We start from the raw sequence: 57,671 nt of genomic DNA, 5'->3' as shown, positions 1-57,671 counted from the left end.
CCATGTATCATGTGCAATCTGGTAACAATGAGGACATAAGCGATTTTTATGTATACGAATTATTTCTACCTGAGGATGATAAAACTTTTATGAGTTTATGGCTTAATGCGGCAATGGTGCAGAAACAGGATTTTGAATATGGCTCAAATCCTTATGTGACTTCAAGCATACTTAGAGACGAAAACATAAATGCTATATATATATTTAATATAGGTCCATATAAATATCTAACAAAGGATCCATATGATTTTCAGTATACGGATGTTGAACCTAATGAGATAGTAGTTATAGGATTAATAGATGATAATATTTGCGTATTGGATAATGATATTATTGAAAATTGCGATAATATTATGACGGATGAAAAATTTGTGGATAAAATTGTAAGTGATGAATCTATTATAGAATATCCATCTTGGTTCATACCAAACATTAGAAATTATAGGTTTGAATTTGTTTTAGCCAAGGGAGTTAACTGCCTGGAAAATACCCCAACACCATACAAAATTATGGGGAAGTTGTTATAGAAGATTCGTAACTAATATCGTATAAGATTTTATAAGGTTTGTGAAAGTCTAAGGTATCAAAGAGGATGTTGGCTGATGAGGGGTCGACATCCTTTTTTTGACTTATGTATAACTTTCTATGCTATAATTAAAATATCGTTGTAAAATGATGTATGTTAAATATTGGCATATAAATGAAATAGAGGTAATAAATAGCATAATATTGCCTTTGTATTTAGGTGGCTAATAAAAGTATGTCACCCTTAAGGAGAACATCTATGCAAAAAGGATTAACTTATGAAGTTTATTTTAAAGATATACCTGTTTTTGAAATAAAAAGTAGTGGTGAAGTTAATATTTATGAAGAAAAATATATGCCTATAGAAATCTATCTTGAAGAGAGCTTTGATATAGATGATTTGGCTAATAACATTGTTAATTTTAATAGTTGGAGTGCTGAGCGAATAATTCCTCTTGATAGAAAATATGCAAAAGAAATACTAGCTTATTATGGATATGACAATAGCTTAACGCTATCTGAAAGAGCAAATATAGGTATTGCTACGAGATGTCTTTCTATAAATGATTGTTTTTGGGTAAAGCAAAAAGATGAAGATATTACCTGGAGTGAAATAAATCTATATGACAATAGTCTGGAAAATTCTGTTTTTGAAATCCCATTATTGGGGAAAGGATTTACTGCTGATAGAATTGAAATCTTGACTCCAGACATACATACTGATGGAAAAGCACCTAAAGCATGGAAAAGGACAAAAGATGGCTTCTATTTATTAAAAAGAGATTGCAGTAATGAGTCTGCACTTAGAGAAGTTGGAGCATCAAAAATTCTTCAGAAACTAGGATTGGATGTTATTGATTACAATTTAGATATATTCAATGATACTCAAGTTTCTATCTGCAAATGCTTTACTGATAAGAATACACATATGGCTAAGGCTGACTATTATAGTATTTATCTAATGAATAAAGATTTAGATTTTGGTGTCGATTTGCAAACAATTTATAAAGAGGCATTAAATAAAATGGTGCTTGCCGATTATTTGGTAGGTAATATAGATAGGCATGCACGAAATTGGGGAGTGATATATGATTCTGAAATGAATGTAAAGTCACTGTCGCCAATATATGATTTTGACCATGCTTTTGAAGCAGAAGGTTCAGAAATATGCCAGCCATATCATTTTATTGGAAGGCATGTGTTGTTAGCTGATGCTGCAAGAGAGATATTACAATCAAATGCTGTAGTACTAAATACAGATGCGGATTTATCTGAATTTAAGTACGGTGGATATGTAAGAGACAGGCTAAATAATATTTGGCTTGATAATAATGGAAATTAGAAAGAGAGCGGTATAGTTATAGAGCGACGCTCTTCCAACAGATAAACGCTCCCTTGCAGCTACGTACAAGCCAATTTATCTGTACGGTCTAGGCGATTCACAACTTAACGGTTGTTTTTTGAAAGTTAGTGCAAAAGCACAAACTCATAATGTATTAGACAATTACGGTTGGACAATGGGATGGGAACCTGCCGATGCAGTTTCTAGAATATCTGTAAGTGGCATAACCGTAGGATATTAATTAAATATTAATAAAAAAGATAGCTATGGGTAATCCGTAACTATCTTTTTTTTGTATAAAAATAATCCCTACTGAATTTAATCAGTAGGGATAATATTAAAATTTGGAAGTATAAGATTAACCTTCATTAAGGATTCGCATCATTACATCTGTAACTCCAGGAGCAACATATGTTGGTTCTGAACTAGCTGCAGGAGCACTAGATGAAGAACCTGAACTAGAAGATGAACCTGAACTAGAAGATGAACCAGATGATACTGTACCAGGAATTGCAAATCCTCTTTCATCAAATCCGGCAATAGGACCTGTAGGCATCTTAATGGCTTCACCATTTTCATCATACCACTCTGGATGATTAGCTACCCAAGCGATATATTCAGGATCACCAGCATCTGCAAGGTCTTTATTTACAGCAGCGTCTAGATACATATTTCTAAAAGAATATTCTGCTCTATAACCACCATTACCAGTTGGTACATATGTTACATACTGATTAGTTTTTCCTAATGAGATTGTTTCTCCAAGTGCAGCTGTATCACCATTTGCATTAATCTTTACAATATCTCCATACCAAAGTGAAGCCTGTGGAGCCTGACTAGAGTATGTTGAAGCAAATGAGATAGCAGTAACACCCTTAGCTTCAAATGTAGCAGCACCCTGGCTTGCAATCTGTGCCTGAGTGTTAATATCAAGCTTAGCCATCTGCTCATTACATGCGATTCTATTTTCTTTAGCACCAAATGCAAGATAATGTTCTACATAAGCTTCAAGGTTATCACCATAAGCTGCAGCAATATCTGAATTTGCAAGTGCATAAATAGAAGCATTAAATGTAGCTGATGCATCTCTACCCTCGTAAATACCACTTGTTACATAATGATTAAGTAGTACAGCTGGATCAGATCCAAGTACTGCAACTACATCTGGATAAGCCTCAGCGTAATACTTAGCATCAAATACCTTGGCAATAACTGTAGGATTAAGGTTCTGCTTTGCTACCTGTGTCTGAGCTGCTGGTGCCTCAGCTGCCTGTGCTGAAATACCTGTTGTTAAAATTGTTGTAGCAACCATAGCAGCTGCGAGTGTTGTTGTTATAATATTCTTTTTCATATAATCTAATTCCTCCGAGTTGGAACTTAATTGTTACAGCGTTATATTAACACCCTTTACAAAAAAAACAATAGGCTTTATAACGCTAATGAAAAATCTTTTAAATTTATCATTTCTAATGCCAATTGAGCATTGGTATAGGAAAAAGGATTATTTTTTGATTCAAAAGTGAGTATTAGATTCTCACCAGGTATAATATTATGTTTTTGATATGTCTGCAGCTTTTGAAAGGCTTGCCTTGAATACTCATCGTTATCCATCATACCTAGATGCTCCCAATAAATAAGTTTCCTTGTGATTGGATGCATAATTGTAAAGTCTGGATAGAATGTTAGATTATCTAGCGATAGTTCGCATTCATATCTATATGGAATGGCGTTACTAGCAAGTGCCATATCGATAAAAACTTCCGACTTTGAACGCACAACATTTCCTGATGGACATTGAAATGTTAATTGTTCGGTATATTTAGTATTGGAATTAAATGGAGAATTTTGCCATGACAAAAGTTCTTCATCCTCGATTTTGCTATAAAATGGTTTTAACAAAGCTTGATAGCGTTTGTCTTGAACAAATTCAAGAAGCTTTTCCTCAGCTGCCTGAATGGGAATGTCAGCCTTATTGATAGCATTTAATTTAGCTAATATTACATTGCGCTTGAGGAGAAGGTACTCTTTTCTGGCAAGAGTTGATGCAAAAGAGATGTTATCCTTTGATATGTATTCTCTTTTAGATTTATTAAGATAGAACCATCGATACCAATTTCCATTTGGATACACTAACAGTTTCCCTGTTGGTAAAGTACTTAGTTCTTTTTCCAGTTTCTCTAATTCAGTATTTAGTTCAATATAATTCATTTATTTATTTCTGGCTTATTGGAAAACGACAAAAAATAGCTAGTAGTTTATAACATTAAACGGTAGGTGTTGTCAATAGAAAGTTATTAAATATTATTAAAATCTAACAATTGAGTCTGATTGTAACGCATCTATCATTTTCGGGTATTTATTATATTGACATGCTGTCACAAGGACAACGGGAATATAGGGATTGGAGAGGATGTTGTGACAGAGAAGAAGGACAAACAAGGAGACTTCTGTCACAGGGGTAACGTAAACATAGGGATTGAAGGGACTCTTGTGACAGAGAAACAGAGAATTGTAGGAGACTTCTGTCACAGGGGTAACGTAAACATAGGGATTGCAGGAAATCTTGTGACAGAGAAAGGGGGAGTTAAGGAAACTTCTGTCACAGTGGAAATGCAAATATAGGGAATAAAGGAAATCTTGTGACAGTGTAAGGGGAAATCAAGGAGAGTTCTGTCACAGGAGAAGTGAAAACAGTGGGGTTAGCGTTGCTCTTGTGACAGTTACGGCTACGGGAGAATCTAGAAAGAATCTAAGAAAGTATCCAAGCAAGGATCTCAGAAAGGAACCAAAAAGAATCTCACAAAGAATCCCAGAAAGACTCCCCCAGGAGTGAAATATCCCCTGGAAAGTGTTAAAATACGGGGTGAAAACAGTATTAAAGGATAGTTTGATGATTAGGAAATATACGATTAAGGGCTTGGTGCAGGGAATAGGATATAGACCATGGGTGGCCAAGCTGGCAGATGAACTTAATATAGAAGGATATGTGAGAAATACTGGGGGCATTGTGACTGTGGTGGCTGTTGGGGATGAGGAACAGCTGGCAGAGCTGAAGCAGCGACTTAGCAATAATGTGCCAACAGGTGGATTTGTCACATCGATAGATGATGAAGAGATTAGTGGAAATGAAGTGAAACTACCATCAGATCATCAGTTTAAGATTATAGAGTCGGACAGTGATGTAAAAGCAAATCTTCCACTTATACCAGCTGATATTTGTACATGTGATAAGTGTAAGGAAGAATTACTTAATCCTGGTAATAGGCGATATCTGCATCCATTTATTAGTTGCACTATTTGTGGCCCGAGATATTCAATAATAAAAAGCTTGCCTTATGACAGAGATACTATCACTATGGTTGATTTTGATATGTGTCCTAAGTGTGCTAAGGAATACACAGGCAAGCTGGATAGAAGGCGTCATGCCCAGACAATTGCTTGTAAAGAATGTGGCCCAAGGCTTTCATTTAAGCAAGTGTCAGGTGAGGCTGAGGTCATGGATTTATCACAGCTTTCAGAACAGGCTAAGAAGCTATACACAGATTTAAAGTTGGATAATCCAGAATTTGCAAGGGCTATTGATGTAATTGCAGCAGGAGGAATTCTTGCAGTGAAGGACATAGGTGGATACCACTTAGCCTGCAATCCATTTTATGAACAGGCGGTGGCGGCACTTAGAACTCTTAAGCACAGAGAAGCCAAGGCATTTGCGGTGATGTTTGCTGATGTGAAAAGTGTCTCAAGCTATTGTCAGGTAAATCTCAAAGAACAGGCACTATTAGAAAGTCCAGCCAGACCAATAGTACTGTTAAAACGTATATACGATAATAATAAGCCCTTAGCAGAAAATGTTTGTCTTACCAGTCCGCAGGTAGGAGCAATGCTTCCATGTAATCCGGTGCAGATATTATTGGCAGAGATTCTTGGCCCAATCATTATGACTAGTGGAAATGCCAGTGGCGATGTGCTTGAAACTGATGATGATAAAATGCTTCAGTGGCTTATGGATAGAGCATCATCGGGGGAGATGGAAGATACTCCAATAGCAATGCTTAGCCACAACAGAAGAATCCTTAGACCGATGGATGATTCTGTAATGAAGGTAGTATGTGGCAGGCAGCAGTTTATAAGAAGAGCAAGAGGCTATGTGCCATCACCAATCAGTGTGGATATCCCAGGGGAATTTTTTGCAGCAGGTGGAGATCTTAAATCAAGCTTTTGTTATATAAAAAATGGTTTGGCATACACTAGCCAATATCTTGGCGACATGGAATCTGTTAGCTGCCAGCATTTTTATAGGAATGAGAAGGCAGCCATGGAGCAGATTTTTGGATTTAATCCAAATGCGGTGGCGGTGGATAAGCACCCAGGATATTTCAGTAGAAAAGCAGGAGAAGAGGCGGCCGAGAATGCTAATCTGAAGCTAACTCAGATTCAACATCATAAAGCCCATGTTGCAGCGGTGATTGCAGAACATAAGCTTACGGGCAAGGTACTTGGTTTTGCATTTGATGGAACAGGCTATGGTGATGATGGAAGTATATGGGGAAGCGAAACATTCCTGTGGGATGGAATATCTGAAATGACGCGAATTGCTCACCTGAAGCCCATGAAGCTTATAGGCGGTGATGAAGGCGCTAAGAATTGCGATACCATTTTGACGGGGATGCTTCATAACTATGGCATACAGCTACCAGATGCAAATAATGATTCCATGGAGCAGCAGCTTATAAAAGCAGCCATTGATAACAATATAAACACAGTCACATCAACATCCATGGGAAGACTGTTTGATGCTGTGTCGGCGTTACTTGATATATGCCACTATAATTCTTATGAAGGACAGGCTCCGATAGAGCTTGAAAACATAGCGGTACAAGCACAAGAAGGCTATCCCCTTCATATAGGAGTTGATGGTGATATAAAGGTACTATTTGAAGATATCGTATATGCGATATCAAACAATGTGGATAAAGCACAGATAGCCAGAGGCTTTATAGATGCAGTTGCAGGTTATATTGTGGCAATAGCAGGCAATCACAAGCAGGAACTTGACGATAAAAACCAGGTAGTTTTATCTGGAGGAACATTTCTTAATCGTATATTACTAGAGAGGGTAATAATAGAGCTTGAATCACAAGGCTTTAATGTGTATATTGCTCAGCAACTTCCACCAGGAGATGGAGGCATCTGCCTTGGGCAGGCTTATCTGGCTTCAAGGCAACAATGATTGTAAAAACCTAGTTTCTGCCCTTTATTTTATACAATTATTCATTATATATTGTGCTAAACTAATAATAGTAAGTTTTGTTTTTAAGAGGTAATAATTATGTGTGTAGCAATACCAGGATTAGTTAAAAAGAAAAAAGACGGAAAAGTAACAGTTGATTTCAACGGCAACGAGGTTGAGGCATACGCTGGCCTTGTTAATGTAAAGGAGGGTGATTACGCACTTGTGCATGCAGGCTGTGTTATCCAGACTCTTAAGAAGGATGAAGCAGAAGAAATTCTTGAGCTTATGGGAGGCCTGGAAGGCTAATGGAAATCAGTGAAGTTGTTGACTTTTTACGAACATATAATGGTCCTAAGATAAGGCTGATGGAGGTGTGCGGTAGCCATACCCATGCTATCGCAAAGCATGGTATCAGGGATATTCTTTCGCCTAATATTGAGCTTTTGTCAGGCCCAGGGTGTCCGGTGTGCGTTACACCTACAGCTTATATTGATAAGCTGATAGAGCTTAGCTTGGAGGAGAACACTACAGTTGCCACCTTTGGCGATTTGCTGAGAGTGCCAGGCTCTAAGGAGAGCCTTAACGAGGCTAAGGGCAGAGGCGGCTCGGTTGAGATGGTGTATTCTCCAATGGATGTGCTAGGCCTTGCCAAGGAACATCCTGATAAGAATTACGTGTTTGCAGCAGTTGGGTTTGAAACCACAGCGCCAGTGTATACATTGCTTTTAGATAATGCCATAGCTCTTAATCTTACGAATATCCGTATTCTTACAGCCCTTAAGACTATGCCAGGGGCTATTTCTTATCTCTGCGATAATGGCGCTGCCATAGATGGCTTTATTGCACCAGGTCATGTAAGCGCTGTTACAGGAGCAGATTATTTTAATGATTTAGCAGCCAAGTATCAGATACCATTTGCAGTGTCTGGTTTTGGTGACCAGGAGCTTGTTATTGCAATATACGGCCTGGTTCAGATGATCATTAAGAACCAGCCACAGGTGAAGAACTACTATACATCTGTAGTTGATGCAGGTCAGAACGAAATCATCACTGCTCAGCTTAACAAATATTTCGAGCCAGCAGATGTAGTATGGCGCGGCATGGGAGTTATCCCAGGCTCAGGCTTGATGCTTAAGGAAGAATATAAGAGATTCGATGCAGGCAGCACTGGCCTTGATGAAGACAATAAGCGTAATAAAGCCTGCCGTTGCGGTGATATCCTTATGGGTAAGGCTAAACCTAGCGATTGCCCACTTTTCGGTAAAGTATGCACCCCTATGTCACCAGAGGGTGCCTGCATGGTTTCCGAAGAAGGCAGCTGCTTCAACGCCTACCTGGTACGTCGTTAACACGAAAAAATATCTATTAGATACGTTATAATAATGCTTGTTAGTGTAACTATGCGGACTAGGCAATTCTACAGCTTGTTAGCGTAACGAAGCGGACTAAAGTAGTGGAGATATTAAAGATGGATAAGATTATTATGGAGCATGGCTCAGGCGGCCGTGCCACAGGAGAATTAATTAGAGAAATTTTTGAGGCACAGTTTAATAGTGATGTGCTTTCTGAGATGGAGGATGCAGCAGTTGTCCCAGGTGATGCTACTATTGCCATGACAACAGATAGCTTTGTGGTTACTCCTCTGGAGTTCCCAGGCGGAGATATAGGTCGTCTTTGCATCTGCGGAACAGTAAATGATTTGTGTATGAGAGGCGCTGTTCCTAAATATATTACTTGCGGTTTTATTCTTGAAGAGGGAGCCGATGTTGAGACTCTTAGAAGACTAGTTAAGTCTATGGCAGACACTGCAAATGAAGCAGGTGTCAAGATTGTTGCCGGTGATACAAAAGTTATCGAAGGAAACGGCGGAATCTATATTAACACAGCAGGTGTTGGATTTGTTCCAAAGGGTGTTGATATTAAGGCAAAGAACGCCACAGCAGGTGATGTAATCATCGTTTCTGGAAATGTAGGCGACCACCACGCTACAGTTCTTAGCCAGAGAATGGGCATTAAGAATACGATAGTTAGTGATAATGCACCACTTCAGGAGATGGTAGGAAAGCTTACTACAAATAACATTCCTGTTCACGTGTTAAGGGATGTTACAAGAGGCGGACTTGCTACAGTATTAAAGGAGCTTGCATTATCTAGTAGCCTTACATTTGAGATTGCTCAGGATAGTCTTCCAGTGGACCCTCAGGTTCAATCATTCTGCGGATTGCTGGGACTTGACCCACTTTATATGGGCAATGAAGGCAAGATGGTTGCCATTGTTCCTAATGAGTATGCTGATAAGGCGGTGGAGCTTATTAAGAGTAGTAAGTACGGAGAAAACGCCTGCATCATTGGCGAAGTTAAGACTCCTGTTGATGATTCTGAAAAGGGCGCTTTGGTTATGAAAACTAAAATCGGAGGACGTAGATTCTTAGATATTCTCCAGGGTGAAGGTCTGCCTAGAATTTGCTAAAAATATGCCTCACACCTGCTTTTAGTCACTAAAAGTTCATACTTAGTTCGATAGATGTTGTGCTATAATAACCTTAAATCATCCATTAACGAAAACAGTGAGGAGGATGACCTTTGGGAAAAACAGTACTGGTAGTTGACGACTCTAAGTTCATGAGGGCTGTCGTCAAAGGCGAAGTTGAAAAAAATGGCTGTACTGTTGTAGCTGAAGCCGATTGTTCTGACGCAGCGGTGGAACGGTACAAGGAGTTAAAGCCTGATATAGTAACGATGGACATTACCATGACTGTAGATGGCCATACTATTGGACGTAGTTCTAATGGTATCGATGCTATTAAACAGATTATTGAATTTGATCCAGATGCAAAGATACTAGTTGTTAGTGCTATGGGACAAAAGTGTTATGTTATCGAAGCTATTGAGGCAGGGGCTAAGGATTTTGTTATTAAACCTTTTGATGAAGTTAGATTTGCAGAGGCGTTAGCACATTTCAAATGAGAACTTAATAAGGTGTATGGAGACTGCGAAAGCGGTCTCTTTTTTTGAGAACAAAAATTGTTAACTGAGGCGCATCGGGAAACTAATTGTGCAAAATGATTATCCATACACAACCGCTACAAAATGCGTGAAAAAGAAAAAGACCGAAAAATCGGTCTTTTTGAGGGGAGTATAAATAATTAATAAGGGTGAAACTAGGAAACTCCTAGTTACGAAGCAATTATAATATAGAAACTCCGACATTGCAATAAAATAATCTGAATTTTAGCTGAAATTTATGAAAGAGTTATCAAACTATTTTATAACTAATCCATCTGAGGAATAATTACTCTTGGAATTCCATAAAATCCATTCATCATACCCAGACTCGTACACAGCGTCTATTTGTTTCCTGATAGCATCACCATCATATTCCAGATAGCCTTCTACCCATGTGGCAGTAAAGGCCTGAAGCCAAGGACGTATGACGGCACACTCTGATTCGGGTACATCTGCCAAAACCTTCTTAGAACCATCAAGTGCATAGAAAATAGTATCGTGAGGGTTGGCATCTGGTGTCCCTAGACCGAACTCTCCAGATGCATAATGGGATGGATAAACCATAGGACATATACAATCTAAGGATGAGGCAAGCTGCTTGTAATCCTGCCCGATGTGTTTAGAATCAAGGGAACTTTTTATAATAGTTCCAAAAACATCTGCCGTAACAGGCACACCATCCTTATGAAGGGTATCAGATATTTTTATAACAAAATCGTTAATATATTTTTGTCTGCTTACATCATCAGATGGAGAGCCATAATAGGCTTTATCAGCATTAACACCTACAGGAAAACGTACATAATCTAGCTGGATTTCGTCAAAGCCTAATTCACCACAGGTTTGTGCTATGCTTATAATGTAATCCCAAACCTCTTGCTTACAAGGGTTAACCCAGGCATTGCCACCTGCATCTGTTACAGCATCACCTTCTAGGGTGCGAAGCCCAAGCTCTGGCTTTGCTGAAGCCAATATAGGATCTTTGAAACAAGGAATTCTGCCGATTACATATATGTTGTTGTCCTTCAGCTTTTTCATTAGAGCTTTAATATCGTGAATATAAGGAATGCAGGCGCCAGTTTCTATCACATCTGGATTGTCCATATTAAAGGAAATATTGCCCTTATCATCCTTCACATCTAATACAATGGCATTAAGCTCTGTATCGTTAATAAGCTTTATAATGTCATCCATCCTTTCGGTGCCAGCGGTGGGGCCTGTAACATAAATGCCTCTTACCTTAGGATGGTTTTCTTTATATTTTGCTAAGCTAAAATCATTGGAAGAAGATTCATCAGAAATGTCTGTAAGTTCTGTTACCTTAGGGTCGCTTACAACTTTTGGACAGTTGATAGAATATGTAAAACAAAGTATTAAAAACAATGCAATTATGCCAGCTGATATTAGTCTTTTCATCATAACTCCCTTAACTTCAAGTATTATACAAATAATATATCAATTATTGAAACTAAAAACCACTGTCACCTTGATTTTTCTGTGGTATGAAGCAGTGAAAAAAGCTATAATATGATAATAGGGTCTAATGGCAATTTGCTAAATGCCACATAGGACAAATAATAGTTATATAGAAAGAAATATATGAGAACAGATATTTATACAATCAGCTGCCCATGCCACTTTGGCCTTGAGGCACCACTTAAAAGAGAAATATATGATTTGGGATACGACATCACAGAGGTTACTGATGGCCGTGTTACCTTTACAGGTGACGCAGAGGCTATCTGCAGGGCTAACATCCATCTACGCTCGGCAGAGCGTGTACTGGTAGAGGTTGGCAGGTTTCATGCTACCACCTTTGAAGAGCTGTTTCAGGGGATTAAGGCTTTGCCTTGGGAGAATTACATTCCTAAGGATGGCAAATTCTGGGTTACTAAGGCTACCTCTGTTAAGAGCAAGCTATTTTCTCTTACAGATATTCAGTCCATTGTTAAGAAAGCCATGGTAGAGAGAATGAAATCCTACTACGATATCACCTGGTTTGAGGAAACCGGGGCAGATTATCCAGTTAGGATTTTCCTGCTTAAGGATGATGTTGTGGTTACACTTGATTCTACAGGCACACCTCTTCACAAAAGGGGCTACAGAACCTACACCAGCAAGGCGCCATTGTCAGAGACTATGGCAGCGGCTCTTATTCAGCTGACACCTTGGCATCCAGATAGAATTCTTGTTGACCCATTCTGCGGTTCAGGCACATTTCTTATTGAGGCAGCCATGATTGCAGCAAACATCGCACCTGGTCTTAACAGGGATTTCACATCTATGGATTGGGACAATCTTATTGATGCTAAAATCTGGAAGGATTGCTTTGATGAAGCTAGGGCAGATGTTGATACTTCTGTAGAATGTGACCTGCAGGGCTTTGATATTGACCCTGAGATGGTTAAGATTGCAAGGCTTAATGCAAAGCAGGCCGGGGTAGATTATATGATTCACTTCCAGACCAGGGATGTAGGGGATTTGCGTCATCCTAAGAAATACGGATTCATCCTTACTAATCCACCATACGGTGAGAGACTTGAGGATAAGAAGGATTTGCCTGAGCTTTACGGAAAGCTTGGTGATGCCTATAAGGCACTTGATAGCTGGTCTATGTATGTAATCACCAGCTATGAGGATGCACCTAAGTATATCGGAAGAAAGGCAGATAAAAATCGCAAAATATATAATGGAATGATAAAGACATATTTTTATCAGTTTTTGGGACCTAAACCTAAAAAGAAGGGCTAATAATAAATGAAACTTTCCAAGAGATTTTTGGTTTTTACAATAATCATTGCGCTTGTATTGATTTGGAAATTGAATAATTGGAATGATAGATATGCAGCTGTAGAGGCATTTAGAGGGGCAACACTTAACGAGGACGTGTTGTATCCTTTGATGTCTAAGAATCTTAATGATGCAGGCCAGCTCAAAGTGTATGTTAATGGGGAACAATTGGCTTCCAACCAGTCTAATATTATGCTTGATGATGGTCTTAATCCTGTGGGCTCACTTAATTTTATCCGCTCGCAGCTTAAGGGCTCGGCATTCATGGAGGACGAAAACAGCGCTGTAGTACAGATTACAAATAATATCTATGAATTTATTGATGGTAATCGTACAGCTACAGAAAATGGTGATGATATGGAGCTTGCCATCGCTCCATCCCTACATCTTGGAGAGTTATACATTGGACTTGAGGATTTGTGTAACGTGTTTGGTTATGAATACAGCTACGACAAATCTGCTTACACAGTTACAATTGATTTTGATAAAGCCCCTAGACTTCCTTCAAAATACGATTTGAGAAGTGTTAACAGGGTAAGCACAATCAGAAATCAGGGTTCTACTGCCACATGCTGGGCATGCGCATCCCTAGAGGCATTGGAGTCGTCACTTTTGCCTGCTAAGCCATATCTATTTTCTGTGGATTCCATGATTAATGAGAACAGCTTTGGATTGGACGAATCTGCAGGTGGAAAATATACAATGGCTCTTGCCTATCTTCTTTCATGGCAGGGTCCATCAATAGAGACTAATGCATCCACAAACAGCATAATCCCTAATCTTAAATCTAATGATGAAAAAACTCAGCCGCAGATACATTTGCAGGAGGCTCATTTTTATGATTCGGAGAATCTGGATGAGATAAAGCAGGCAGTGTACCAGTACGGTGGAGTATCTTCATCTATCTATGCTAGTGTTGCCACATCCAATCTTACCCGCTCTAGCAGCTATAATATAAGGACGAATTCTTACTGCTATACGGGTAATTCAAAGCCTAATCATGATGTTGTTATTATTGGTTGGGATGATAAATATCCTGCTGAGAATTTTAGCGAAGATGTGCCAAAGGATGGAGCCTTTATTTGCCAGAACAGCTGGGGCACAGGCTTTGGGGATGATGGAGTTTTTTACATTTCCTACTATGATTCAAACATTGGAAACCAGGCAGTTTCTTATGTGTCTATAGATACTAATAATACCTACAATTACATTTATCAAAGTGATTTGTGCGGTTGGGTTGGTCAGATTGGCTACAACAAGCAGTGGGCTTATGGCGCTAACACATTTGTTGCAGATGCAGACCAGCAGATAGAGGCAGCTGGATTTTATGCCCTTGGCAAGGATACCAGCTACCAGATTTATTTTGTTTCTAATTACGAAAATACAAGCACTCTTTCAGATAAGGAATTAGTAGCATCTGGAACTGTCAGCGACAGAGGCTATTATACAATAAAGTTTAATTCAGCAAAGCCTGTGAAAAAGGGAGAAAGCTTTGCAATAGTTTTGTATGTTAATACTCCTGAGACAAAGCGTCCTCTTGCTGTGGAATATGCCACTGATAAGATGACTCAGGCAGTAGACATTACAGATGGAAAGGGCTTTATCAGCAACAACGGATTAGATTGGGAAAATGTGGAGGATGCAGTTAAATCTAATCTTTGTATTAAAGCTTATGCAAATAATGTTATGGAGGTCTTCGAGGAGGAGACTAAAAAGGTAAGCAAGTAATGGAACAGAAGGTAATGGGTGCCTTTACAGCCATAATCCTTGCTGTTGTTATAATCATGAGCTGCATACTTATTTATGTGCCCAATATGCATATAATTGCGCTTAAGATTGAAGACAGCAAGCTAACCGGGGGCAGGGTTTCAGTAATGGAAATGTTGAGAGCCTCTGATTTAGAGCTGAGAGGCGAGGGAGAAGAAACAAAAGATTCAGTGCTAAAGGGCCATCAGATTAGATTGACCCTGCCAAAGAATGTTACAAGTGCCAGCGTTAATATCGAGGATATTTATGTTGATAGAACGGTAGCTATTTCCATAAATGGTATTGGCAAGGATTATTTTGAGCAATATCCTATGAGGGGTGAATCAAACAACATTGTAGATATTACATACGACAGTGAAAATCTTTTGGGTGTTATTGAAATCACTTTGGATAAGGTGCTTGAGGCCAAGATGACATCTGAGGGTGAATATATCTATATAGATTTTGTTGACCCTCATGAAGTATATGACAAGATAGTTGTTGTGGATGCAGGCCACGGTGGTAATGTTCCCGGGGCAACCAAAATGGGGGTAAATGAAAAAGATATCAATCTTGATATTGTTCTTGAATTAAAAAAGCTTTTTGATAGAAGTGGCAAAAATATTGGTGTATACTACACCCGTACAGATGATTCTAATCCAGCCTTCGAAAATAGGGTAGGCCTGGCTAATGATTCAAATGCTGATATTTTCTTATCAGTTCACAACAATTCTACAGCCTCTGGTCGAATGTCATCCATCAATGGTTGTGAGGTAATGTACGAAGGTGGCGATTCCACAGGAGAATCAAAGGAGCTTGCCGAAACATGCCTTGACCATCTTCTAAAGGAGCTTGGAGCTAAATCCAAGGGAACCGTGGTGGGAGATGAGGTATACATTATTCGTATGTCCAAGGTGCCAGTTGCCCTTGTTGAAGTAGGATTTATGACTAATCAGAAGGAGCTTGAAAATCTTCAAGATAAAGAATATCAAAGAAAGGCAGCACAGGCGCTTTATGATGCAGTGCTAGAGTATTTAAATGAAAACTAAGATTATTTTTGCAACAGGTAACGCTAACAAGATGCGTGAGATTCGTGAGATTCTCGGGGAAGACAACTACGATATCAAGTCTATGAAGGAAGCCGGAATTGACTGCGATATAGTAGAGGATGGAAGCACCTTTGAGGAAAATTCGCTGATTAAGGCTCGCGCTATTTCTGAATATGCCAAGGATGCTATTATTCTTGCTGATGATAGCGGTCTGGAAATCGATGCTCTTAACAAAGAGCCAGGTATTTATTCTGCAAGATACATGGGCGAGGATACATCTTATGATATAAAGAATGCAAATCTAATCGAAAGATTGGATGGGGTTAAAAAAGAGGACAGAGGCGCCAGATTCGTATGTGCTGTCTCAGCAGTATTTCCTGATGGCAAGGAAGAATGTGTGCGAGGCACTATTGAGGGCTACATAGGCTACGAGCCAATGGGGACAAACGGCTTCGGCTATGACCCAATCTTCTATCTATGGGATAAGGATGTGAGCACAGCCAGCATCAGCCCAGAGGAGAAGAATGCCATAAGCCACAGAGGCAAAGCACTTAGAATGATAAAGGAAGAAATTGTTAAGCATGAAAATATTAGTTGTTAGTGATACACATGGCAAAGCAGAAAATCTTAGAGATGCCATTGAGATAGAAAAGCCTGATAGAATATACCATCTTGGAGATGGCCAAGGGGTAGAGGATAATCTTTGGATGATGTCGGAAGCACCAGCGGAATGTGTTTGTGGTAACTGCGACTGGGGCGCGGACCTTCCAAATGAGGTGGTATTAGAAGTAGGAAAGCATGTAATACTTCTTACCCACGGCCATTATTACGGAGTTAATTATGACTATGAAATGATTGCAAAGGCTGCCCATGAAAAGGGCTGCGATATTGTTCTTTACGGTCACACCCACGTGCCAACCATAGATCATTACGAAGATCTTATAATTGCAAACCCGGGAAGTATATCTTATCCAAGACAAAATAGTAGAGAACACACTTATATGACAATTTTGGTAGATAATGAAGGTGAGTTCAAAATGGATTTACATTCGTTAGAGGAATATGACAGAGACCATGGAAATTAAAATTGTTATTGAAGGTGCTAATCCACAGAAGGAATATGTCCTTGTGTCGGATGAACCAATCAGCTTTGCAGAAGCTATGAATCAGCTGGGACTTAGCTTTTATCGCCCATGTGGTGGTATAGGCAAGTGCCTCAGCTGTGTTATCAAATTCGTATATGGTATGCCGCCTATGACATCCTACGATGAGCGTGCTTTGGATTTTTCTGAGATGCGGGCAGGATATAGACTAGGCTGCAAATGTACCATCACCAGGGACTGTAAGATAGAAGTCCCTTCTTCTCTTGCATCGGAAATCACTTCAGTACTAATCGATGAAGTGGCAGAGGATGAAAATCTTGAAAAGGAAAACATCGGTATAGCGGTGGATATTGGAACTACAACTATCGCCACTGCTATCATAGATTTAGCAACAGGCAAAATCCTTCGCCAGCGCAACTGCACTAATTCTCAGCTAAAATATGGTGCAGATGTTATGAGCAGAGTTAAGGCTGCAATGGACGGTCATGGTGAAGATTTACAAAATGCAGTAAGAAATGATTTGATTAAAATGGGCAAGGAATTGCTTGGCCCTAATTTTCTTATGCACAAAATCGTATTTAGCGGCAATTCCATTATGACACATCTGTTTCTAGGAATGGTTGTAGATGGGTTTGCTAAATACCCATTTGTGCCATACACCCTTGATAGTGTAAGGTTTGTAAAGGATAGAAGAGATATTTTCTTCATGCCTGGTATTAGCGCCTTTGTAGGTGGAGATATTGTATCTGGCCTGTATTACCTGAAAGATAGGGGCACATATCTGTTAGTTGATTTGGGAACTAATGCAGAGCTTGTTTTATATGATGGAAAAACCTATTACTGTACATCTGCATCTGCAGGGCCAGCCCTAGAGGGTGCAAGCTTAAGCTGTGGCGTTGCAGCAGTTAGAGGGGCTATTAATCATCTGAGTATTAATCATGGCAAATGCAGCTATACCACAATAGGTGGAGAAGCACCTATAGGACTATGCGGAAGTGGTGTTATCGATTTGATTCATGAGCTAAGGCGCAACAACATCATAGATGATGGCGGCCTTCTCATAGATGAGTATAGCGCTACAGGCTATCCTGTTGCAGAAAATGTGGTTATAAAGGCCGAGGATATTCAACAGGTGCTTCTTGCCAAGGCAGCTATTTATTCCGCCATAACACTGCTTATAAAGGAAGCTGGTATTAAGATGGATGATATTGACCATCTATTTGTATCAGGTGGCTTAGGCGCCACTATAGGCGTATGGTCTGCCGCAGGAATTGGAATTTTCCCAAGCGAACTGTTGCCTAAGTTTGAAGCAGTAGGAAACACATCTTTGCTTGGGGCAAAGAAATTCGTTATGGAGGGTGACGAGGAAGCTCTACAGGAGATTAAGGACCACGCCAAGGTGGTGATACTCAATGAAAAGCCTGAGTTCCAGGAGGTGTTCCTAGATAGCTTGAGACTATGAGGCTATGAGGTAATGACCACTTATGATATGACTTCTTGTTAAGCTGAATATGATTATAGAAGAAAAACACTTACCACTCGTTTTAAAAAGTTAAGTGTTTTTGGGCAAAAGCTGAAATAAACGCACTTTTTCAAGGATGATTTAAGTGGTTATCGATGGATATATAATAACACTTATATATTTTGTAAGTGTAATTATAGAACCCATATATACCACTTAATTGCCTCTCAAAATAGTAAGCTTTTCAGGATAAAAGCCTGTTTACACTTAACTTTTTTTCGTGAGTGATAAGTGTTTTTTATAAATATATAAATAACACTTATATTTTCAAGGAAATTAATTAAGAGCTAAAAATACAGCTGGTTTATCAAGGAATAATTAACAATAGGAGCTACAACTAAAAGCTTCTAAGAACTTACTTCACATAATTAATAAGTAAACGGAATGTGTTTTCAGCCCCCTTCTTATGAGAACGCTCGTAGCCGTGGCTGGCGTAAACGCCGGCACCAATGAGGCCGTGCTTTACATCATAGCCAGCCTTAAGTGCAGCATCAGCATCTGAACCATAATGAGGATATACATCCACTGCAAAGTCGATATCGTTAGCTTTGGCAGTGTTGATAAGATTTGTAACAACATCATAGTTGTAAGGACCAGCAGAATCCTTTGCACAGATGCTAACCTGTGTTTCCTTACAATCAAGGCCTTCGCCAATACATCCCATATCTACAGAAAGAATCTCGGTAACTCCAGCAGGAACAGTACCGCAAGCGCCGTGACCAACCTCTTCGTATACTGTGATGTGGTGATAGATTTTTCTGTCTGTAGTGATTTTGTTGTCGGCAATGTATTTTGCCTGACCAAGAAGAATACCTACTGAAAGCTTATCATCAAGGAAACGGCTCTTGATGTAGCCTGACTTAGTAACTCTTGTGCGAGGCTCAAAGGCAACAATATCGCCAATCATAATGCCAAGCTTCTTTGTGTCATCAGCGCTGGATACTTCTTCATCAATAACTACTTCCATACAGTTAAACTCTCTAGTAGTAGATGAGTAATCGTCGTTAACATGTACAGAGGCATTGTTAAGCTGAAGAGTGCCCTCGTAAATTACACCATCACGGGTGTAGATACGGCAATTCTCAGACTCGCCATTGTTAGGATTGAAGCCGCCAAGTGGAGTGATTTCAAGATTACCATTAGTTTTAATCTTACTAATCATACCACCAAGAGTATCCATATGAGCTTCTATTAAAATGGCATCATCTGCATTGCTTCCACCAAGGTCAACAAGCACACCGCCCTTTGTAGTAAGCTCCGGCTTGAATCCAAGCTTTTCATACTCAGCTATAAGATGCTTAGCTGCATTTGCTGTAAAGCCTGTAGGGCTGTCGATTGCAAGAATATCTTCTGTTTGTTTTACGATGTAATCTACATATTTTTCTGTATCCATGGTTGCCTCCTAAAAATAAAAATCAATTGTACAAAATCAGTTTACATAAACACTTTATTATGCTAAAGTATAACCAAATAAAAAAGGTTGGTGTATACATGCTTTTAGGTACTAAAAAAAGCTGGTGACGGGAATTGAACCCGTGACCCCTTCCTTACCAAGGAAGTGCTCTACCTCTGAGCCACACCAGCTTGCTATTCAGCAAGAAAAAGCATATCAAAGTTGAGTAGCGATGTCAATAGATGACAGTCAATTTATGAGGGATTGAGTATGAAAATTTCGGTAGCATCCATGGACTCTATGGTTACCTATGAGGAAATCATTGAGACTCCAAACAAGGAAACTTCTACTAGTAATGCAAATGCAACTAGCAAGGCATTTGTAAAGGCATTAAATCAAAAAACTGTAGCAGATAATATCAAGACAGCTACCTCTTACAAGGATATCTTTATAGAGGCAAGCCAGAAATACGGTGTCAGCTATGATTTACTTACGGCTATTGCTGAGCAGGAATCAGGATTTAATCCTAACGCTGTTAGCAATACAGGCGCCATGGGCATTATGCAGATAATGCCAGCCACTGCAAATGAGCTTAAGCTTACCCATCCATTCGATGCCTATGAGAATATTATGGCAGGTGCCAATTATATCTCTCAGAAGCTAAAGGAATATAATGGGGACTTAGATAAAGCTTTGGCGGCTTATAATGCTGGTAGCAACGCTGTTGATATGTACGGTGGTGTTCCTCCTTACGGCGAGACATTAAGCTATGTGCAAGGGGTAAAGGCCATTATGCAAAGAGGCGCAGACGTTCCTTATACCAACTATATTTCTCGCACTGCTTCTAAAGCGGAAATTGAAGCTGACTTAAAGACTCTGCTTAAAGATTTGCCTGAAACTGACGAATATGCTGCACTAAGAAACACATTAGCGGAGATTAATTATTTATGAAAACCCCATTTGTAACAAAGAACCAAATCGAAGAAATCACAAAGACAATTCCAACACCTTTTAACATCTATGATGAAAAAGGAATTAGAGAAAATGCCAGAGCTGTTAATAAGGCTTTTAGCTGGAACAAGGGCTTCAAGGAGTATTTCGCAGTAAAGGCAAATCCAAATCCATTTCTTCTTAAGATTTTGCAGGAAGAGGGATGTGGAGTGGACTGCGCTTCTTATGTAGAGCTTGCTCTAAGCGATGAGCTTGGATTCAAAAAGGATGACATTATGTTTTCATCTAATGATACACCGGCAAGCGAATTCAAGTACGCAGACGATTTAGGTGTTATCGTAAATCTTGATGATTTCACACATATAGATTTTTATGAAAAATCAGTAGGACATTTTCCTAAAAAGATGTGCTGCAGATTCAACCCAGGTGGAGTGTACGAGTTATCCAACGGAATCATGGATAACCCTGGAGACAGTAAATACGGCATGACAAAGGAGCAAATCTTTGAGGCCTATAAGGTGCTTAAGAGCAAGGGCGTTGAAGAGTTTGGTATTCATGCATTCTTAGTATCAAACACAGTTACCAATGATTATTATCCAACTCTTGCAAGAACTTTGTTTGAGCTTATTGTAGAGCTTAAGGAAAAGACAGGAATTGCAATCTCATTTGTAAATCTTTCAGGCGGTGTAGGTATTGCATATCGCCCTGACCAGAAGGCAAATGACATTGCTGTTATTGGAGAAGGAGTTCATAAGGCATTCGATGAAATCTTAGTTCCAGCAGGATTAGGTAATGTAGCTATCCTTACAGAAATGGGCCGCTTTATGACTGGCCCTTACGGTGGACTTGTTACAACAGCCATCCATGAAAAGCACACTTACAAAGAATATATTGGTGTTGATGCCTGTGCCGTAGATTTGATGCGTCCAGCTGTTTATGGTTCATATCATCACATAACTGTCCTTGGCAAGGAAAATGCTCCTGAAGACCATGTATATGATGTCACAGGTTCACTTTGTGAGAATTGCGATAAGTTTGCAGTAGACAGACAGCTTCCTAAGATTGACGATGGTGATATCTTATTTATTCATGATACAGGTGCCCACGGATATTCAATGGGATACAATTACAATGGCAAGCTTAAGAGCGCAGAAGTTTTACTTAAGGAAGATGGTTCATTTAAGCTCATCCGTCGCCCTGAAACAATCAAAGATTACCTGGCTACATTTGATAATCTAGGCATTGTTGATGGCATTCTAAAATAAAGAATTTTTAGGAAAATAATCCTAAAATAATATTGAAAACGCAGACAAGATTTAGTATACTAGTCTGCGGACGCCGGCTTGTCGGAATTGGCAGACGAGGCAGACTCAAAATCTGTTGGTGGCAACATCGTGCGGGTTCAAGTCCCGCAGCCGGCATAATATTTTTTAATGATTAGAGCTTGAGAATGTTGAATTCTCAAGCTTTTTTCTTTTTGGTTGATTCGAAGTCAATTATATTTTGGGGCAACTTAGGGGCAACCTTGCCATTTAGCCTATCTATTATTTCTTGATCAACCCCAATTCTTGCGTATGAATAATGCTTTATATTGGTTTCAACACTGTGGCCGAGCAATCTTGCTCTATCTGTTACAGGAATGCCGTTTGGAATAAAAACATTAGAATTAAGACTCATTCTGAATGCGTGATTATTCGTGACTGGTAAGTTTATACTTTTCATGAACTCACGAAGCCAAGCGTGATATGAACCAATCTTTATCCAGTCTCCATTTGGCTTGCAAAATACGTAATCAGAAATAATGTTTTTCTCAAGCTGATTCTTTTTCAAATCATCTAAAATGGCAGCAATATTATCAGTGATTGGAAATTTCCTTCCACCATGTGAAATACCTTTTTCATCCTTTGTCCAATCGGCATAGAAATTGGCTGTATTTCCCTTACCACGGCCTGTTAATTGCTGTGCATGGATATGAATATAATAATCATCTATATCCGCCCATTTCAGTGCACAAAGCTCACCAGCACGCATACCTGTTGCAATAGCCATACGAACCATATAACCATAATAAAAATAGCCCTGATAGCGTGGAAGATTATTTCGTCTACTGATTTCAGAATAAATAGCTTCAATATCATGCAGCGAAAGAATTTTCTCACTGCTCTGTGGCTTTGAATTATCACACTGCATCAAGAACTTCTTGTTATTGATAGATTTAACAGGATTGTTTTGAATGTAATTGTTCTCTTCTGCATAGTCGAAGATTAGATTCAACACCCCTTTATAGCTTAAGAATGCTTTTTTCTTAGGATGAAGTCGTGCAGTCATTAATTTGCTGTATGACTGTAATGAATCGTTATCAACCTTTCTGATATCTTTTTCCCTAAATTCTTCAGAGATAAAACGGTTATACGAATCCTTATAGCGTTGAATTGTAAGTGGACTGCATATATCGATATCCTCTTTGTGCTTAAGAGCCAAAGTGAATATATGGTCGATAGTATATGACATTAAATGGCAATCATAGTATTCTAATATCTTATCTAATAATGTCTCTTCGGTTCGAGCATGAATTCTGATGTCGCCAGAAATCTTTGTTATCCATAAGTCTCTGCCAGCGTCATATCTAATGCTTTTAGGCAGTCCATTTTTCTTCACATGGACCTGTGAAACAAGCGTACGCTTTAATTTAAGCTCCTTTTTATTGATCATGTCTAATTCTTTTAGCATGTCGGCAAGACTAATAATATCACAATTGTATTCGTCCTCCAAAGTCTTTTTGCGGCTAATTTGAATGTCTAATAATTTGGTTATTTCGTTTGCAAATAATAATATTTCCTTAGTTGTTTTCACTTATAATTCCTTTCTCTAAATCTTATTTAAATACATTTTTCACTTTTCTTTGCTTGGCTAAGCTGTATCAGAATAAGCTGGGCCGTCAAGGATGACTCCTGTCACTTGCGAAGTCCTTGATGGCACAGGTTATCCTGATACAATAGAAAGCCACAAAGAATAATTACTTATATTTTTTTCTTCAATTCATTGTATTTACCTCTTTTTCCGTATTTTTTGTTTTCTCACTAACAGTGCGCAGCTTTTGAGATTCCTTTAAGCTCAAGGTTTTGGGCTTGCCCAACTTTTTCATGGGAATGCAATTTCCATGAAAAAAAGGACATTTGTCTATGCTTGCAAAAAACAAACGGACCCACTTTTTGCCTTGCTATAAATAAAATGGCCCACTTTTCGAAAACTGGTACACTTGATTTTTATGTTTTTTTATAAATACAATTTGAGAACCATTCCATTAATTCAAATTAATGGAGCATTATAAGAAAATAATGGAAAAACAGATTCTAATTTAGAAATAGAATTTTTCCAATATTATTGATTATCGCTACGTTAATTACTATTATTGGAAATTTGAACTGTTCACAACAACATCTGTGCATCCCACAACATATGGATTAAACAGTGGATTCTATATCCGATACAACTAGAAAGAGATTGAAAGGAGTTGACTACTATGGATGTATGCGGGGTAACCTCTCAGATAATGGAACTCAAAACATCTACTCCATATGTGACAAGGCACGAGGAGATAAAAACAGGGTTTAAGAATATAAATGATTATTCAAAATATCTTCAAGAAAAATATCCTGAAATGAATACGGGGACTAAGAATAAGTATGGAGTACCTGTAACAGTGACGGTTTCGAGCGCATTTCTTGAAAAGTGCAATAAGGATCCTCAAAAAGCTGCATTTCTTGAAGAGAATCTTGCTGTGACAAATGAGTGTGTTAAAAGAAGTGTTGCATTCACAAAAAATATGCCAGGTAGTCCCGTTATGACGTTTATGACAATAGAATATGATTCTAATGGTGAGATTACCATGACAAGTGCCTGTACAAATGATCCTGATGGTAAAATCGCACGTGAGAATGCAAAACGTAAGGCTGATGAAGCTAGAGTAGCTCATAACAAAAATGAAAAAAGACGACTTAAGAAAAAGAAAGAAAAAGAGGCTGAAGAAAAGCAAAAACTAGAGAAGCTACAAAACAGAACGCTTGAGATGCAAGAATATATTGGCATGGGAACTGATTTAAGGGCGATTACAGAAAACATTTTTGGTAGTAATGGAAAAACTTCTTTTGATTTAAAAGTGTAACTACTTTTTCTTATTTAGGGATTATGGCATAACAGCCATAATTCCTTTTTTCTAACTCATTATATTCATTTCACAACAAAAAAACTGCGTTTCGCACAATAGGCAAGGTATATATATCGTAAAATCAGTTATAATATTCGTATATACGGTGGGGGTGGAAATGAAAATTGCAATATGTGATGATGATAAATATATAAGAGATTTCATAGCAAAAAGCATTTCTGATGAGATTACAGATGCCATTGTTAAATGCTATGAATCTGCTGAGAACTTATTGGAAGCAGCATATAATCCTGACATTCTGTTTCTAGATATACAGATGCCTGGAATTGATGGCATGGAGCTCGCTAAGCAAGTCCGCGCTAATGGAAGTGATGCAGTGATTATCTTTGTTACTGCTTTGGAGGAATATGTTTTTAATGCCTTCGATGTGAGAGCTTTTAATTATCTAGTAAAACCTATAGATAAAGAAAAGCTAACCGAGGTATTACATGCAGCCGTTGAAGAAATAATACATAGACAAACTAGAGTAACGCCAGTAGTGCCTGATAATAAGTCATTTATAATCAAAGCCAATGGATTAAGCCGAAGTGTTTCTATATCAGAAATTGCATTTGCTGAGGTATTTAACCGTAGAATTGTGCTTCACATGAGGGATAATGATGAGATTGAATACTATGGACGAATGACAGATTTAGAGAATACTGTTGGAAATGATTTTTTTAGGGTTCATAGGGCATATCTGATTAATCTTTCAGCAATTCAGTCTTATAATTCAAAGGTTGTTAAGGTGGCAGGAGTAGAAATACCAGTTGCCCGAGGCAAGTATCAAGATTTGGTAAGAGCTTATTTATCATTTAATACAAGAGGATTGTGATGATGGTGTCTGATGCATTCTTTAATTATTTTATGAATACTGTAATCGAGATATATTGCATAATTACTTCTGCGTTATTTATATATTGGCTCAGGCCGTTTGTAAAAAATATGAAGTCAGTTTATTATGCTGTAGTTTTCGAATGGATTACAGACTGTATACTAAGGCATGTTGATGTCCAAAATGGAATAAAACTGACAATCTCGATTTTTTCATTGTTTTTTGTTGGCGTGATTCTTTTCTATTTAGATGAAAAAAGAAATCTTATGCAGAAAATATTTCTATGTGTTAGCTTTTTTATCATTAGATGGTTAAGCTTGGAAATATTCACTGAGCTTGGTTTTTATGAAAGGGATTTTGTTTCTAACTTTAAATTATTTAGAGAAAGCATCCCTGCAATTGTAGCTGAATATGTTGTATCAACGATTGTCGAGTATGGATTAGCTTTATTGCTACTCTTCTTTTCCATCAAGCTACTTCTAAAAACATATAAAAACAAGCATGAAGAATTGTCTTGGAAGGAACTGATTATGTTATTAATTCCTTGTATAAGCATCTTCTTTGCTACACGGATTATTTATTCGTACTATATGCTATGGTTTGATGGTATTGAAAATGGAAGCATAAAGGCCAATATTCCAGGCAATATGTATCGCATACTGTTTTGCATAATGGCTTATTTAACGCTTTGTGTTACTCTTTACTTTTACCAGAGCATAAAGGCTAACAAAGAAATAGAATACGCTAATCGCGTGCTGGCCAGACAGATTGAAGATAGCAAGCAATATGTAGGCCAAGTTGATAATGTTTATCAGCAGATGAGAGCCCTTCGTCATGATACAGGCAATCATATGGCTGTAATGAAAGGTCTTTTGGAGACAGAAAAGTATCAGGAACTAAGGGATTACCTTGGCAATTGGGAAGAGGTATATAGCAATATAGTTCCATCAGTTAAAACGGGAAATGTCGTAACTGATATAGCAATCTCAGAGTTTGTAGATAGGTTTACTGATAATGGCATAACACTAAAGACATCCTTAAAATATCCAAGTAATGTAGCTGTTAATCCATTTGAAATGTGTGTGGTTCTTACAAATGCCATACAAAACGCCTACGAAGCCTCGCTTAGAGTTAATGAGCCATATGTTGAAATATCATCAGTTGAACGAGAAAATGTATACATTATTAGCATTAAGAATAAGTCTGATAAAAAGGCTCAGATTGATGAGGAAGGTGTTCCTATTTCAATAAAGAATGACGATGGTCATGGATTTGGTGTACGTAACATAAGGGAAATCGCTAGAAAATATAATGGTGATATTGAAATTAAGCAATTCAGTGAAAACGATGGGTTATGGTTTGTGCTTAACATAATGTTTGTTGGATAAGAATACAGAATGGTGCCTGCTGCAGAAATGCAGCAGGCTTTTTTAGTGTTATTCACATCATATAAAATGCAGTCCACATCAAATGGGTTTAGATTGAAAAAATCCTAGTCGATAGCGATTATAGAAAACCATTAGTCTAAAGTCTATGTTAAAGGAAAAGGAATTCAATTAAGAAGCCAAGGAGGGTTAAAGTATGGGGACAGTTTCTATGAATATCAATATGAATAGTATAAGTGAACTACATAAATCCAGAACAACATTTCAGATAAACCAGAATCAACAGATGGATTCATATAGTAAAAGTCTTCAAGAGCAGATAAATAATGCCAATGAACAGCTTCAATCTCTTGGCGAAGATAAAGAAATGTCCATAGATGAAAAAATGAAAAAACGTCAAGAAATTCAAAAGCAAATTACTGATTTGCAAAATCAATTACGTCAACATCAGATTGAACAGCATAGAGAAAGCAGACAAAGTAAGGGCTCATCTATGGAGGATATGCTTGGCGGTAAGCAAACAGCCAAATCATCTAAAGCCGCAAAAGGCATTTCTACAGCTAGTATGAAGGCTCTTATATCAGCAGATAGCGCTATGAATCAAGTAGAAGCGGGAGGAGCTGTTAAGGCCAATCTGAAAGGCGAAGCAGGCATTCTTGAAACAGAAATCAAACTAGATTCTGCCAGAGGCAAAGATGTAGAAAAGAAACAGGAACAACTTGCTGATATTGAATCTAGAAATAGGGATATAGAATCGGCTCAGCTAGAAGTATTAAATCGAGCAGATAAAGAATTAGATAAGGCTGCTGAAAATAATAATGATGAAATTGCAGATAAATCAACTAATTCAAATAAAGAACAGCGTGATGCTACTGTAGACAACTCAATTCCAGAGGGAGTTGAGATAAATCCAGATAACCCTGTTGGTAATAATGTTGATGAGTTGTTGTAAATCATTCTAGGAGGATTCGCCTATGAATATAAAGTTACAGGGCATAGATTTATTAGGTAATCTTGGATTAAAAAGTACGCAAGATAGATTAAATAGACAAGCTGAGCGTGATAATAAAATAGCGTTCTTTGAGCAGCAAAAAGAGAATCTGAAAAACATGAAAGCAGACACAATTGATGAGATTGCCAGAAAGCTTGATATGTTTCATGGATATGAAGATCAAATTGCAGCAGCAAGGATGGAATATAACCATTCTCAGATGTTTCATGTATTTGATGAGGCTCAGGAACTCGCAGAAAAGATTGCTGAAGCTGCTGAAAAGAATGAACCTAAGACTCCTGAAGAACGTCGTGATGATATGATTGAAGAAGCTACTGGAGTAGAAAATGAAGGATTGCTTGATGAATTAATGGATAATCTTACAGAGGCAATTGAGGAATCTACTGAGGAGATGGTTGAAGAATTACAGGAAACATCGGAAGAAGTATTATCAGAGGACGAGCTAAATCAAATGATGCTGCTGGAAGAAGAACAGATAGAAAGACTAGAACAGGAAAAGAACGTTCCTGAGAATTATATACCGTTTGATTATCGTATTTAAAAGGATTGGTTTATAGACAAGGAGGTCGATTATTATGGCAAGGATTAGCGACTATGTATCAAATCACAAGTATTTTGACGAGAACTACAACGTGAACAATCAAAACTATTCAAATGATTTCTTAGATGGGTTAAGTGCATCAGCACCTAAAGTTTCCAGTGGATCATTTAGTCTATCCGACTATTCACTCATCAAAAGTGGAACTTACGGAAAGCTAATGAAAGCTTATTATGCACAGGACAAAGCTCAGAAAGCAAATGTCGGAAAAGACTCTTCGGCTAAGCTAACAGCAATGGCTGAAGCAGCAAGTGCTTTATCCAAATCTTCTGAAAGGCTCATGAGTGCATCCTTATGGGAACAGAAAACAATTGCAGAAAAAGATGAATTAACAGGAGAAGAAAAAACTAAATCAGATTATAACTGGTCCGATATTGAGAAAGCTTTAAATGTATTTATTGAAGACTATAACAGTACTGTTGAAGCTGCAGGTAATTCCAATACTAAAAGCGTTTTACGAAATGGTGCATGGATGACCAAAACAACTTCTGCACATGAGAAAACTCTTAACAAAGTAGGTATTTACATTGGAAAGGGAAATAAGCTTTCTTTAGATGTGGAGCAGCTGAAAAAGGCTGATATAGGAGCCCTTAAATCGCTATTCACTGGCCATAATTCATATGCCTCGCAGTTAATGAATAAGGGAAATTCAATTGCGAATGCTGCTGGTGTAGGAAGCTCTTATAACAAACAAGGACGCTATTCTAATTCTCTAAATGACTTAGTAAAAAGTAAGTATGACTTCAAAGAATAGTTTTGGATGGAGGTATTTATTATGGGTATGGATATAAATGGAATTTCAAATGTAACCTCTACAGCTTTAACTTCAAATGAACCTAGTAATATTGAGAATACAGAAACACCAATAAGAATAAACAGTATAAATAAAAAATCGAATGATGAAGGTGTTACATACGAAAAGGGTGATAAAACTGAAATGGGTTCATACAAAATCAATAAAATGAGCAAAGAGGACCGCGCTGCCCTAGTACAACAATTAAAGGATAATATGGAAAAGCAGAAGCAGCAGATGCTTGAATTAGTTAATAAGACTATTTCAGGACAAGTTGGAACATTTGGAAAAGCAAACGATGACAGCTTTTGGCGAATGTTAGCTGGCGGAAATTTCAAAGTTGATGCTGCCACCAAGGCAAAAGCTCAGGCTGATATTGGAGAAGATGGTTATTGGGGCGTAAAACAAACTTCTCAGAGACTTTTTGATTTTGCTAGCGCATTAGCTGGTGATGATGTAGAAAAAATGCATGAAATGCAAAAGGCTATGCATAAAGGATTTGGTTTAGCAGGTAAGTCTTGGGGAAGAAAACTACCTTCTTTTTGCCAACAAACCATGGATGCTGCGGATTCGCTCTTTGATAATTATTTTAAGGCGAAGGAAAGCGAATCTAAGGAAGTGATTAATGAGAATACCGTAAATATCAGCAAGTAAACTGATGTTAAAATAATAACGGTTTGTGCGGCATCAAAACTGCACAAACCGTTGTTTTATGTTAGGCAAACATCAATTGATTTCAAAAATACATAATCACAAGTAATTAATTCTGTCGTACATTTCTTTCCAGTTATCGGGAAGTATCCCTATTTTATATACATCAATTTTAGATTTGTTAATCAATTTACTCAATTCATCCCCCAGTGCATCCGCTTCTTTCTGAGGTAAAAGTTTTTTCAGTGCATATATACGCGAATACAAATCAGTGTCTGTTGGTAATACATCTTGAGGATCTCTTTTATCAGGGATAACTACTGAAGATGTCATACCTATAACCATGGAATGATGAGCGCAATAATTCCTTAAGTTTCGTATAGCATCTAACCATGTATCAATTTGTTTTGTCACTTCTTTTTTGTAGTTGCGTCCAGGATATGCATAATCTAAAACTGCTTTTCTCAAGTCACCTCTAAGATAAGAGTACATCATAGTTATTGTACCCATTTCAAAATATGTAAAAGCGGCCCATACTGGAAGGAGATTTTTATGACGACTACCACCTTTTCTATATTCCTTCAATTCAGGATGCTTAACTACATCTTTTCGAAGCTGTTCTTCTTTGTCACGCAAACTAGGATAAAATTTCTTTCCAAAAAAACGTGTATTTTTCTCTCTTGTAACTTTAAAACGCTCACCTTTAGAAGGGGTATAATATTGCTTATCAAGATAAAAAGCGGCATCTCCTGTTTTCAAAGATAATGCATTACTTACATTACTTTTAAAGAAAATCTCTGCTTTTGTGCAATATTTAAATAGCAACTGTCTTAGTTGAACATCAAAGTCGTAAGTTGAAAAGAATAGTTTTGAGTCAGCTTTAAAACCTAAAGTCTCTACTTTTGTGAGCAGAAATTTACCATAACGACTAGCTCTAAAATAACCTGTATATGTTAAAAAATCTCTAAATCTTTTCTTTTGACGAAAACTCACATATCTTTTCATCAAGGACACCTGTTGTTCAAGGTCTATTGGAAGCTCTGTATTAAGCATAAAATCCTCCATAAAATAAAAAAAAGAATGGATATACCATTCTTAATCCCGCCGATGGAATATTTGGATTCGGGCATTACCCATGCCTTCCTGCGGTCTAATTAAAAGATACCATCATCAGCGAAGATTATCAATAGTTTTTTCTAAATAATATTTATTATTTACGTTGATTATTCTGCTCTTTTTTTATCATTTTAACAGCATAAAAATAAACGGGCAACCAAAAGGGCAACGAGACTTCCGACATGCTTTTCCTCCTTGATTTTATAGTATTTGTGAACCCTGTTTAAGGTTCAAGTCCCGCAGCCGGCATAAATTAAAAGTGGTCTAGCATTGCTAGGCCACTTTTTTTATGGCACAACCTGCTTAACTGTGGCATACTATATTCATACTTGAGGCGAAGGGCGGTGGAAACAGCCTTAAGAAAAAAGAAAAGGAAACAATTAACATGGCAAAGGTAAAATACTGGGTTCTTGAAGGTGTGGATAAGGTAGTCAAGGGCACTTATAGGATGGCTGATAAGGTGCAGCATAAGTCTAATTATGTAGAAGGCACAGATGGAACCATTTATTATATTAGTGGTGCAAATAAAGGGTATGAATCGCAGGCTGATGCAGAGGCGGCTTTTAGTGGAGGTTCACAGTCTAAGCCTAAGAAAACATCCACAAGCGGTAATAAGGCAATAGCGAAATCGGCAAATACCGCTATTGCAAAAAAGGCAGCAGCGTCATCAAAGCTTACACCAGGCGCCTACATAGGCTCAGATGAGGTAGGAAAGATAGAGCCCCTTAAGCAGCTGATAGTGGTAGCTGTTTATGTAAAGGCAGATATGTTTGATAAAATGAGAGCACTTGGTGTGGATGATTCTAAGAAGATTCCAACTAAGATAAGTAAGATTGGAAAGACACTTACAGGCTTTGACAGCTTTGAGCAGTTTGAATCAGGCAAGGTATATGAGAACGAAGAGTATGGACTTACATATTGCCCATATATAATTAGTAATGCTGAGTATAACAAGTATCACGAAGCTGGAATCAATGCTAACGAAGTGCTTACTAGAATCCATAACGAGGCAAACCTTAGGCTTTTACAGCATTTAGAGGAAGCAGGGATTAAAATAAGCGATATAGTCATTGATGATTATATGAATGGATATGGTGCTAAAAAGTTTAGGGAATACCTTAATAAGAATGGCTATGACAAGGACAAACTTACAGATAAGACAGGCCTAAAGCTTACTTTTGAAACAAAGGCTGATGGCACATATAAAGAGATAGTGGGAACTGCATCGGATATATGTGCATATCTTGATGGATTGTTGCAGCAGCATCTTAATAATAAATATGGTATGGAATTAGACTATGGCAACATTGTTAATCACCCTAGTATGGGCAAACGCCTTAGGGATTCTTTTGCAAGGATTAATGAAATGGATCCAGATATGTCAGATGTAAAACATACCAAAACCTATAATGATTGGAAAAACATATAAGTTGAATAAAAAAGCTAGGAGCCATCAAACTCCTAGCTTTTGCGCATCTTATAGCAATATATATTGCTGTGGCTATGATTTACTTAAAGTAACGATTAAGAAGTCCCTCAAGAGCCTTGCCGTGTCTAGCCTCGTCACGTGCCATCTCATGAACTGTGTCATGGATTGCATCAAGGTTATTCTTCTTAGCGCAAGCTGCAAGATCGAACTTACCAGATGTAGCGCCATACTCGCAGTCAACTCTCCAAGCAAGATTTTTCTTTGTAGAATCTGTCATGTTAACCTCAAGCTCTGAGCCTAAAAGCTCTGCAAACTTAGCTGCATGCTCTGCCTCTTCGTAAGCAGCCTTCTCCCAGTATAGACCAATCTCAGGATAACCTTCTCTGTGGGCAACACGCGCCATGCAAAGATACATACCAACCTCTGAGCACTCACCAGTAAAGTTAGACTTTAACTGGTCTAAGATATATTTCTTATCTTCATCTGTGATATCTGGGTTGTTCTTAACTGTCTTACCATAGATACCGAATTCATGCTCTGCAGCAAGCTTAAGCTCACCCTCTACCTTCTTGAATTTGTCAGAGCTTGCATGACATACAGGACATTCCTCTGGAGGATTATCTCCCTCATAAACATAACCACAAACTGAACATACATACTTTGCCATAAATTAAACTCCTTTCACATATTGAAATAAAATAGTAACCATTATTATTTTCATTATTAATAATAACTTGCAGTAAGCTGCCTAATACAAGCTAAACTACCAGCTATTCTTTAGACTGCTCATTAAGACAGCTTTGGCACACACCGGTGAAAAGCAAATTAGCTATTTCAATTGTGCCAAGGCCTGCACTTGATGCGGCCAAGATTTGATCAACACTAGGTGTAACCTCCAAATCCATTACCCTGTGACAGCACCTGCAATAATAGTGGCTGTGAGCTGATGTGTCAGCATCGTAATGCTCTGTGCCATCACCTGTGGAAATCTTACGAACTTCCCCTAAATCTACAAGAAGAGTGAGATTCCTATATACGGTGCCAAGGCTTATCTTGGGATAATCTGCCTTAACATGCTGATAAATAATATCAGCCGTAGGATGTTCATGGGTTGACATCAAATACTCTTTAATTGATTCACGTTGTCTGCTGTAGTTCATAATTAAACACCGCCAATCTAAAATTAATAATGATTGACTATATAATATCAAATAAACAGCAAAAGTCAATATAAAAATAGGAATAATTACTGTTTTAGAAGACTAATACAAGTTAGTTTTAAATAATATTTCACTGTTTTTTCTTATTTAAGTGTTGTCATTCATACAAGTCAGGATTTGTTTTATAAAAAAAATAAAATAAATAGTTATAAGAACATTATTTTTGAGGGGTGTGAAATGAAACAGAGGAAAGGTAAATTAATTGGGCAGGTAGTAGGAATTTCTTGTATTGCTGCAGCTGTAGGCTGTATCATTCTATCCATAATTTGAATGAAAGAAGTTAAAGACACATACTTAGATATGACAGAAGAAGAGCTACACACAGCTGTAACCATTGCAAACAGTGAGTTTACAAATATGTGGGATGGCGATTGGGATTATAAGGATTCTGTTCTCACAAAGGGCGGCGAGCCGGTATATGATGAGTATCTTTCAACAATGGAGGAATTGAAGGCAGATACAAATCTTGAATATACTATTTTTTACAATGACACCAGAGCGGTTACAACATTAAAGAAGCAGGGAACAGATGAGTATTTTATTAATACACAGGCTTCGGCTGAGGTTGTGGATACTGTTATCAATGGAAACAAAGTATTGTACAAGCCTGACATGACAATTGAAGGACATCAGTATTATGGTTACTATTTACCATTGTCTAATGATGATGGTACACGGGTAGGTATGATGTTTGTAGGCCGTGATGCAACTACTATTGATGCAACTATCTTTAGAGTATCAGCAGTGCTTATTGGTGTTACAGTGATTGTTGTGCTGGTGCTTATAGTGATAGGTGTTATGGCAACAAGAAGTGGCACCAAGGCAATGAATGCAATTTCTGATTCTATTAAAGAGGTGGCAGAGGGGAATCTTACATACGAAATTCCTCAGGAATTGATTGATAGAAATGATGAGCTTGGAAACATTTCAGAATCCATCTTCAATCTGAAAAATAAGCTTTTAGATATTATTGGAACCAGTGTTAAGCTTTCTGGTAAGGTTACAGAGTCAGGTGATAATCTGGCTGATTCAGCAGAGGATGCGTCTAGCGCATCAGGACTTGTGGCAAACGCTGTAAATGATATTTCAACAGGAGCAATGAGTCAGGCTGAAAGTGTACAAAGCTCAGCAGAAAACGTTAACGAAATCGGAACAGATATTGAGACTATTACCGATAATGTAACTACACTTAGCAATAATACAGATGAGATGAAGGAAGCTTGTAGCACATCTATGCAGGCTCTTGACATATTGCTTAAGCAGAATCTTGCTGTTATGGAATCTATGAAGCAGATTGATGAGCAGATTAGAAATACTAATTCATCAGTACAGAATATTGCAGAGTCTTCAAAGCTTATTACAGATATTGCATCCCAGACTAATCTGCTTGCTCTTAATGCATCCATTGAGGCAGCCCGTGCCGGTGAATCAGGAAAGGGCTTTGCAGTAGTTGCAGATGAGATTGGAAAGCTTGCATCACAGTCTGCGGAAACAGCAGAGCAGATTAATGCAATCATTCATGACCTTACTACAGAATCTGAAAAATCAATTACGACAATCGAGCAGATGAACAGTGACCTTTCTGCTCAGTCTGGACACCTGGATGAGACAAAGCATAACATGGAGAAGATGCAGGCAGGTGTAGATAATGTGGCAGCTAATGCCAAGGATATATCAGTAAGAGTTGATAATCTGGAAGGAGCTAAGAATAATCTGGTAGAGATTATTGACAGCCTTTCAGCAATATCACAGCAGAACGCAGCATCATCTGCAGAAACAAAGGATTCTATGGATAATCTTAATGCTACATTTGAGGTTATCACCAATGCTTCTGAATCCCTTAAGGCGCTGGCAGAACAGCTATATGAAAAGATTAGCTATTTCACTATAGAATAAAATAATGACACATCAAAACGTCAGCCTGAAAAAAGGGCTGGCGTTATCTTGCACTTCCAGTTGTAATGACACGTGACCCTAAGGAAATCAACAGACTTAATGCAGCTCAGATGATGGGTATGACAATTGGTCAGATTATCCTTAACCTTTTCGTTCTTAGATTAGTAGAGTGGTTTGGTCATGGCCAGCAGGCTGCAGGTTATCATTCAACAGCTATTTTGCTTGCACTTGTTGCTCTTCCAATGTTCTGGGCTGTTGCAGCATTATCAAAGGAAAGAATCGATGTTAAGAAGAGTGAGCAGGGAAGTATTATCGAGGGACTTAAGCTTATCGCAAAGAACAAGAACCTTGTATGCGCACTTCTTTACAGCTTAATGAACATGTTTGGTATGCTTGGACGTATTTCTGTTGCAGTATTCTTCTATATGCACTGTGTACAGAACTTCACATTCATTACAATCTTTATGATGATGCAGATGATTGTTGGTACAATTGTTATGCCAATTGCTCCAAAGCTTTGCATGAAGTATGGTAAGAGAAACATCGCTATTGTTTCAATGCTCATTCAGGGTCTCTCACTTATCATCATCTTCTTTGGACCAGCTGAGAGCATTCCATTTAATTTTGTAATGATGGTTATTTATGGCCTTGGTTATATTGCAGGTCCTTCAGGATCAGGTATGATTGTTGATGCTATTGATGATTTTGATCTTAAGTATGGCTACAGAAACGATGGTATGGCATTCTCATTCTCAGGAATGGCTACAAAGATTGGTACAGCTCTTGCAAACTCAATTTTCCTTTTAATCATGGGCAAGTTTGGTTATGATAACATGTTTGCTCTTAAGGGAATGTTAGAGGCTGCAACAGATAAGGCTGAAATTGCAAACCTTACAGCTCAGATTACACATATCCAGTTTGGTATTGATATGTGTGCAAACCTTCTTCCTGGTATTGTATTCCTTCTTGGAATCATTCCACTCTTATTCTATACACTTGATAAGCCAGGTTATATGGATAAAGTAAGAGATGGTCTTGTAGATAGAAACAAGGCTCGTGAAGCAGGAAATGCTGAGTAAAATTTAATAAAATAGAATATATCATATTAGAAAGCTAGAGGCAGAAAATGTCTCTGGCTTTTTTTAATATATTTACTAAAAATTATGTAATAGTTTGTTTGTAAATATTAAATAGGATGAATTATAAATAAGCCACGTATATAAAAAAAAGATGAATAAAATTTAGCACTTTATATTGCTAAAGCGAAATATATGAGGTATAATACGCACTAATAGATGAATGAGTACTATATTAAATGCCTTATTAGTGAATAGTATTGTTGATTTATTCTTTACAAATATAGAGGAAGGTCTAAGCGGGAAGGTGAAAGAAAAGTTAATTGCTTGTGTAGGTAAACATTCCAAAGTTCTTGCTGGAATGTTAGAAACTGATTTTAAGAAATTCAATAAAATAGATTTAATATCATTATCGCAAGAAATTCCTTATGTAGGAAAGGATTATAACGGGATAGTATATTTTACCGGATATTCAAATACGACAACAAAAGAAAGAGATTATGGGGATTATGTTGTTGTTAATTGTATTTTATTAGCTAAATTTTTGGTACTGAACTATAAGATTATAAAGGAAACTAAATTTATTTTTATTTCAAGTGTTAAATGTCATAAGGTAAAAGATAGAAAAAAAGCTTATTATTTGGCAAATAGAATATTGACGCAAGTAAAGGAAAATGTTCCATTGGATATTAATGCTTTAATAGAGGCCTTTTCTGATATAGTAGAACAACCATATGATGCATATGGTGTTTCTAAATTGGTTGCTGAATACATAGTTAGAATTATATGCTGCAACTACTTCATTTTAAGATGTGATTATATCATAGGAATTGAAAATGAGGATAATCAAATATCTACTTTATTTGAAGATTTATTTAACAGGAATACATTAATATTACCAAATAAAAAAAGGGGATTTATTTCATACAGAGATTTGTCGAATATAGTAAACGCAATACTTGATAGTGAAATTGCTATGCATAGTGATAGGACATTTAATCTGTTTGGGATTTATCAATATTCAGCAAATGATTTAATAAAAAAACTTGATATTTATATAAAAATTTTAAACTCAAAAAGAAAAATAGAATTGGTAGAAAGGGGTTATGAGTTAGTAGGTAATAAAGACTTAAATGAAGATACAACTTCTTTATATAGAGACGTATATAAACGCGATTACTCATATGTAAACATAGAAGATGAGATAACAAATCTTTTTTATAGATCATACATACGTAACGTGTTGCACTATACCATAGTAGAAGAATTATGTGGTGGCTCGTATGCAAAAGTCTATAAAGTATGCACTGATGAAGAAATGTACAGTTTAAAAATGGCATTGGGAGAAGGCGCAGATAATGGTAGTAAAAAAATATTTGATGAGGTAAGACAATTATATGCAATTCAGGATTGTTATAAGAATAAACAGATAAGCTCAAAAATGTATCCTGCTAAAATAATTAAATTCGGTAGTAATTTGTCTTTCTCGTATGTTGTTTCTGAGTGGAAAGACGGAGAAGTCTTATTTGAAAAGATTTTAAATGGAGAGAATTGTAAAAAATATATTGATGAAATAATAGGTGAGATAACAAAGAGCTATTTAATAAAACAGATACAATGCGATAAGGATATTTGGGAGATAAACATTGAAAGATCATGGAATAGATTAAATAGTGTTGCAAGTATAGAAAAATTAACTAGAACAATAGTGTTCTCAGATTATCTATATATCAATTCACAAGAATTTCCTGGAATCGGATTGTTATTAAATGAAATAAAAAACAAATTTGAGAAGTTTAGTGAAAATTGGGGAATATGTGTTAGTGGTGACGCGATATTTGACAATATAATCATTGGCAAAGATGGAGACTATAAAATTTTTGATTCCAGAGGAAGGGACTTAATTTGGGAAATAGATAATTTACCATATTACTACCCTATTTATGATTATGCAAAGATGGTGTTTTACTTTTGGGGATGGAAAATAATTAGATTGGAGAAATTCGATGTTGAGGAAGTAAGTGGTGAGTGGAAAATTAAATTTTTGGATACAAAAACTAATATCGTTAAACGTATGCTGGAATATGGGAACACAACATATATAAGTATAAAAAAACAAATTCAAATCTTAAGTGACATTAATTATGAATTATATATGAAGAATCTTATGTTATTAGTCGGAATACATTTTCTATGTGATTCTTATCCAAGGCTATGCGGAAAAGGAAATGCATATAAGCAATGTATCGCAGAGTTATTAATTGGAATAATGATAATTAGTATTGTACTAAAAAACATAGAAGAGGAAGAAGAAGTAATATGTGGTTTAATTGTCAAAAAGTTGAGGAGCTTAATTCAGAATTAGTAGATTTTCTATGTAATTCAGAAGGGAACTTTGTAGATGTTCCAATTGATTCCTATGGTAATGGAAAACAAGTTGATTGGGAGAATTTAAACAAACTAATTAATGAGAAATATTGTATTGTCGAATGTGATGAAATTTCACATGTAAATAGGATTTATCAAAGAATGCAGGCAAATGTCAAGCAAATCAACTTAGATATACTCAATAATATATCATGCATAGAAGAATTATTGGATATATGTAGAACAAAAATAGATGACATGTATAAGAGTGGTTTGTTTTTGAGTGAAAGCAATGGTCGAAAATTATTGTTGGAGAATCCTCCGACAAAAACAATGTCTATTATAGACAAGAACAGTAATATAGAAGATATTTGTGATGAGTTGGGGATTCAATATGTTTTTGCGCTTACAAGACTGTATGAAGATGAAGGCTGGCACAATGCAATGTATAAACTGTATGCAGAATTGGAACCCAATTATTTTGAAGAAAAAGAAATAGAGATTATATACATAAAAAAAGAACATTTATCCAAAGAATATGCAAATTTAGAAAAAGCTCCTGTATGGGAGGACAAAATAATGGGGGCAATTTTTATTTTTAACATAGATGATTCGTTGGATTCTCTGAGGGTTATTTCAAAGTTTTATCATTATGTTATGGAACTTTATTTACATTCTAGTATTGTTAGAAATTATAAAGCATATGAGGATTTTTCTGATAGATTTATAAGATACTTTCTGCAAAGCGAAAATGATACAGAATTATTTTTTGAACCGCATTGTCTAATAGAAGCTTATTGTTGGAGATATGCTGAGAAAATGTTACATGATTTATTGAAAAATTTTGGTATTAATCTTGATAAGATGAACAATACTTTAATTTACAAGAAAGAAGAGTGTTTCATTACAGAAAATAACATAGATGCTATTTCAAATCATGCAAGAAAAAGAAAATTTCCAGGAAGACACCGAATGTTTTCGATGGATTTTAAATATGAGTTATTTAGTAGCATGGTATTAAAAAAAAGTAACTTTGTTGATTATATTATTGTAAATGCAGAGTGAAATATTTCATGATGAAGATTAGGAGAAAATATGGAAAAAATTTTTACAGTAAATAATAAATGGGCGGTTAATGACTATTGTAATATGGTTGACTCTGGAATTACCAGTATAAGAGTAAATGGAATACATGCTACAGATGACACAATAAAAATAATTAGTCATTTAAAGAAGGAACGACAAATAAAAATATACTATGATTTGCCAGGAGTTAAATGGAGAATATGGTCAAGTAATAGAGAGCGTATTCAAGTTCACGAGTCTGATGAAATATTTTTATATAATGAGAATTATAATCTGACTAATCCCGCGCAATTTAGAATTATAGGTGAACGATTTTGGGACAATATAAGAAAAGGGGATATATTTTTTATTCGAAGAGTCCATAGGGAAAATGTGATAATTGAAATAAATGAGGCGTTTGCTGGTAAAGCTAGGGCTACAGTTCTTCATGGGGGATTAATAGGGTATGGATATCACATTTATAATCCATATGAATACAAGGTAAATAATGAGTTAAGTGAGCTAGATTTAAAGCAAGATCAAAGGATACGTCGGTTAGAACCAAATATAATAGTGGTTTCTTTTGCAGATACGGAAGAAATTGTGAAACAGGCAAAGAATATGTGGGGAGAAAAATCAGATATCTTCGCCAAAATAGAGACCAAGGAAGCAATTAATAATTTAGATGATGTTTTGAAAGTGGCAGATGGAATAGTAATTGGAAGAGATGATTTAAGTGCTTTTTTGAAAAAGGAAGAGATAAGAGGTGCTGTTGAGACAATCCTTAACAAATGCATAAAAAATAATTTACGTTGTATTGGCGCATCAAACTATCTTCAGAATGTATATGAGAATAATACATATGATGAAGAGGATTTATTTGATATTGAGATGCTCATACAAAAAAAAGCTTACGGTATTTATATTAATGAGACAAATAAAGATTCTTGTTGGAGCAAATATTTAAGAATGATAAATAAAATGGAAGATATTTGCATGGATTTTTCAATGATTTCATAAAAATGGATTTTGAAAGGAAAAGAAAGCGGTAATTAAAAAGTGATGATTAAGAATATTATTTTTGATGTTTATGGGACATTAGTTTCTACAGGTTCTGGTTCCGTTGATGCTACTAAGATTATTTTTGACAAATATAATTTGGATGATTCTGCGGAGGATATATATAGGAAATGGAAGGAATTTCATAAAGAACATATTAATACGTTAAATGAATTTATAAAAGAAGAGGAGATTTTTATAAAAGATTTGGAGAAACTATTTTTGCTATATGGCATAGAAGCTAACCCAATGGTAGAAGTAAAACCAATGTTGGAATCTTTATATAATAGGAAATTATTTGATGATACAGCGGAGACTATAAATGAATTGTCAAAGGATTTTAATATTGCTATAGGTTCAACAACAGATACGAATCCGTTAATGTGTAACATAAAAAACACTTCTCTAAATTCTATAAGTAATATTTTTACATCTGAGAATTTAAAAATTTATAAACCTAAGGAAAGCTTTTATTCTGAAATATTAAGAAGAACAAATTGGAAGGCAGAAGAATGTCTTTTTATAGGAGATTCGATGGATGATGATGTTGTTGGTCCTCTTAAGGTCGGTATGAAGTCAATTCTTATAGATAGAAAAAATAAATATACTGTATGTCCTTATGGAGTAAAAAAGATAAAGTCATTATTAGAAGTAAAAGATTTACTAAATGAATATTAATAATTTTTATACAACTCACATTTTACTTGGTACTAAAATCATTCGTAAAATATCATATGGATGATTTTTAGTATAACTATAAAAAGAAAAGGAGGGAAATGCTATGAAGTACGAAGCACCAAAGGCTGTTGAAGTTAAGATGCCTGCAGCACTTATGCACGAGTGTGGTTATCGCTAATTAGTTGAGATTTATGGTTGCTATTAATACATATATTAGATAATAGCAACCATAAATGCTTTTGTGAGAATAGGTATTTGGAGGAATAATGCAGAGTATCATATCAGTAAAACAAAGTGTTATCTATTTATCCATTATAATGTGTTTGGTACTTGGAACAAAAGAGCTGACTATTATGTGGATTATATTTTTGGTAGTTACGGGTAATGTTAGGAGAATATCAAGAAAAAAACCATATTTATACTGGATTAGGATGACGGGGTATTTTATTGTTGAAACTATACCCTTATTCTTAAGAACTGGATTAAAGAATATTTTTTCTCTATACGATGGTGGAATAATATGGGTCATTTTGGCTTTTTCTATAGGGGGAATGATATGGATTCATGATTATAATATCAATAAGATTTACTATACTAAGAGCAGTATAGCAACTTTGAGCGAAAAGAAAAGATATGAGATATTTGTTTTTTTGTATGGAATAATTGGGGCTATTATTTTTGAAGAAGTCTTTTTTAGAGGATATATGTGCTGTATGTACGAGAATAACATTATAGGAGTAGTGACATCGAGTTTAATGTTTGTTATGTCTCATTATTGTTTACCATGGTCGAATACTTTTAGAAAAAAAGATTTTTTTAGACAGTTTTGCATAGGTGTAATCAATGGACTATTACTAATATATAGTGGAAGTATTATTCCATGTATTATAGTTCATTTATCTTGTAATTTGAACGTAATTATTACGGAATTATTGAGATATGTGAGGTATTATATTAGCCCTGAAAAATATAATGAATACATTTTAAATGATGATATTTCAATAGATTTTTAACAATATAAAGGAGAAAACGTTATGGAGCAGATACTTATGCTGAAGAATATGAAGCAACCGCTACCTTATATGAACTTAGTTGAGGTTTTGAATGTCCAAGATGATGATGTTGTTTATGTGGGCGGATCATTGGTAGAGGCTTCAGTAAATAAATACAGCGGAAGGGTGGGAAATAGGCTTTCTGATTTAGATGTATTTATTTTAAGAAAGCATGAACGATACAAAGAAACATCAGCTACCTATATTACCGATATATGCAGGACAGATTTTGTTAGCTGTTTTGGTATAAATTGTGATGTTGAAGTATATGATATGGACATAATAAAAGAGATTATTGATGGGGTTAATAACATTAGATTTGAAGAAAAAGAGAGAATACTAAATTGTATTAAGATGCCAAAAGGATATTCATTTGAGAAAATTAATGAATTTTTGACACGATTCTTTTATTCAATTCCAATTTATAATATTGAATACTACAATTGGCTTAAAAATGTAATAGATATAAATGCATTTTTCAAATTAAAAGAATATTACTGTATTCAAGTGATTGACAATATGAAGGAGGATATTTGGGGGAATGTAGAGGTGGGTGAGTATACAACAGCATTGATGTTATGTAGGGAAGCTATTTATAGATTTATTGAATATATATTTAGCAGAGAGAAAATATTCAATGACAGAAGAAAATGGGCATGGATTAAAATTGAAAATTTATCAAATGATAAAAAAGAATACAGTGATGTATATATATATATGAAGAAAGTTTTGTATGGTGATGGTACAAAACTATTAGAGGGCGATATACGTAAATATGTGAAATATTTAGAGGATAAAATAGAAGAATATAGTATAGAGGTGGATTTTTAATTATGAATAATTTAAATGAGATAAATAAAAATGAAAATGCGATTATAAGAAAATTAGAAGATAATTATTATATTTTTATAGATGGTAAATGCTATAAAGTGAATGAAACTGGCGCACTTGTGTATAAATACATAGGAAGCGATATGCCAATATCATTGTTTTGTCAAAAAATGGCCAAGAAATATGATAGTGAATCAAGTGAGATGATAATGAAAGATGTTATGGCTTTTATCGAATTTTTAGAAAATATAAATGTTCTTAGTGTGTGATATAGGTCCAGAATAGGAAAAGATGAATCATGGATAAGATAATTGAAGTTAGAAATTTACGAAGAGAATATATTAGAAAAAAAGGTATACGAAATAAGGAAACTATAGTTGCTGTAGATGGTATATCTTTTGAAGTAGGACGCGGAGAGATATTTGGATTATTGGGACAGAATGGAGCTGGAAAGACTACCACTATTAAGATGTTAACAACGTTATTAGCACCCACAGCTGGCGAGTGTAAAGTTTTAGGATTTGATTGTTTTGGAGAGGAGGAAAAGATACGTAATAAAATTAATTTTATATTTGGTGGTGAGACGGGAGTATATCGTAGATTGACTGCAAGAGAGAATTTACGATATTTTTCGAATTTATATATGCTGAATTCATCAAAACAAAAAGAACGAATAGATGAGATATTAGAGTTGGTAGATTTAAAAAATAGGGCAGATGATTTGGCAGAAACCTTTTCTAAAGGAATGATTCAACGTTTACAAATAGCTAGAGGACTCATAAATGATCCAGAGATAATATTTATGGACGAGCCAACTGTTGGATTGGACCCGGTAGGGGCAAGGATGCTTAGGAACATAATTATTAAATTAAAGGAACAGGGAAAAACAGTTCTTCTGACTACTCATTACTTACAAGAAGCTGAGGAATTGTGTGATAAGATGGTTATTATGAAAGATGGGAGGATTGTAAAATCCGGTGTACCATCGGAGATTAAGGGTGGATATGTAACATTGGAGGATGCTTATATAGATCTAGTGGGAGGACAGGTTAGTTGAAAAAAATAGTAGTAATATATGAGTCTATGTTAGTCCAAATGAGGCAGTCTTTTGTGCGACCAATGTTTAAATTTTGCCTTTTTTTTAATCCAATAATTAGTACGATTTTGCTATATGAAATGTATATTAATTCGGGTGAAACTAATTACTTTGCCTACGTGGTTCTTGGCTCGGGTTTAATGGGGTTATGGGGGTGTATATGTTTTTCTTCAGCAGGTGATATAAACAGAGAACGTCATAGTGGGACGTTGGCTATAATATATACTGCGCCAGTTAGTTTTAGAGAGATAGTAGTTGGAAAAATTATGGGCAATACTATTCTTTCGATTTTTAGTTTTGTGATGTCATTATTGGTTGCTAAAATATTATTTCATATTGAAATTGATATAAAAAATCCGTTCTACTTTTTGTTTTCGTTTGTAGCTACTATAGTGGTATTTGTAATAATAGCTACTATAGTTGCATTTTTATTGATGCTTTCAAGAAAGACTGAATTATACATGAATTGCATAGAAGTGCCATTAATTATGTTAAGTGGATTTGTTTTTCCGGTTGATTTGCTTCCAAAGCCGCTGCAACTATTTAGCAGATTAATACCATCTACGTATGCGGTTGAACTGTTAAGAATTACGGCATGTGGGATAGAGGATATAAATAATTTTTGGAATAAAGTTGTATTATTAACAGGTATTTCTTTGTTGTATGTTTTGGGGGCGCGATTATTATATAGAATAATAGATAAAAGAGTTAGGATAAAAGGCAATCTAAATGTTGTTTAAAATATAAGACGAGAATATGGAGATATTATACATGGCAATTAGGAGATTTTTTGAGCAAGCTTATTTGTATCACAAAGGCAGGCAAGCGGCTTTCAATGCGGAGGAGTTTGTATTATTAGAGGTTGGATATCCATTACTCACGATGATATTTCATTGTCTTATAGCTTCGTATTGCTATGGAACAAATGATTTGGGCGAATGGGTAGTAGGGAATTCTTTTTTGCTTTGTGTGAATTCGTGTATATTTGGATTGGGTATAGTGTTTATGAATGAAAGATATACAGGGAGAATTAGATCTATAATAGCTTCTCCGTGTAATAAAATAGCACTAATTTTAGCAAATGGTATTTTCCCAGCAATATTAGCTATAATCGCATCATTTTTAGGGTTAATTGTTGGAGTTATTGTTTTTCAAATCGATTATTCTAAAGTGGATTTTGTTTATATTTTTATTTCAATAATAGTTGCAATGATATCGGCATCCTGCTTTGGTCTTTTATTGGGGGTTTTAGGATTACTTACTGATAGTATGCATATGGTGTTGAATATGATGGAGGGATTGCTTTTGATTCTTACTGGAGCAGAATTTCCAATTGAACAGTTACCTATCTGTGTTCAATATGTTTCGTGGAGTATACCACTTACTAAATCTATAAAAGCTGTAAAGGGGATTCGTGTTGGCGATTATAAAAACTATTGGTTATTATTGTTATTGGAATTATTAAGTGGAATAGTGTATGTGGTTCTAGCAAGATTTCTATTTGCAGTTGTTGAAAAAGAAACAAGAAAAAAGGGTTCATTTGACTATTATTAATTTCTCTTATCGCAGAGCTATAAGGCTCTGCGATTTTTTTTATGAATGAATTTGATAAAAAAAGTTCATTTTCGATATAAAGATTTTTCGATTTTTCATATCATTATCCCAACATTTAGGAAAATGAAAGGAGAATGGATGTAATGAGAAATGGGAAAATAGTGCGTGCGCTAGCTTTGGGGATGGCTGGCATGATGGCTTTTACAGGGATTCCAGTGGAAGCCAAAGCAGGTTCTAAGGATTCCATTAAGGACAAGTATTCTGATGAAGGCTACAGCCTGGTATGGAATGATGAATTTGATGGAGACAGCCTTAATCTAAATGATTGGAATGTGGAAAAGCACGAGCCGGGCTGGGTTAATTCAGAGCTTCAAAGATATACCGGTATAGAAGAGGGAAACATACAGGTGAAGGATGGCAATATGGTCATCAAGCCTCATGTGGAAGAAATCACGGATGGCGAAGCAAGTGAACCTGAGGAAGAAAAGGTTACACATATAAGCTTTGATTTTACAGTAGGGGATGATAAAGAAACATCAGAAACAATTGCCCTTCAGGTTAATTTTGGAAAGATAGATGATTCAGAAGCAGGAAATGCAAAGGCTAAAGTAAAGCTTTCCAATGTGTCCTTAGTAGATACAGAAGATGACAGTGAGCTTGTTAGAAACGGCAGCTTTTCAAATGGAGATGATTGGTATTGCGGAATCACTTCTCCTGCAGAAGGCTCTTACAAATATGAAGATGGCAGTGCCATCCTTGATGTGGAAAAATCAGGCGATGCCAATTGGAACTATCAGTTGCAGCAAAGCGGACTTAAGCTTGAACAGGGGCACACCTACAGGTTTTCCATGGATGCTGTAGCAGATGCAGATAGAATGGTAGAGATTAGCTTGCTTGATCCTGACAATGGATACAACTGGTACGCAGGCACAAAGGCTACTATTGAAAAGTCAGCTATGGGTGCAGCAGGCACTGGCTCATCAAAAAGAGAAATTACATCAGGAAGAATCACCACTCAGGGGCTTCACGATTTCACCTACGGAAGATTTGAGGCAAGAGCAAAGGTACCTGAGGGCAAGGGATATCTTCCAGCATTCTGGCTTATGGCTACAGACGAAGGCCTCTATGGTCAGTGGCCTAAGTGTGGTGAGATAGACATTATGGAGGTAATGGGACAGGATGTTTCAAAATCCTACCACACTATCCACTATGGCTATAGTGCTGGCAGCGGTCACAAGGAAAATCAGGGAAGTAAGGTTCTTTCAGATGGAAGCTTTGCTGATGAATATCACACATACAGAGTGGACTGGGAACCGGGACTTATCACATGGTATGTAGATGATGAAAAGGTTTACAGCACTAATGACTGGTACACAGGAAGTGATGACAACAATCAGGTTACATACCCTGCACCATTTGACCAGGATTTCTACATCATACTTAATCTTGCTGTAGGTGGCAGCTGGGTAGGATATCCTGATGATAGTGTGTATGAGCACATGAATGATGACAGCTTTGCAGTTGATTACGTAAGAGTTTATCAGAAATCTGCTGAGGAGTATGAAAAGGCTGAGGCAGAGGCTAAGCGTCCTGAAAAGGAGCCTGTAAAATTTAGAGAGCCAGATGAAGCTGGCAACTATGTAATCAACGGAGATTTTGCTAAGGACATAGCATTTGATGGAGCAGAGGATGCCAGTGATGACAACTGGAAGCTACATCTTGAAAGCGATGCAAAGGATACAAAATATACAGTAAAAGATAATCAAATAAAGATTAATCCAACAGCAGTAGGTTCACAGCCACACAGCGTTCAGCTTAAGCAGCAGAATATCCCAATGTATAAGGGATGGGAGTATGAGCTTACATTTGATGCTGTGGCAGATGAAGACAGAGACATCATTATAGATGTGGAAGGTCCTGATAGAGGCTGGATAAGATATATGCAGGATACATCTGTACCGGTTTCTACCAAGAAGCAGTCATATACCTACACATTCACAATGAATGAAAAGACAGATGCTAACGGTTCTCTTGAGTTTAACTTAGGCAAGCAGAATTCTACAGCGGCAGTAACAATATCAAATGTCAAATTGACACATAAGTCAGGTGATGAAATAGTAACTGACGATTCAAAGACAATTCGACCAGATGGTAATTATATTTACAACGGAGGGTTTGATCAAGGTGAGAATCGATTGGGCTATTGGGATATCAATAATAAAAAGGCAGTTAGTGTTACTAATAAGAAGAACTCTAGACTCCTTAAGGTAGTTGCACCTAAGGGCACAACTAAAGCTAATCCTGTGAAGGTGTCACAGAGCGAATTATCTCCAATGATGGCTGGCCAGTATGAGCTTAGCTTTAACGGATATGCGGATGTTAAAGATGGTCTTACAGTAAATGTGGCTGGCAACACTTATACACCGGAGTTGGCAAATGAGAATGTAAGCTACTCTCATAAGTTTGTATTAGATAAGAACCTTGAGCGCAAGGATTCTAACATTGAATTCCTGTTTACTAAGCCAGGTGAGTATTACATTGATAATGTGTTCTTAGCTGAGGCAGCACTTTTAAAGAATGGTTCATTTAATGCAGGCCTTGCAGGATTTTCACCATACGTCTATGACAGTGTTAAGGCAAATTATGTTATTGACAATATGAATGGAAATGACAATACATTTGCCATAACAATAGATGACACAGTGGCAGATAGCGAAGCAAACTCTTGGTATGTACAGCTTAACCAGGATGGAATTAAGCTTGAAAAGGGCAAGAAATACAGAATGTCATTTAAGGCCAAGTCTTCTATTGATAGATTAATCAAGTATTCATTGCAGGAATTCGAAGGTAACTGGACAAACTACAGTGGCACAGGTGCCGTAGAAATTGGCAATGAATGGAAAACATTTACCAACGATTTTGTAATGGAAAGTGAGACAGACCCTAATACAAGATTCAACATCACAATGGGTTCTGTTGATGGAATAAGAATCACAGAAAAGCATGATGTTTACATTGATGATATAAGCTTGATAGAACTTAGTGATGAAGCTGGTGGAAATGATGAGCCAACAAAGCCATCACAGCCATCAAGCCCATCACAGCCAAGTGTAAATCCTGCTCCAAGCGGCAACGGTCAAAGCTCTTCTAATAGCGGCGTGGTAAGTACACCTGCTACATCACAGAAGATTGCTGACACTAAGACTCCACTGGCAGGAAATGTACCTGTTGCTAAAGATACTAAAAAAGCTGATAATAAAACTAACGAAAAGCGACAGGATTCTAATAATGTAGAATCAGGCAAAGCAGAAAAGAATACAGAAGAAACAAAGACAAAGGACACAGTAGAAGATACAGCAAAGGAAGAGACAAAAGAAGTAGTAGAAGATGAATCAGTAGATTCAAAAGAGGCTAAGGAAGAAAAGATTGAAGAGCCAGAAGCACCAAAGACAGCTGAAAAAGAGCATGTAGGCTTCTTTACAGCAATCGTAAATTTCTTCAAGGCTATACTTGACTTCTTCAAATCGCTTTTCTGATGAAAAACAAAAATCTAGAAAAGAGAGGAATTGAGGTAAATGGCAAACAAAATTTTTGATACTACAGAGTTTGCTAAAGTAGCAAGACAGGCAGTTGCAGAGGGAGTTGTGTTACTGAAAAACGAAGCTAAGGTATTACCACTTAAGGAAGGCACAAAGGTTGCAATCTTTGGCCGTAGCCAGTTTAACTACTATAAGAGTGGAACAGGCTCGGGCGGAATGGTTAATACCAGATATGTCACTGGTGTGTATGAAGCCATAGAAGAGGATGGCAGCTTCGAGATTAACAGCAAGCTTAGAAGCACCTATGAAAATTGGGTGGAAGACAATCCATTTGATGCAGGTGCAGGTTGGGCTGCAGAACCTTGGTTCCAAAAGGAAATGCCAGTAACTAAAGAATTAGCTTACGGGGCAAGAGAAGATTCAGAGGTGGCTATTGTCCTAATAGGCCGCACAGCCGGTGAAGATCAGGATAATAGCGCCCATAAGGGGAGCTATCTGCTTACTGATGATGAAGAGCAGATGCTTGAAAATGTTACCAAAGCATTTAATAAAACAATCGTCCTTTTAAATGTGGGCAATATCATAGATATGAAGTGGGTGGATAAGTATAATCCAACAGCTGTAGCCTATATCTGGCAGGGAGGCCAGGAAGGTGGAAGCGGTGTAATAGATGTGCTTAAGGGCATGGTTTCACCTTCTGGAAAGCTTACAGATACAATTGCTTATGATATTGCAGACTACCCATCTACCAAAAATTTTGGCAGTAGCAAACGAAATATCCAACAGGAGGATATTTATGTAGGCTATAGATATTTTGAAACCTTTGCTAAGGACAAGGTAATGTATCCATTTGGATACGGCTTATCCTATACATCCTTTGACATAGTATCAAATGGATTTACTGTTGCTGATGGCCAGGTTAAGGTTTCGGTTACTGTAACAAATATTGGTGATTACAAGGGCAAGCAGATAGTGCAGGCCTATGTAACCAAGCCACAGGGCAAGCTTGGTAAGCCGGCAGTTGAGCTTGTTGGCTTTGCCAAGACAAAGGAGCTTAAGCCTGATGAGCAGGAGACAGTTGATATCGTATTTACGAATTATCAAATGGCAAGCTACGATGACAGTGGCGTTACAGGATACAAGAGTGCCTATGTACTAGAGGAAGGAACCTATATCTTCTATGTAGGTGACAGCATAAGAAATCTTACTAGAATTGGCACATATAACATAGGCAAGACTAAGGTAGTAAAACAGCTTTCTGAGGCGTTGGCTCCAGTGGTGGATTTCACACGCATTAAGCCAGAGGCTGGTGAAGATGGATATGCTATTTCATACGAAGATGTGCCAAAGGCAACCGGTAGCTGGCAGGATGTTAGACTGGCTTTATTAAAAACCCCTAAAGCTAAGCCTGATACATCCTACAAGCTGGTTGATGTGTTAGATAATAACTGCACTATGGATGAGTTTGTGGCACAGCTAAGTGATGAGGAGTTAATGGCCATAGTAAGAGGCGAGGGCATGAGCTCACCAAAGGTAACACCTGGTTGTGGCGGCGCCTTTGGTGGAGTAAGCCAGTCCTTGGTAGAAAAGGGAATACCTACATGCTGTTGTACCGATGGCCCTTCAGGCATCAGAATGGATTCAGGCAAGAAGGCATTTGCTATGCCAAATGGCACATTGCTTGCATGTATGTGGAATCTTGATTTAACAGAAAAGCTATACAACTACGAAGGCTTAGAGCTTAGGAAAAATAAGATAGATGTTCTTCTTGGCCCTGGTATGAATCTTCACAGAAATCCACTAAACGGCCGTAACTTTGAGTATTTCAGCGAAGACCCATTTGTTACAGGTAAGAATGCAGCAGCTCAGCTTAAGGGCATGCATAGGATGGGCGTAACAGGAACAATCAAGCATTTTGCCATGAACACACAGGAGGCATATCGCCATACTGTAGAGCATGTGGCCAGCGAGCGTGCCGTTAGGGAGATTTATCTTAAGGGCTTTGAGATTGCAGTTAAGGAAGCAGGAGCTACTGCTGTAATGACTACATACGGCTCAATAAATGGCTATTACACATCATCTAATTACGATTTGGTTACCAGAATCCTTAGAGAGGAATGGGGATTTGAAGGAATCGTAATGACAGATTGGTGGGCAAAGGGTGGCAATGCAGCAAATGGTGATGCAGCAGATATGGCATCTATTGTAAGAGCCCAAAACGATTTGTACATGGTAACTCAAAGTGCTATTGATAACACAAACAGGGATAACCTTGAGGAGGCACTTGAAGACGGCTCCTTAGATAGAAGAGAGCTTCAAAGAAATGCCAAAAATATATGTAACTTTGTGCTTCACACACCTACCTTTGCAAGATTTATTGAAAGAAACAATGAATGTGATATTGCTCTTGCTAATGAGGCAGAGGATGATGAGGCAGAATTTGATAACATTATAGATTGCAGAATTGATGAAAGCGGTGTAGCAGCAATTGATGCAAGCTTAATTGAAACTGCAAGAAACAGTAATAATACCATCTCAGTATCCTTCAAGGAAAGAGGAGACTATAAGCTGACTATGCGGGTTCGCTCTAATGCAACCAGCGATTTGGCACAGATTCCTCTAAGCATATTTAGAGATAAGGAATTAATAAAGATGGTTACTTTGACAGGTGCTGATAGAGATTGGCAGGATGTTGAGGTAATGTTTGAAGGCTGCGCAATGACATTCTTCCTAAGAATGTATTTTGCTCAGGATGGAATGGAAATAGAGGACATAAAAATAACCCTTGCAAAATCTAAGGAAGAAGAATTCAGACTTATGTTTGCTAGAATGGGGCAGTAAAAAGGAGTAGAGCGTTGATAGATTTTATAGATAAGAATGGAACCTTCAAGGTATCAAAGGCTGAGGACACCAGCTATTTATATTTTCCAATAGCAGGAGAAAAGGGGCTTAAGGCATCAGTTACACCTAATCTTTCAGGAGATTCCATGATAGACCAGGAGACATTTTTACTAGAACCTGTCAGCGTGGAAAACTTACATAACAATAAAAATGGCCGCAACTTCTGGTTGTACATGGATAATGGTAAGGTTTGGTCGGCAGTTGGCAATTCTGCTGACCAGGAAAGCAAGAAGTTTACCCTTAGCCAGGATGAAAGCAGTGTAACAGCTGGCTTTATGTGGCACAAGGCAAGCAGATACAGTAACGATTACAAGATAAGCTCTGAAATTACATCCTTCATCCCAGTGGATGCCAATGTGGAAATAATGTCAGTGTGTATCAAAAACGAAAGCCCTGAGCCAAAGACAATCACTCCTATTGCAGCAGTGCCAATCTACGGCAGGTCAGCAGATAATCTGAGAGACCATCGCAATGTTACATCTATGTTGCATAGAATAAAGACTGTAGATGAAGGTGTACTTGTAACACCTACCATGTCCTTTGATGAAAAGGGCCACAGAATGAATCACAAAACTTACTATGTAGTAGGTGTGGATGAATGTGGAAATGCACCAAAAGGATTCTTTCCTACTGTGGAAAGCTACATTGGTGAAGGCGGAAGCTTTGCAAAGCCAAGAAGTGTGTACCGTCAGGAAACAGGTGTTGCAGCAGGTTACACAGTAGATGGTAAGGAAGCTGTAGGCGCCCTTAGATTTGCAGAGGTAAAACTTGGTTACAACGAAAGTATCGTATATACCATAATGATTGGAGTGACAGAAGACGTAGCAGAAATCAAAAGTCTGGTAAATAGATTTAAGACTTCTGAGGATGTTGCAAAGGAGCTTGAGGCTACTAAGAAATACTGGCTTGATAAAGTTAATGTAGGCTTTAAAACAGGTGATAAAGCATTTGATGAATACATGCAGTGGGTGGCTTTTCAACCATTCCTTAGAAGAGTGTATGGCTGTTCCTTCCTTCCATATCACGATTATGGAAGAGGCGGCAGAGGCTGGAGAGATTTGTGGCAGGATTGTCTATCACTTCTTTTCATGGAGCCAACAGATGTTAGAAAAATGATAGTGGCAAACTTCGGTGGAGTAAGAATGGATGGAAGCAATGCCACAATCATTGGAGAAGGCTTAGGGAACTTCATCGCAGATAGAAATGGCATTGCCAGAGTATGGATGGATCACGCATACTGGCCACTTAAGACATTGCTTTTGTATATTAATCAGTCAGGTGATTACGATATTTTAAAGGAACAGGTTCCTTATTTTAAGGATTCTATTGTTCACAGGGGAACCATTGTAGATAAGAAATACCAAAACAGCGAGAATAAACAGCTTACAGTTGATAAGGAAATATATGTAGGCTCTATCATTGAACATCTACTTGTTCAAAATCTTGCTGCCTTTTATGAGGTGGGAGAGCATGGTGCCCTAAGGCTGCGTGGCGCCGATTGGAACGATGCCCTTGATATGGCAGAGGCAGGTGGTGAATCTGTAGCATTCTCCTATGCCTACGTTGGAAATCTTAAGGATTTGTCAAAGCTTATAATGGATTATTCAACCAAGGAAGGCATTGATACTATATCCATTGCAGAAGAGCTAATAGTACTAATTAATTCGTATATACGAAGTGATAAGACTATTGCTTCTAAAAGGGAAATCTTAGAAAATTACATGAAGCTTGTGGATGGGGATATCTCTGGCAAGCAGAGCATTATCACTGTTGCAAGCCTGGTTGCTACCATAAACAAAATGGCAGAGGATTTTGCAAATCATCTTAATTCTAATGAATGGATTGATGGTAAAGAAAATGAAGGCTGGTTCAACAGCTACTACGATAATAGTAAGCGCAAGGTGGAGTTCTTTGACGAAGCAGATGAGAAAACCAGAATGATGCTTACCGGCCAGGTATTTGCCATAATGGGAAATGTGGCAAAGGATGACCAGGTCAAAAAGATTACAAAGGCTGCAGATAGATATTTATATAAAGGTGAGATTGGCGGTTACCGATTAAACACTGATTTTGCCGAAGTAAAATCTGACCTTGGCAGAATGTTTGGATTCGCTTACGGCGAAAAAGAAAATGGTGCAGTATTCTCCCACATGTCTGTTATGTATGCAAATGCTTTGTATCAAAGAGGTTTTGCAAAGGAAGGCTACAAATCCCTTAAGGCTTTATTTGATGCCTCTATGAATTTTGGGGTAAGCCATATCTATCTAGGCATTCCTGAATATTTTGCAGCAGATGGAAGAGGCAAATATCCATATCTTACAGGAGCTGCTTCATGGTATCTGCTTACAATGATAACAGAAGTATTTGGAGTAAGAGGCAATGGTGGAAACCTTCAGATTGCACCATCCCTTTTAAAAGAACAGTTCGATGAAAATAATCAGGCAAAAATAGAGCTTAATTTTGCAGATAAGAGATTTGAAATTATCATAGAAAATCCTGATAAGAAGGATTTTGGTTCATATAAAATAAAGGCAGCTTACTTAAATGAAAGCAAGCTACCTGTTAATGATTCACAGCTAATTATCACAAGGGATGTTATTGAGAGGCTTGAAAATAACAATAATATTCTCGTGGTGTTAGGATAAAATTTTTCTTCATTCTTGGGACTCATCTGTATATGTCATAATATCATTTGCAGTCCCTTTCCATTGAGTACCGTAGTATTTCTCACGGTACTTTTTTGGTGTCAGGCCAGTCTCTTTTAAAAAGAGCTGGCTAAAATGACTCTGAGAAGTAAATGAAAAATAGTTTGCAATATCTGCAAGGCTATAATCGCTAAATCTAAGCAAATTCTTAGAGGCCTCAAGCTTGGCGTTTCTGATATAATCGCTGGTAGAAACTCCTACCTCTTCCTTAAATAACCTAGAAATATAGCTGGCAGAGTTACTGGTGTATTCAGCCAAATCCTTTACAGTAATACGTTCTTTAATATGAGAGTAGATATAATTCAAGCATTCTGTCATAGGACGGGATAAGCCGGCGCTCTGCTTGATAATCTGCATACGATAGGTATAATCGGAAACCATCTTATCGTGTATTTCTTCCATGGCCTCCACAGTATTAATATCATCAAGAGCTTGAATATAATAATCGCTAAGGCGATAAGATTTCTCCATTTCCATGCCATTATCCACACAAAGTCTGGAAATGATAGCTACAGACACTACAAAATGATATTTGAGATTTTGGATAGGATCCTTAGAAAGCTTGCCAACTCCTGCCTGGTTTAAAAATTCGTGCTTAAGACAATTCTCATGAATTGCTTCCATATCACCGCTGGCAACCTGCTGATAGAAAAGCAGCTCTCTATTTTGATGGCGATGTACAATCTCATCATCATTGTCAGTTATAATATAATTCAAGTGGTTTTCATCCATAATATCTTAGTATAGCCCCTTATTAAGTACCCTACGCATATAGCTTATCGTATATACGAAGGTCGTAATGCTTGTTATACATATCATCCAAACTATCTATTTCGATGGAATCACTAATCAGCAATTTATCGAAGGAATAGTTAAAATGATTATTAATATAATCATGATAGCTCATATAAGCAAAAGCCTCTATCAAAGATGCATTGGCCTTATATATGTTATCAATTCCAATTATATCACGATTTGTAAGATATACTCTGTTATTTATTGAGTAAAACCTGATAGAAACAATTGGATGTTCCCCGGTACTGCTTTCATGAAAAGTGGCCGCAATTTTGATAGCACCCTCATTGCCACCACCGATAACACAGCTACCCAGCTCTTCCATAGTGGCAGGCTGTGACTTAATATCAAAGTTATTATAATCATCAAAGGTTCTAATTACATGAGAAGGAGTGTTAGCTGCCTGAGCTGTATTCTTCATAAAGGATTCAATAGCACTGGCAATCTTTTGAAGCTCGCTAAACAATGACATATTACCGATAGTGATAGCCGTATGCTTAGCATAATCTGCTAAATCCACAAAGTTATATGTATTCTCAGGCACAAACTCTGAAGGCTTCACTGCATCCAAACTAGAATCCATAAAGCTGAAATCAGGATTCAGCCCCCTCTCATACAAAAGGGCATTAGAAAAATCTTCAAAAGTGCACTTCCTAAGATTTATGTCTGTAATATCCTTTCCTGCCACGTCAGACCCATCCTCAGCAGGCTTAGCTGCATTAATCTGGTAATTCAAATGGCTACTAAACAAAAAATCGTTTCTATACATGGGATACTCCTCCTATATAAATATTAGCATATCTTGTACATATAATTCAATACAATCACAACATTTTGTGCTCCGCCCCACCCCTCCCTGCCCCAGGTATTGAAAGGTGGATTTTACAGTGGGCCGGCTTACGCCACTGCCTGGGCTTGCTATTTAACTACAATTGCGCCCACCATGGACTCAGCCAACGCCTCTAGCTTATTGCACAGTCGAAGAATTACTGATTTTCTAAATGCCACACTCGCATCCCCTATTACACGTGTTCTTTCAAGGTTTGACAATTCTGTCGGCACTGTATGTATCTCGCAGACACCCTCAGCCTAAAGAAATAGCAGTGGCGGCAATATTAGTATTAATTGCATGATTTTGAAATGAGCCTAGT

At 37.1% G+C, this 57,671-nt stretch carries 49 protein-coding genes and 2 tRNA genes (1 of these 51 running past the window's edge); 40 read left to right on the top strand and 11 right to left on the bottom strand.

The window, feature by feature from the left end; all coding sequences use genetic code 11:
* Positions 1 to 527, top strand: partial view of a hypothetical protein gene (locus tag IJ535_RS12805; protein WP_294303637.1) — the 3' portion only. Its footprint begins 199 nt before the window's first position; 527 of the gene's 726 nt are visible here — the last part of the coding sequence; its start codon lies off the left edge, out of view; it ends in the stop codon at positions 525 to 527.
* A gap of 257 nt (positions 528 to 784) precedes the next feature.
* Positions 785 to 1,867 carry a HipA domain-containing protein gene (locus IJ535_RS12800; protein ID WP_294303636.1) on the top strand — a complete coding sequence of 361 codons (1,083 nt, stop codon included), beginning with the start codon at positions 785 to 787 and terminating at the stop codon, positions 1,865 to 1,867.
* Positions 1,868 to 2,225: 358 nt separating this feature from the next.
* On the opposite strand, the gene IJ535_RS12795 is transcribed toward IJ535_RS12800, so the two are convergent.
* A complete protein-coding gene (locus IJ535_RS12795; protein ID WP_294303635.1) occupies positions 2,226 to 3,218 on the bottom strand; it encodes a hypothetical protein in 993 nt (330 codons plus the stop codon).
* A gap of 77 nt (positions 3,219 to 3,295) precedes the next feature.
* Positions 3,296 to 4,075 (bottom strand): hypothetical protein, encoded by a 780-nt coding sequence (locus IJ535_RS12790; RefSeq protein WP_294303634.1) that lies wholly within the window; start codon positions 4,073 to 4,075, stop codon positions 3,296 to 3,298.
* 207 nt (positions 4,076 to 4,282) lie between these two features.
* Between IJ535_RS12790 and IJ535_RS12785 the strand changes: the two genes are divergently transcribed.
* The 6 genes from IJ535_RS12785 (at position 4,283) to IJ535_RS12760 (ending at position 10,067) form a co-directional block, all read left to right on the top strand.
* Positions 4,283 to 4,489, top strand: a complete 207-nt coding sequence (locus tag IJ535_RS12785; protein WP_294303632.1) for a hypothetical protein — start codon at positions 4,283 to 4,285, stop codon at positions 4,487 to 4,489.
* Positions 4,490 to 4,730: 241 nt separating this feature from the next.
* Complete coding sequence (gene hypF, locus IJ535_RS12780) at positions 4,731 to 7,097, top strand: carbamoyltransferase HypF (RefSeq protein WP_294303630.1); 2,367 nt, start codon at positions 4,731 to 4,733, stop codon at positions 7,095 to 7,097.
* Between the two features lie 99 nt (positions 7,098 to 7,196).
* Complete coding sequence (locus tag IJ535_RS12775) at positions 7,197 to 7,406, top strand: HypC/HybG/HupF family hydrogenase formation chaperone (RefSeq protein WP_294290009.1); 210 nt, start codon at positions 7,197 to 7,199, stop codon at positions 7,404 to 7,406.
* The gene (gene hypD, locus IJ535_RS12770) at positions 7,406 to 8,449 is read left to right on the top strand and encodes a hydrogenase formation protein HypD (RefSeq protein WP_294303629.1); all 1,044 of its coding nucleotides are present in this window, start codon (positions 7,406 to 7,408) and stop codon (positions 8,447 to 8,449) included. The genes IJ535_RS12775 and hypD overlap by 1 nt, the downstream gene beginning before the upstream one ends.
* 119 nt (positions 8,450 to 8,568) lie before the next feature.
* Positions 8,569 to 9,570: a hydrogenase expression/formation protein HypE gene (hypE, locus tag IJ535_RS12765; RefSeq protein ID WP_294303628.1), complete on the top strand. Its 1,002-nt coding sequence runs from the start codon at positions 8,569 to 8,571 to the stop codon at positions 9,568 to 9,570.
* A gap of 113 nt (positions 9,571 to 9,683) precedes the next feature.
* Positions 9,684 to 10,067: a response regulator gene (locus IJ535_RS12760; protein WP_294290015.1), complete on the top strand. Its 384-nt coding sequence runs from the start codon at positions 9,684 to 9,686 to the stop codon at positions 10,065 to 10,067.
* A 294-nt stretch (positions 10,068 to 10,361) separates the two neighbouring features.
* On the opposite strand, the gene IJ535_RS12755 is transcribed toward IJ535_RS12760, so the two are convergent.
* Entirely contained in the window at positions 10,362 to 11,522 is a 1,161-nt protein-coding gene (locus IJ535_RS12755) for a putative glycoside hydrolase (RefSeq protein ID WP_294303626.1), read from the bottom strand.
* A 183-nt stretch (positions 11,523 to 11,705) separates the two neighbouring features.
* Here IJ535_RS12755 and IJ535_RS12750 point away from each other — a divergent pair, with 183 nt between their 5' ends.
* From IJ535_RS12750 to IJ535_RS12725, 6 genes are all read left to right on the top strand, one after another.
* Positions 11,706 to 12,857, top strand: a complete 1,152-nt coding sequence (locus IJ535_RS12750) for a THUMP domain-containing class I SAM-dependent RNA methyltransferase (RefSeq protein WP_294303625.1) — start codon at positions 11,706 to 11,708, stop codon at positions 12,855 to 12,857.
* A 69-nt stretch (positions 12,858 to 12,926) separates the two neighbouring features.
* Positions 12,927 to 14,624: a lectin like domain-containing protein gene (locus IJ535_RS12745; RefSeq protein WP_294303624.1), complete on the top strand. Its 1,698-nt coding sequence runs from the start codon at positions 12,927 to 12,929 to the stop codon at positions 14,622 to 14,624.
* Positions 14,624 to 15,691 carry an N-acetylmuramoyl-L-alanine amidase family protein gene (locus tag IJ535_RS12740; RefSeq protein WP_294303622.1) on the top strand — a complete coding sequence of 356 codons (1,068 nt, stop codon included), beginning with the start codon at positions 14,624 to 14,626 and terminating at the stop codon, positions 15,689 to 15,691. The genes IJ535_RS12745 and IJ535_RS12740 overlap by 1 nt, the downstream gene beginning before the upstream one ends.
* Positions 15,681 to 16,292 carry an RdgB/HAM1 family non-canonical purine NTP pyrophosphatase gene (rdgB, locus tag IJ535_RS12735; RefSeq protein WP_294303620.1) on the top strand — a complete coding sequence of 204 codons (612 nt, stop codon included), beginning with the start codon at positions 15,681 to 15,683 and terminating at the stop codon, positions 16,290 to 16,292. Before IJ535_RS12740 ends, rdgB begins: the two co-directional genes overlap by 11 nt.
* Positions 16,273 to 16,776, top strand: coding sequence for a metallophosphoesterase family protein (locus IJ535_RS12730; protein ID WP_294303617.1), 504 nt, complete (start codon positions 16,273 to 16,275; stop codon positions 16,774 to 16,776). Before rdgB ends, IJ535_RS12730 begins: the two co-directional genes overlap by 20 nt.
* Complete coding sequence (locus IJ535_RS12725) at positions 16,766 to 18,256, top strand: ASKHA domain-containing protein (protein WP_294303615.1); 1,491 nt, start codon at positions 16,766 to 16,768, stop codon at positions 18,254 to 18,256. The genes IJ535_RS12730 and IJ535_RS12725 overlap by 11 nt, the downstream gene beginning before the upstream one ends.
* A 415-nt stretch (positions 18,257 to 18,671) precedes the next feature.
* On the opposite strand, the gene IJ535_RS12720 is transcribed toward IJ535_RS12725, so the two are convergent.
* Positions 18,672 to 19,709: a M42 family metallopeptidase gene (locus tag IJ535_RS12720; RefSeq protein ID WP_294303613.1), complete on the bottom strand. Its 1,038-nt coding sequence runs from the start codon at positions 19,707 to 19,709 to the stop codon at positions 18,672 to 18,674.
* Between the two features lie 119 nt (positions 19,710 to 19,828).
* Positions 19,829 to 19,900 (bottom strand) — tRNA-Thr (locus tag IJ535_RS12715).
* A 79-nt stretch (positions 19,901 to 19,979) separates the two neighbouring features.
* Between IJ535_RS12715 and IJ535_RS12710 the strand changes: the two genes are divergently transcribed.
* The 3 genes from IJ535_RS12710 to IJ535_RS12700 all read left to right on the top strand — a co-directional run bounded on the left by IJ535_RS12710 (position 19,980) and on the right by IJ535_RS12700 (position 22,081).
* Entirely contained in the window at positions 19,980 to 20,660 is a 681-nt protein-coding gene (locus IJ535_RS12710; RefSeq protein ID WP_294294062.1) for a lytic transglycosylase domain-containing protein, read from the top strand.
* Positions 20,657 to 21,925 carry a diaminopimelate decarboxylase gene (locus IJ535_RS12705; RefSeq protein WP_294303611.1) on the top strand — a complete coding sequence of 423 codons (1,269 nt, stop codon included), beginning with the start codon at positions 20,657 to 20,659 and terminating at the stop codon, positions 21,923 to 21,925. The genes IJ535_RS12710 and IJ535_RS12705 overlap by 4 nt, the downstream gene beginning before the upstream one ends.
* A gap of 72 nt (positions 21,926 to 21,997) precedes the next feature.
* Positions 21,998 to 22,081 (top strand) — tRNA-Leu (locus IJ535_RS12700).
* Between the two features lie 40 nt (positions 22,082 to 22,121).
* Here the strand turns inward: IJ535_RS12700 and IJ535_RS12695 are convergent.
* Positions 22,122 to 23,513 (bottom strand): tyrosine-type recombinase/integrase, encoded by a 1,392-nt coding sequence (locus tag IJ535_RS12695; protein ID WP_294303609.1) that lies wholly within the window; start codon positions 23,511 to 23,513, stop codon positions 22,122 to 22,124.
* 670 nt (positions 23,514 to 24,183) lie between these two features.
* Between IJ535_RS12695 and IJ535_RS12690 the strand changes: the two genes are divergently transcribed.
* From IJ535_RS12690 to IJ535_RS12660, 7 genes are all read left to right on the top strand, one after another.
* Positions 24,184 to 24,825 (top strand): hypothetical protein, encoded by a 642-nt coding sequence (locus IJ535_RS12690; protein ID WP_294303607.1) that lies wholly within the window; start codon positions 24,184 to 24,186, stop codon positions 24,823 to 24,825.
* A 160-nt stretch (positions 24,826 to 24,985) separates the two neighbouring features.
* Positions 24,986 to 25,702, top strand: a complete 717-nt coding sequence (locus IJ535_RS12685) for a LytR/AlgR family response regulator transcription factor (protein ID WP_294303605.1) — start codon at positions 24,986 to 24,988, stop codon at positions 25,700 to 25,702.
* Between the two features lie 110 nt (positions 25,703 to 25,812).
* Positions 25,813 to 27,090, top strand: coding sequence for a GHKL domain-containing protein (locus IJ535_RS12680; protein ID WP_294303604.1), 1,278 nt, complete (start codon positions 25,813 to 25,815; stop codon positions 27,088 to 27,090).
* 193 nt (positions 27,091 to 27,283) lie between these two features.
* On the top strand, positions 27,284 to 28,039 hold the full coding sequence (locus tag IJ535_RS12675; RefSeq protein WP_294303602.1) for a FlxA-like family protein: 756 nt from the start codon (positions 27,284 to 27,286) through the stop codon (positions 28,037 to 28,039).
* A 22-nt stretch (positions 28,040 to 28,061) separates the two neighbouring features.
* Complete coding sequence (locus IJ535_RS12670) at positions 28,062 to 28,640, top strand: hypothetical protein (RefSeq protein ID WP_294303600.1); 579 nt, start codon at positions 28,062 to 28,064, stop codon at positions 28,638 to 28,640.
* A 34-nt stretch (positions 28,641 to 28,674) separates the two neighbouring features.
* A complete protein-coding gene (locus tag IJ535_RS12665; RefSeq protein WP_294303598.1) occupies positions 28,675 to 29,451 on the top strand; it encodes a hypothetical protein in 777 nt (258 codons plus the stop codon).
* Between the two features lie 21 nt (positions 29,452 to 29,472).
* Positions 29,473 to 30,144 carry a hypothetical protein gene (locus tag IJ535_RS12660; RefSeq protein WP_294303596.1) on the top strand — a complete coding sequence of 224 codons (672 nt, stop codon included), beginning with the start codon at positions 29,473 to 29,475 and terminating at the stop codon, positions 30,142 to 30,144.
* A 96-nt stretch (positions 30,145 to 30,240) separates the two neighbouring features.
* On the opposite strand, the gene IJ535_RS12655 is transcribed toward IJ535_RS12660, so the two are convergent.
* Positions 30,241 to 31,194 carry an Abi family protein gene (locus IJ535_RS12655; RefSeq protein ID WP_294303594.1) on the bottom strand — a complete coding sequence of 318 codons (954 nt, stop codon included), beginning with the start codon at positions 31,192 to 31,194 and terminating at the stop codon, positions 30,241 to 30,243.
* Positions 31,195 to 31,642: 448 nt separating this feature from the next.
* Between IJ535_RS12655 and IJ535_RS12650 the strand changes: the two genes are divergently transcribed.
* Positions 31,643 to 32,686, top strand: a complete 1,044-nt coding sequence (locus tag IJ535_RS12650; RefSeq protein WP_294303592.1) for a hypothetical protein — start codon at positions 31,643 to 31,645, stop codon at positions 32,684 to 32,686.
* A gap of 79 nt (positions 32,687 to 32,765) precedes the next feature.
* Here the strand turns inward: IJ535_RS12650 and IJ535_RS12645 are convergent, their stop codons facing one another.
* On the bottom strand, positions 32,766 to 33,353 hold the full coding sequence (locus tag IJ535_RS12645) for an NADH peroxidase (protein WP_294303590.1): 588 nt from the start codon (positions 33,351 to 33,353) through the stop codon (positions 32,766 to 32,768).
* A 103-nt stretch (positions 33,354 to 33,456) separates the two neighbouring features.
* The gene (locus IJ535_RS12640; RefSeq protein ID WP_294303588.1) at positions 33,457 to 33,846 is read right to left on the bottom strand and encodes a Fur family transcriptional regulator; all 390 of its coding nucleotides are present in this window, start codon (positions 33,844 to 33,846) and stop codon (positions 33,457 to 33,459) included.
* Positions 33,847 to 34,176: 330 nt separating this feature from the next.
* On the opposite strand from IJ535_RS12640, the gene IJ535_RS12635 reads away from it, so the two are divergent.
* The 15 genes from IJ535_RS12635 (at position 34,177) to IJ535_RS12565 (ending at position 55,665) form a co-directional block, all read left to right on the top strand.
* Complete coding sequence (locus tag IJ535_RS12635) at positions 34,177 to 35,802, top strand: methyl-accepting chemotaxis protein (RefSeq protein WP_294303586.1); 1,626 nt, start codon at positions 34,177 to 34,179, stop codon at positions 35,800 to 35,802.
* Positions 35,803 to 35,867: 65 nt separating this feature from the next.
* Positions 35,868 to 36,881 (top strand): MFS transporter, encoded by a 1,014-nt coding sequence (locus tag IJ535_RS12630; RefSeq protein ID WP_442961403.1) that lies wholly within the window; start codon positions 35,868 to 35,870, stop codon positions 36,879 to 36,881.
* Between the two features lie 220 nt (positions 36,882 to 37,101).
* Complete coding sequence (locus tag IJ535_RS12625) at positions 37,102 to 39,243, top strand: sugar nucleotide-binding protein (protein WP_294303584.1); 2,142 nt, start codon at positions 37,102 to 37,104, stop codon at positions 39,241 to 39,243.
* Positions 39,198 to 40,310, top strand: a complete 1,113-nt coding sequence (locus IJ535_RS12620; RefSeq protein ID WP_294303582.1) for a hypothetical protein — start codon at positions 39,198 to 39,200, stop codon at positions 40,308 to 40,310. Before IJ535_RS12625 ends, IJ535_RS12620 begins: the two co-directional genes overlap by 46 nt.
* Positions 40,311 to 40,340: 30 nt before the next feature.
* On the top strand, positions 40,341 to 41,330 hold the full coding sequence (locus tag IJ535_RS12615; protein WP_294303579.1) for a pyruvate kinase: 990 nt from the start codon (positions 40,341 to 40,343) through the stop codon (positions 41,328 to 41,330).
* A gap of 42 nt (positions 41,331 to 41,372) precedes the next feature.
* Positions 41,373 to 42,047 carry an HAD family hydrolase gene (locus tag IJ535_RS12610; RefSeq protein WP_294303578.1) on the top strand — a complete coding sequence of 225 codons (675 nt, stop codon included), beginning with the start codon at positions 41,373 to 41,375 and terminating at the stop codon, positions 42,045 to 42,047.
* A gap of 266 nt (positions 42,048 to 42,313) precedes the next feature.
* A complete protein-coding gene (locus IJ535_RS12605) occupies positions 42,314 to 43,060 on the top strand; it encodes a CPBP family intramembrane glutamic endopeptidase (RefSeq protein ID WP_294303577.1) in 747 nt (248 codons plus the stop codon).
* 21 nt (positions 43,061 to 43,081) lie between these two features.
* Positions 43,082 to 43,930 (top strand): hypothetical protein, encoded by an 849-nt coding sequence (locus IJ535_RS12600; protein ID WP_294303575.1) that lies wholly within the window; start codon positions 43,082 to 43,084, stop codon positions 43,928 to 43,930.
* 2 nt (positions 43,931 to 43,932) lie between these two features.
* Entirely contained in the window at positions 43,933 to 44,199 is a 267-nt protein-coding gene (locus IJ535_RS12595) for a PqqD family protein (RefSeq protein ID WP_294303573.1), read from the top strand.
* 29 nt (positions 44,200 to 44,228) lie between these two features.
* The gene (locus IJ535_RS12590; RefSeq protein ID WP_294303571.1) at positions 44,229 to 44,987 is read left to right on the top strand and encodes an ABC transporter ATP-binding protein; all 759 of its coding nucleotides are present in this window, start codon (positions 44,229 to 44,231) and stop codon (positions 44,985 to 44,987) included.
* Positions 44,984 to 45,766, top strand: a complete 783-nt coding sequence (locus IJ535_RS12585) for an ABC transporter permease (protein WP_294303569.1) — start codon at positions 44,984 to 44,986, stop codon at positions 45,764 to 45,766. The genes IJ535_RS12590 and IJ535_RS12585 overlap by 4 nt, the downstream gene beginning before the upstream one ends.
* A gap of 31 nt (positions 45,767 to 45,797) precedes the next feature.
* Complete coding sequence (locus IJ535_RS12580) at positions 45,798 to 46,580, top strand: ABC transporter permease (protein WP_294303567.1); 783 nt, start codon at positions 45,798 to 45,800, stop codon at positions 46,578 to 46,580.
* A 143-nt stretch (positions 46,581 to 46,723) separates the two neighbouring features.
* A complete protein-coding gene (locus tag IJ535_RS12575) occupies positions 46,724 to 50,116 on the top strand; it encodes a carbohydrate binding domain-containing protein (protein WP_294303565.1) in 3,393 nt (1,130 codons plus the stop codon).
* 39 nt (positions 50,117 to 50,155) lie between these two features.
* Entirely contained in the window at positions 50,156 to 52,960 is a 2,805-nt protein-coding gene (locus IJ535_RS12570) for a glycoside hydrolase family 3 protein (protein ID WP_294303564.1), read from the top strand.
* Positions 52,961 to 52,974: 14 nt separating this feature from the next.
* Positions 52,975 to 55,665, top strand: a complete 2,691-nt coding sequence (locus IJ535_RS12565; RefSeq protein ID WP_294303562.1) for a GH36-type glycosyl hydrolase domain-containing protein — start codon at positions 52,975 to 52,977, stop codon at positions 55,663 to 55,665.
* A gap of 9 nt (positions 55,666 to 55,674) precedes the next feature.
* Here the strand turns inward: IJ535_RS12565 and IJ535_RS12560 are convergent, their stop codons facing one another.
* On the bottom strand, positions 55,675 to 56,442 hold the full coding sequence (locus IJ535_RS12560; protein ID WP_330619617.1) for a helix-turn-helix domain-containing protein: 768 nt from the start codon (positions 56,440 to 56,442) through the stop codon (positions 55,675 to 55,677).
* A 46-nt stretch (positions 56,443 to 56,488) separates the two neighbouring features.
* The gene (locus tag IJ535_RS12555) at positions 56,489 to 57,289 is read right to left on the bottom strand and encodes a hypothetical protein (protein WP_294303559.1); all 801 of its coding nucleotides are present in this window, start codon (positions 57,287 to 57,289) and stop codon (positions 56,489 to 56,491) included.
* Positions 57,290 to 57,671: the final 382 nt, after the last annotated feature.

This window comes from Pseudobutyrivibrio sp. (assembly GCF_017471675.1).
Taxonomy (GTDB): domain Bacteria; phylum Bacillota; class Clostridia; order Lachnospirales; family Lachnospiraceae; genus Pseudobutyrivibrio.
The sequence above is the reverse complement of the archived record's forward strand: the minus strand, read 5'-3'. Positions and strand labels throughout refer to the sequence as shown.

Bases quoted from the DNA above. Each gene is read 5' to 3' on its own strand.
- IJ535_RS12690 (WP_294303607.1), top strand. From the start codon at position 24,184: ATGGATGTATGCGGGGTAACCTCTCAGATAATGGAACTCAAAACATCT.
- IJ535_RS12750 (WP_294303625.1), top strand. From the start codon at position 11,706: ATGAGAACAGATATTTATACAATCAGCTGCCCATGCCACTTTGGCCTT.
- IJ535_RS12620 (WP_294303582.1), top strand. From the start codon at position 39,198: ATGTGGTTTAATTGTCAAAAAGTTGAGGAGCTTAATTCAGAATTAGTA.
- hypD (WP_294303629.1), top strand. From the start codon at position 7,406: ATGGAAATCAGTGAAGTTGTTGACTTTTTACGAACATATAATGGTCCT.
- IJ535_RS12590 (WP_294303571.1), top strand. From the start codon at position 44,229: ATGGATAAGATAATTGAAGTTAGAAATTTACGAAGAGAATATATTAGA.
- IJ535_RS12570 (WP_294303564.1), top strand. From the start codon at position 50,156: ATGGCAAACAAAATTTTTGATACTACAGAGTTTGCTAAAGTAGCAAGA.
- IJ535_RS12755 (WP_294303626.1), bottom strand. From the start codon at position 11,522: ATGAAAAGACTAATATCAGCTGGCATAATTGCATTGTTTTTAATACTT.
- IJ535_RS12600 (WP_294303575.1), top strand. From the start codon at position 43,082: ATGGAGCAGATACTTATGCTGAAGAATATGAAGCAACCGCTACCTTAT.
- IJ535_RS12575 (WP_294303565.1), top strand. From the start codon at position 46,724: ATGAGAAATGGGAAAATAGTGCGTGCGCTAGCTTTGGGGATGGCTGGC.
- IJ535_RS12625 (WP_294303584.1), top strand. From the start codon at position 37,102: ATGAGTACTATATTAAATGCCTTATTAGTGAATAGTATTGTTGATTTA.
- IJ535_RS12610 (WP_294303578.1), top strand. From the start codon at position 41,373: ATGATTAAGAATATTATTTTTGATGTTTATGGGACATTAGTTTCTACA.
- IJ535_RS12775 (WP_294290009.1), top strand. From the start codon at position 7,197: ATGTGTGTAGCAATACCAGGATTAGTTAAAAAGAAAAAAGACGGAAAA.
- IJ535_RS12650 (WP_294303592.1), top strand. From the start codon at position 31,643: ATGGCAAAGGTAAAATACTGGGTTCTTGAAGGTGTGGATAAGGTAGTC.
- IJ535_RS12720 (WP_294303613.1), bottom strand. From the start codon at position 19,709: ATGGATACAGAAAAATATGTAGATTACATCGTAAAACAAACAGAAGAT.
- IJ535_RS12635 (WP_294303586.1), top strand. From the start codon at position 34,177: ATGAAAGAAGTTAAAGACACATACTTAGATATGACAGAAGAAGAGCTA.
- IJ535_RS12725 (WP_294303615.1), top strand. From the start codon at position 16,766: ATGGAAATTAAAATTGTTATTGAAGGTGCTAATCCACAGAAGGAATAT.
- IJ535_RS12605 (WP_294303577.1), top strand. From the start codon at position 42,314: ATGCAGAGTATCATATCAGTAAAACAAAGTGTTATCTATTTATCCATT.
- IJ535_RS12655 (WP_294303594.1), bottom strand. From the start codon at position 31,194: ATGCTTAATACAGAGCTTCCAATAGACCTTGAACAACAGGTGTCCTTG.
- IJ535_RS12555 (WP_294303559.1), bottom strand. From the start codon at position 57,289: ATGTATAGAAACGATTTTTTGTTTAGTAGCCATTTGAATTACCAGATT.
- hypE (WP_294303628.1), top strand. From the start codon at position 8,569: ATGGATAAGATTATTATGGAGCATGGCTCAGGCGGCCGTGCCACAGGA.
- IJ535_RS12665 (WP_294303598.1), top strand. From the start codon at position 28,675: ATGGCAAGGATTAGCGACTATGTATCAAATCACAAGTATTTTGACGAG.
- IJ535_RS12740 (WP_294303622.1), top strand. From the start codon at position 14,624: ATGGAACAGAAGGTAATGGGTGCCTTTACAGCCATAATCCTTGCTGTT.
- IJ535_RS12685 (WP_294303605.1), top strand. From the start codon at position 24,986: ATGAAAATTGCAATATGTGATGATGATAAATATATAAGAGATTTCATA.
- IJ535_RS12795 (WP_294303635.1), bottom strand. From the start codon at position 3,218: ATGAAAAAGAATATTATAACAACAACACTCGCAGCTGCTATGGTTGCT.
- IJ535_RS12790 (WP_294303634.1), bottom strand. From the start codon at position 4,075: ATGAATTATATTGAACTAAATACTGAATTAGAGAAACTGGAAAAAGAA.
- IJ535_RS12730 (WP_294303617.1), top strand. From the start codon at position 16,273: ATGAAAATATTAGTTGTTAGTGATACACATGGCAAAGCAGAAAATCTT.
- IJ535_RS12660 (WP_294303596.1), top strand. From the start codon at position 29,473: ATGGGTATGGATATAAATGGAATTTCAAATGTAACCTCTACAGCTTTA.
- IJ535_RS12580 (WP_294303567.1), top strand. From the start codon at position 45,798: ATGGCAATTAGGAGATTTTTTGAGCAAGCTTATTTGTATCACAAAGGC.
- IJ535_RS12680 (WP_294303604.1), top strand. From the start codon at position 25,813: ATGAAGTCAGTTTATTATGCTGTAGTTTTCGAATGGATTACAGACTGT.
- IJ535_RS12595 (WP_294303573.1), top strand. From the start codon at position 43,933: ATGAATAATTTAAATGAGATAAATAAAAATGAAAATGCGATTATAAGA.
- IJ535_RS12615 (WP_294303579.1), top strand. From the start codon at position 40,341: ATGGAAAAAATTTTTACAGTAAATAATAAATGGGCGGTTAATGACTAT.
- IJ535_RS12705 (WP_294303611.1), top strand. From the start codon at position 20,657: ATGAAAACCCCATTTGTAACAAAGAACCAAATCGAAGAAATCACAAAG.
- rdgB (WP_294303620.1), top strand. From the start codon at position 15,681: ATGAAAACTAAGATTATTTTTGCAACAGGTAACGCTAACAAGATGCGT.
- IJ535_RS12640 (WP_294303588.1), bottom strand. From the start codon at position 33,846: ATGAACTACAGCAGACAACGTGAATCAATTAAAGAGTATTTGATGTCA.
- IJ535_RS12630 (WP_442961403.1), top strand. From the start codon at position 35,868: ATGACACGTGACCCTAAGGAAATCAACAGACTTAATGCAGCTCAGATG.
- IJ535_RS12800 (WP_294303636.1), top strand. From the start codon at position 785: ATGCAAAAAGGATTAACTTATGAAGTTTATTTTAAAGATATACCTGTT.
- IJ535_RS12675 (WP_294303602.1), top strand. From the start codon at position 27,284: ATGGGGACAGTTTCTATGAATATCAATATGAATAGTATAAGTGAACTA.
- IJ535_RS12645 (WP_294303590.1), bottom strand. From the start codon at position 33,353: ATGGCAAAGTATGTATGTTCAGTTTGTGGTTATGTTTATGAGGGAGAT.
- IJ535_RS12710 (WP_294294062.1), top strand. From the start codon at position 19,980: ATGAAAATTTCGGTAGCATCCATGGACTCTATGGTTACCTATGAGGAA.
- IJ535_RS12670 (WP_294303600.1), top strand. From the start codon at position 28,062: ATGAATATAAAGTTACAGGGCATAGATTTATTAGGTAATCTTGGATTA.